A 52,934-nucleotide genomic window follows, 5' to 3' on the forward strand; every position below is an offset into this window, starting at 1 on the left:
AATCGTTGGTCGCCTCGATCAGCAGGGCCTGCACCGGCTCGGACGGTTCGATCCGCCACGTCGTCGCGCGCGGCAGCATGATGTAGTCACCGTCGCGGAAGCTCATGTGGCCGAAGTCGCAGAACAGTTCGCCCGCGCCCTGATGGATGAAGATCAGGTCGTCGCCGTCGCCGTTGCGGGCAAGCGCTTCCATGGCCTTGTCCTGACGCCAGAAACGCACCTTCGTTGCGCCGTTGTGCAACAGCAGATCCGCATCCCAGGGCCCGCGATGCCCGCCGTTCAGTTTCTGCGTGTCGAACGCGCGGGGTTTCAGCGGGCCATCCCAGTCGGTCCAGCCGGTCGGCGGATTCTGATGGTAAATGTGGCTGGCCGGGCCGAAAAACCCCTCCTTGCCGAACTCCCGCTCATAGGTGCCCTCGGGCAGGTCGGCATGCGCCTGCCGCGAGGCCAGCCCTTCGGACTTCGGAAACTGTATCCAGTTTTTCGCCATCTGTCATACTTTCAGTCTGTCACCCCGGCCTTGTGCCGGGGTCCGGTTCGAGAGCGATGTCAGGCACTCTTCTTCACAATCACATGCCAATCCAGATCCCGGCACAAGGCCGGGATGACAGAGTGGCACCAAGGTTGAACGGAGCGATCACGCGGCCTCAAGCCTCTTCCTTGATATAGCCACGACGGATCTGATCCTGTTCGATGCTTTCAAACAGCGCCTTGAAGTTGCCTTCACCGAAGCCTTCATTGCCCTTGCGCTGGATCAGTTCGAAGAAGATCGGACCGATGACGGTCTGGGTAAAGATCTGCAGCAGCTTGCCGCCACCCTGATCCGGCCCGCCGTCGATGAGGATCGAATTCTTCTGCAGGCGGTCGAGATCCTCACCGTGATCGGGCACGCGCGCATCGACGCCCTCGTAATAGGTCGCCGGCGTATCCTGGAAAGGCATGCCCAGTTCGCGCAGATGCTCGACCGTCGCGTAGATATCATCGGTACCCAGTGCAACGTGCTGGATGCCTTCGCCCCGGTATTCCTCAAGATATTCGTGAATCTGCGACTTGTCGTCGGAGCTTTCGTTGATCGGAATGCGGATCTTGCCGCACGGGCTGGTCATGGCCTTCGATTTCAGGCCCGTCACCTTGCCTTCGATGTCGAAGAAGCGGACTTCGCGGAAGTTGAACAGGCGCTCGTAGAAGTCGGCCCATTCGGCCATCCGGCCCCGGTGCACATTGTGCGTCAGATGGTCGATATAGGTCAGGCCGGCCCCCTTCGGCTGCGGATCGACGCCGGGGATGGGTTCGAAATCGACCTCGTAGATCGATCCCTTGTCGCCGTAGCGATCCACCAGGTAGATCAGGCTGTCGCCGATGCCCTTGATCGCCGGAATGTTCAGTTCCATCGGCCCGGCATGGGTTTCCACGCCCCAGGCCCCGTTCTCCAGCGCGCGCCTGTAGGCGGCAGGTGCATCATCGACCCGGAAGGCAATGGCGCAGGCGCTGGGCCCGTGCAGCCGCGAGAAGGACCGCGGAAAGCCTGTCGTCTCGGCATTCAGGATCAGATTGACGTCGCCCTGCCGGAACAGGGTCACATCCTTCGAGCGGTGCTTCGCCACGGCGGTAAAGCCCATCTTCTCGAACAGATCGGCCAGTGGCGCGGGATCGGGCGCGGTAAACTCGATGAACTCGAACCCGTCGGTTGCCATCGGATTTTCCCAGAGATCAGCCATCGCATGCGCTCCCTTGTTCACAATTCAGCTTGCATCGATATTAGTTTCATATGAAACTATATGCAACATGAAAGATGAAACACTCGATCTCCCGGCGTTCCTGCCCTACCAGCTGTCGGTCGCGTCGAACCGGGTGAGTGCGGAGATCGCGCGTCTCTACGCGGACCGGTTCGGGCTGACCATTCCGGAGTGGCGGATGATGGCAATCCTGGGCCGCTTCCCCGGACTGTCCGCGAACGAGGTCGCCGAGCGCGCCGCCATGGACAAGGTCCAGGTCAGCCGGGCCGTCGCACGAATGATCAGTTCCGGATTGCTGGATCGCACGTTGTCGCCGGACGACCGGCGGCGTTCGGCACTGCAACTCTCGGACAACGGGCTGAACATCTACCGACAGATCGTACCGCTGGCCAAATCGTATGAGCGCCGGATCGCCGAACGGCTGGAGCCGGATGAACGAAAGGCCCTGTCGTCAGCACTGATCAAGCTCGCCAAAGCCGCAGAATGACCTAAACTCCGGTTCGTCAATCATCGACCGGAGTGACCGACCATGTCCGATACGCGGCGTTTCGCCTTTCTGATGTTCCACGAATATGAGGAACTCGACCTGATCGGGCCGTGGGAGATGGCGACGATGTGGCGTGACTACGCCGATGGTCCCGAATGCTTCACGGTGAGCGAGAACGGCGGTGCCGTGAAGTGCGCCAAGGGCCTGAAGACCGAAGCCGACCACAGCTTCGCAGACTGTCCGGACTTCGATTACCTGCTGATTCCCGGCGGGTTCTCTGCCTTCGACGAGATGCAGAACAACATCCTGATCGACTGGGTGAAGGCGAAGGCGCAGAGCGCCGAACACGTGCTGTCGGTCTGCACCGGATCCTTCATCCTCTACGCCGCGGGCCTGCTTGAGGGACGAAAGGCCACCACGCACTGGAAGGGTCTCGACCGGATGAAGGAATTCCCCGGCGTCACCACGGTGGAGAAACGCTGGGTCCGCGACGGCAACGTCTGGTCATCTGCAGGGGTTTCCGCCGGGATCGACCTGACGCTTGGCTTCATCGCGGCCATCGATGGTGATGACGCCGCCGCCAGCGTGCAGCACAATGCCGAATACTATCCGGAAGGGATCGTCTACGGCGACGGCGGCAACCTGGCGGCACGGAGGGCCTGACAATGAGCAAACGACTGACCCGCGACGACCTGAGAGGCAAGGCGCAGACCGTGCTGGGCGTGATCGAGCCATCCGAACTGGGCCCGACCCTGATGCATGAGCATCTGCTGTGGGACATCCGCACGCCCGAGATGCAGGCCGATCCGGATCAAGGGCCGGAGATCGCGCTGTGCAATTGCTGGCACATCAATTACGGCGCGAAGAAAGCGCCCAACAATTACGTCTTCTTCGACAACAAGATCGCGACTGCCGAGGTCGCACGCATGCGCGCCGCGGGCGGACGGTCCATCGTCGAACTGACCATCGGCGGCCTGAAGCCCGATCCGGAAGGGCTGCAGCAGATCGCCCGCGATACCGACACGCACATCGTCATGGGCTGCGGCCACTATGTCGACGACTATCAGGATCCGGCCAACCGCGAACGGAGCGTCGACGATTTCGCAGCCGAGATGATCGATCAGGTACAGGTCGGCGCGTGGGGCACAGAGGCCCGCGCCGGGATCATCGGCGAGATCGGCTGTCAGTCCCCCTGGACCGACCTGGAAAAGCGGGTGATGGCCGGTGCCCTGATCGCGCAACAGGAAACGGGCGCGGCACTGAACGTCCATCCGGGACGTGATCCGGACCAGCCGCAGGAAGTTGCCGATTTCATCGCGGAGAAGGGCGGCGACACATCACGCCTGATCATCAGCCACATCGACCGGACGATCTTCGATGACGAGCGGCTCTTCCGCCTCGCGGACAGCGGTACCATCATCGAACTCGACCTGTTCGGACAGGAGCAGTCGCACTACAATCTGAACCTGAAGATCGACCTGCCCAACGACGCCGAGCGGCTGCGCTGGATGCGCCGCCTGATCGATCGCGGCCATCTGGACCAGATCGTGATCAGCCACGACATCTGCTACAAGACGCGCCTGACCGAGTTCGGCGGTCACGGCTATGCCCATATTTTCGAGAACGTCGTGCCGCTGATGCGTCGCCGCGGCTTTTCGGAGGCGGAGATCTCGCGGATCACCGTGGAGACGCCGAAGCGCCTACTTACGTTTGATTGACAGCCGGTTCGTGGCGAAATCGGCGCTGGGTGAAAAGCTGAACTCCAGCGCCAGCAGGACCAGACGAATCTCCGGACCGTCGCGGCGCAGCGGCAGTGCCGTGCACAATATCTGATCGAAGGAAGGCGTCACGCCGAAGTACTTCACTTCGCTTTCAGTCGGCTGGCCGGTTTCAGCCGTCTTGTGAACAAGATCGTACAGTTCCTTGAGGCCGCCCTCGCTGCTGTCAGCGGAGAAATTCATGCCCGTCGGTTCCATGCCCGACCGGCGTGAGACACGCGTGCCGGCAAGGCGGAACCGGCAGGTGCCATCCTCAAGAATCTCGACGAGCGCAATATCCGGCAGCAGGCCGCGCATTTCGGCCGGGTCGATGTCGCTGCGATCCGGAACGCAGTCGTGCTTCGACTTGGACTGCCAATAGGCCTTCAGAAGTGCTCCAGCGCCGGTGGACATCGGCTCGTCTCCCCAGGTATCGAAAAGATAACTTGAGGTAGAATTGGCAAGTCCGGGGCCAGTTCGGCCAGGCTGACGTTAGCGTCAATTAAATTGTGATCAGCGTCACGCTTTCAGACGCGCCACCCAGTCGTTGATCCGCTTCTCATTCACGCCAAAGTCGCGAATGCCGATCTTCGCGCGGGAATAGATCGCAAGGGTGGACCGCCCTTCACCGGCATCGAGCGTGCGCACATCGATCACATCCGGAAACCGGAAGATCCTTGATTTTGCTACGAAAACCGTCTGGTTTCCGGTCGCCTCGCCCGTCTTTTCGGCGACACGCGGCTGAGCCAGCGCGATGGCGCGGAACCTGTTCATCAATGAATCCGGCGTCTCGGCAAAGGTCGGACTCTCGGCATGCGGTTCCGCGTTCGCGCAGAGGCCGGGCGGTGCCATCAGAAACTGGTTCGGCTTCCAGTTGAGTTTGAAAGTTGCGAAATCGATCACGAATTGAACCTCACGTCAAAATATGAATGAACGTTCCGTTTTGTGACGGATCGTTTCAATTAGCGAATCCCGTTCGGTGCCAGCGCGCGCGACAGGTTCGCCCACACCCCAGATCGGCCCGGGCCACGCCGCATCGCCGATCTTCCTGCCGATGACATGCATGTGCATCTGCGGCACCTGATTGCCGAGGGTCGCGACATTGGTCTTGTCGGCATCAATCAGGTTCCGAACGATCAGCGCGGCCGAGGCCGCTTCCTCGATCAGTTGCGTTCGGTCATCCGGCGACAGATCGAACAGTTCCACCGCCCCGACGCGCCGGGGTATCAGCAACAGCCACGGCCAGCGCGCATCATCGCTCAAGCGGACATGGCACAATGGCCAGTCGCCGACCGCATGCGATGATCCCGAAAGCCGTGGGTCGATTTCGAAATCATCAGCCACGGGCGAGGTCGATTTCGGCGTTCGCCGCCTTGCGCATCAGCGCCACGTCATTGGCCAGCGTGCACAGCCTGAACCCCTGCTTGAACAGCCGCGCAGCATGATCGCCGCCCGCCGCATGAATCGTCGGGATCACGCCGTTGTCCGTCGCGACGCGGCGAATGTGCTCGATCGCCTCCAGGACTTCCGGCTCCGTCGGGTCGGGCAGCGGATCGTGTCCCAGCCCCAGCGCGAGGTCGGAGGGACCGATATAGACCGCATCCAGCCTTTCGGTGGCACAGATGTCCTCGATATTGTCGAGGGCCGTCTTGGTCTCGATCATCGCGAGGGAGATCACCGTGTCGTTGGCGTTCTTGGCATAGTCCGGGCCCATGTAGAGCGGCCCGCGCACCCCGGCATACGACCGGAAACCGTGCGGCGGATAGCGCATGCACTGCACCAGGTGCTCGGCTTCCTCGCGCGTGTTGACCATCGGACACACCAGCCCCAGCGCCCCCGCATCCAGCGTCTTCATGATCCACGTCGGATCGTTCCAGGGAATGCGGGCCAGCGGCGTCGCGGGCTGCGCCGAGATCGCCTGCAGCAGATGAATACCGTCATTCAGATCGATCATGCCGTGCTGCATGTCGACACCGATGGAATCGAATCCAAGCGAGGCCATGATCTCGGCGGAATAGGAACTGGAACTGGCCAGCCAGCCGTTCACGACATTGCCGCCCGCATTCCAGATGTCGCGCACCTTGTTGGTTCTCATGATCTCTCTCCCCCGAAATTCAGAGCGGCGCCGGTGCATCGACACCCAGCTTCTCCGCCCACTGTTTCAACCTTGGCATGATATCGGGGAACAGCGCCACGCCATCCCGTCCGGCATCCCGTTTTCTTTGCAGGGCACGCTCACCCGGCAGTCGCACACCAGGCGCGCCGTCGGGCACGCGCGCGGCACGGCAGGCCGCAGCCAGCCAGCCCGTCTCGGCGCTGAACGCATCCAGCCCGCCGAACGCATCCGGATCGATCATCAGGACCAGAACCGACGCCCCATGCTGGTCCGGGCCGTCCTTGCGACCGAACCCGGCAAGGCCCGACGTCATCGCCTCGACCATCAGGCCCAGCCCGAATCCCTTGTGGCCGCTGTCCAGACCGCCCAGTGGCAGCAACGCGCCGCCATCGTCGAAGGCCGCCGGATCGTCGGTTGCATTGCCGTTCGCATCGATCAGCCATTTGCCGCCCAGCCTGCCGCCCTCTGCGGCGGCGCGCCCGCGCATCCCCATCGTCGTTATGGATGCCGATATGTCGATCAGAACCGGATCGCCGTCCGTCGGAATGCCGACACCGATCGGATTCGGTGTGTAGACCGGTTCGGTCGCACCGTGCGGGGCCACCCCGCCCACGGCGGGGTCGGAGGACAGCAGAAGCATCAGCATGCCCTGGTCCGTCGCGACGGGCAGAAAACTGGCCAGACAGGCGATGTGCCCCGACCGCCGGATCGACACGCCGCAGATACCGTACTGCCGGGCCCGGTCGACAGCGAGATCCATCGCATGATGCACCAGCCAGACGCCCGACATGTAGTGTCCGTCCCAGAGCACCGCCGGACCACGGTCGGACAGGACATCCGGATCGCCGGTCGCCGGCATCTCGCCATTCTGCAGCGCATCGAGATACTGCGGCGCGAGGTTCAGACCGTGGGTGTCATGCCCCATCAGATCGGCATCGACCAGCATCTCGGCGACAACGGTGGACCGGTCCGCCGGCATACCGGCGCGGCTGAACAGATCGGCGGCAAATACCTTCAGCGCCTGGGCGTCATACCGCTCCGCCATGCCTCAGAGCACCTGGTGCACGTGATAGAGCGGGCCGCGCGGATGCCGGTCGCCCAGCCCCACCGCCAGAATGTTGTTCATCCAGTAGTAGCGCTCGTCCCCGGTCTCGAAGGTCGGTGCGGTCCTGAAATAATATTCCGACGCATCGACACGCTCGCCCGCATCGAGTTTCTTCAGCACATCCTTCGGTCCGTGGCGGTAACCGTGATAGCCCATCAGGATCAGCGCGCCGTCATCCGTTTCGATGGTCAGCCGCACGTCCAGAGCCAGCACGCCGTTGTTTCGGACGATGATCCAGTCCCCCGCCGCGCCGGGCAGAACCTTGCCGTTGAGTTTCGGTCCCTTCACGGTGCCGCCGGTCACTTCGGCGATCAGGCGTTTGCCGTTGAAGGTGTCGCCGATCATGGTGCGCTCGCCAACATCGATGGCGATATCGAACAGGTGCTCAAACCCGAGATCCGTCATGGTGCCATCCCCTCACAGAATCCGATGAATGTCATAGACCGGGCCTTCCGGCAGCCGCCGCCCGGTTCCGATGAACACCGTGTGGTTCATCCAGTCGTATTTCTCGGCGGCGGTCTCGAACTTCGGCGCGATCCGGAAATAATAGGTCGAGGGATCGACGTCCTCACCCGCAGCCAGCGCGGCCATCACCTCCGGCGGGCCATGACGACGCCCGCCATAGGTCATGTAGATCAGGTCCCCGTCCTCGGTCTTCAGCGTGACGCGAACATCCAGATGTGTGGCCCCGTCTGCCGTGAACATCAGCCAGTCGCCGCCCGGACTGGGCAGTGCGGTGCCTTTCAGGCCGGGTCCTTCGAAGGTGCCCCCGGTCACCGTTGCGATCCGCCGCGTGCCGAAGGGCCCGCTGCCCAGATCGCGGATCTGCGGCACGTCGAACCGCGCGGTCAATACGTGCTCGGTCTTCACTTCGCTCATGCCTGTTCCCCACCCTGCGCCTTTGCGTCCGGCTACTATACGTGGCCCAATGCAGAGCGAAACAGGGGAGTCGAGACGATGATCAAGATTACATTCTGTCTGCGCCGCAAGCCGGGCCTCAGCCTGGGCGAGTTCCACGACTACTGGCTGAACAGCCACGGTCCGCTGGTCCGGAAACACCAGAAGGCGCTGCGCATGGTCCGCTACGTTCAGGTGCACACCATCGAAACCGCACTGACCGCCGGTATGCAGGGTGCCCGCAAGGCCCCCGAAGGCTTCGACGGCGTGGCCGAACTCTGGTGGGAGAGCCTGGCCGACCTCGAAGCCTCGACCAGCGATCCCGCAGCGCGCGAGGCCGGACGCATCCTGCTGGAAGACGAGGCGAAATTCATCGACCTGCCCAACTCACCGCTCTGGTTCGGCGAGGAGCATGTGGTCGTGGGTAACTGACGATCAGCGTTCGTTGAGCTGCTCAGGTCCCCGCATTCCGCTTCGCTCCAGCGGGGATGACAGGCTTCTGCGTGTCACCCCCGCCCTGTGCGAGGGCCTGAGTGTTCATTGAATCCCGGTGTCAGCCCCTATAGTCGCGGAACCCCTTGCCTTCGGCAACCAGCTTCTCGATCAGCGCCGCCGGCTTCCAGGAATCGTCCCCGCCGGACTGCTCATGGTAGGCCTTGATCCGCTCCAGCACCTTGTCCAGTCCGACTTCGTCGGCGTAGTGCATCGGCCCGCCGCGATGTTTCGGGAAGGCGTAGCCGTAGACATAGGTGATATCGATATCGACGGGCCGCAGCGCGATGCCTTCTTCCAGGATCTTCGCGCCCTCGTTCACCAGCGCGTAGATGCAGCGTTCCAGGATTTCCTGATCCGACACCTCGCGGCGCTTGATTCCGGCTTCCGCCGAATTCTTCTCGATGATCTCCTTCACCACCGGATCGGGCTTCGGCACGCGACTGCCTTCGTCATAGTGATACCAGCCCGCGCCGGTCTTCTGACCGAAGCGGCCCAGCTCGCAGATGCGGTCGGCCAGCGCCGAGTAGCGCTTGCCCTGCGGCCAGTTCTCAAGCTGGCGCTTGCGCACGTACCAGCCAACATCCAGACCCGCCATGTCGCCCATCGCAAACGGCCCCATGGCCATCCCGAAGTCATACATCACGCGATCGACGTCCTCGGGCTGCGCGCCTTCTTCCACCAGGAACGACGCCTCGCGGCCATAGGGGTGCAGCATCCGGTTGCCAATGAAGCCATCGCAGTTTCCGGCCAGCACGGCGATCTTGCCGATCCGCTTGCCCATGTCCATCACGGTCGCGATGGTTTCCTTCGACGTCTTCTCGCCGCGCACGTTTTCCAGCAGCCGCATCACGTTGGCAGGACTGAAGAAGTGCGTGCCGACCACATCCTCGGGGCGCTTCGTCGCCGAGGCGATCTCGTCGATGTCCAGTGTCGAGGTGTTGGAGGCCAGCACGGCACCGTCCTTCATGACCTCATCCAGCTTGGCGAAGATCTCCTTCTTCACGGCCATGTCCTCGAAAACCGCCTCGATCACGATGTCCGCGTCGCCGATTTCCTCGTAGGACAGCACCGGATTCAGCAGGCCCATGCGCTGCTCGACCTGTTCGGCGGTCATGCGGCCCTTCTTCGCGGTGTTCTCGTAGTTGCTGCGGATGACGCCGACGCCCCGGTCCAGCGCGTCCTGCGTCGTCTCCAGGACGGTCACCGGAATGCCGACATTCAGGAAGTTCATGGCGATCCCGCCGCCCATCGTGCCGCAGCCGATGATGGCCGCCTTGCCGATCTTCTTCGGCGCGACGTCCTTGCCGATGCCGGGAATCTTGGCGACCTCGCGCTCACCGAAGAAGATGTGGATCTGTGCCGCGCGCTGCGGACTCTCCATCAGTTCACCGAACAGGCGGCGTTCCTCGGCCAGCCCCTCCTCGAAGGACGACGCCTTGAAGGCTGCCTCGACCGCGGAGATGCAGTTCTGCGGTGCCAGCACGCCGCGCGCCTTCTTCGCCATGGTGTCACGGAAGGTGTCGAAGATCGCCGGATCGGCCTCGTCCAGCTTGCCCCGGCTCTCGGCGATAACCGGTCGCGGCGCATTGCCGTCTACCAGACGCTGACAGAAGGCGACCGCACCCGGGATTAGCTCGTCCACGATCTCATCGACGATACCGGCCTTCGCCGCCATCGGTGCAGGCACCATGTCGCCCGACGTGATCATCTTCAGCGCGCTCTCGACCCCGGCGACGCGCGGCAGCCGCTGCGTCCCCCCTGCGCCCGGCAGCAGGCCCAGCTTCACTTCCGGCAGACCGACGAAGCTTTTCGGTACGGCCACGCGGTAGTGCGCCGAGAAGGCCGTTTCCAGCCCGCCGCCCAGCGCCGTGCCGTGAATCGCGGCGACGACAGGCTTCGGGCTTTCCTCATAGGACTTGATCACCGCATTCAGATCCGGCGCGCCCATCGGCTTGCCGAATTCCTTGATGTCAGCGCCCGCGATGAAGGTGCGGCCATCGCCCGCCAGCACGATGCCCTTGATGCTGTCGTCGGCGTTCGCTTCGGCCAGCCTGTCCTGCAGCCCCTGACGGACGGCCTGACTGAGTGCGTTGACCGGCGGGTTCTGAACCAGAATGACCCCGATCTCGCCGTGCTTTTCCAATACCACCGGTGATGTCATGGCGGTTGCCTCCCCTGAGATGTGTCTGTGTTTCTGGCTTAGACGAATAGCGCCCGGATTGGAATGCGTTTGCGGCTGGTGTCCATCACTCAGCCCGGGCCAGAGGCGTCCGAGATGATGCGGTCATGATCGAAGGCGAGGTCGGGCAGGTCCGCCAGGTCGAACCAGGCAGCCTCGGCTGCATCCGACCGCGCATGGACGGTATCGCGATCCGCGTCCAGCGTCACCGCATAGGCCACGGAGACGGTCCGCCCGCGCGGGTCGCGATCCGGCGTGCTGTAGACCCCGACCAGTTGCAGATCGGCAGCCGAAATGCCCGTCTCCTCCTGCAGTTCCCGGATCGCGCATTGCTCCAGCGTTTCATCGGCGTCCAGAAACCCGCCCGGCAGCGCCCAGCATCCCCGAAAGGGCGGGTTGGCACGCCGGATCAGCAGGATCTTTCTGCCCCGCGGTGCCGGACGGAAAACCACGATGTCCGTCGTCACCGCCGGAAAATGATGTTCGCCCGCCTCGCCGGTTTCCGCTGTGCCCATCGCTCTCGCCTTCATGGTCAAAGTGTCAGTCTCGTCCCGTTCCAGCGGCGAATCAGGATCAGCGCGCACAGGGTCGAGCCGACTGACACCACCGTCATCACATAGTATGCCTGTCCGCCGAGGCCGTCGTACAGATACCCGGCGGTCATCGCGCCGAAGCCCATGAACAGGCCCATGCCGAAGGCGGCGAACAGGCCCTGCGCCGTGGCCGACATGCCTTCAGGGGCGGCGCGCTGGATGAAATGCATCGCGCCCAGATGCGTCGCACCGAACGTGAAGGCATGCAGCACCTGCAGCAGCGACAGTTCGACAAACCCCGTCGCGCCTGCGGTCAGGGTCCAGCGCAGGATCCCCGAGGCACACCCCAGCACCATCAGCGGCAATGGCCCGATGCGGTCGATGATGCGTTTGGACAGGGCGAACAGGACGATCTCGGCAATCACGCCGATGGCCCAGAGCACGCCGATCTCGGTATCGCTGCGCCCGATCTCGCGCCACTGGATGGTGCCGAATCCGTAGAGCACCGAATGGGCTGCCGAGTTCAGCCCGACCGCGACGAGAAAGATCAGGAACACCGGCTGCCCCAGCAGTGCGAAAGGATTGCGCCACTTTTTCTCGGGCCTGGGGAAGCGGATGTCCGGCAGGGTTGTCGAGACCAGTGCTGTGAACAGGTAGCCGCCGACCATCAGCCACAGGATGATTTCCGTCGGCGAGCCTTCCAGCAGCCAGCCCGCGCCATAGACCGCACCGATGAAGGTGACCGAGCCCCAGAGGCGGATGCGGCCGTAGTCCAGTCCGCGTTCCGCCGCCGCCGTCATCGTCAGATTGTCGCCCAGCGGCAGGATCGGCGAGTTGAAGCAGGCCGCAAGCACCGCGCAGAAAACGAACGCGGTGAAACTGTCGCCCAGCGCGAACAGCGCATAGGCCGCCCCGGCACCGATCAGGAACAGCACGATGGGCCTGCGCCGCTCGCCCGACACATCCGCCCAGCGGCTGCCCAGCGGGTTGGCCAGCGGCTTGATCCAGAAGCCCACGGCGAGCAGCAGCCCGATCTGCTCGGGTGCCATGCCGCGCGATTCCAGATAGACCGGAAACCAGGGCATCGAGACACCCGCGACCATGAAGATCGTCGCATAGAACAGCGACAGCCGGACCGACCACCCGAACGGCCCGCCCGATGTCCGGCTGAGGTCCGGCGCGCTCAAACGGCCGTCCCCGGAAAATCTTCAAAGGCGTACGCGTTCAGAAACTGGCGTTTCCAGAAAAAGGCGCGGTCCACCGCCGACAGTTCCGCCATATCGCAAACTGTTCCCCAATGCTGACGAATCGCGGCGATCTGCCGTTCAATGATCTCCCGGGCCTCAGGCTCCGTCAGCAGGAAACTCTGTGCGGCCGCCATACAGACGCTCAACTGGCTGCGATTGTCGGATTCCGCGATCCGCATGGCCTGTGTTGCGACTCCCCCGGCCCGCCCCTGCGGACAGATGTCATAGGCCGGCGTCAGAAAAAGGTCCTCGCCGTTCCAGAAGGCCGCGTGATTGCGCGCATGATCATCCGTGTTGCCACAGAGAATGTTGAAGACCAGCCGCCCGAAAATCTCATGCAGCGTCGCTTTCGGCTTCTGAAAGCGGCGGCGTATGATTTCGGCCAGATCCTGATAGCTCGCATATCGCGCGAGCATCTCGTCCAGTCCGAGCAGTGTGAGCGCCGAGACGAGAGCCTTGCGGGCTGACCCCTCGCCCGTTTGCACGCGATCGAAGCGTTCGATCAGAAGCACGTCGCGCCCGGCGGCTTTCGTCAGTTCAACGGGCGCGACATCCAGGCCGGCCAGTTTCGCCAGACGCATGGCGATGAACTCAGCCTTCACAACGTCATAATGGTCGTCCGATCTGGCAAACTTGGAGATATACGCGCGATCGCCCCCATCGATCAGCGCTTTCGGGCGCGCGCCGCCGACCGAACTGCCGTGCAGCAAGGCAAGATCAAGCGCCGGATGAAGTTCGACGCCAGCCTCCACTTTTTCCGCGGCAGCCAGCAAATCATCAAGCCGCGCCCGTCCCGCCTCGCGCGCGACGAATCGGGTGCTGGACGACTGGAAATCCAGCGCACCAATCCTGTCAGAACCGGATTCCAGCATGAAAAGCAGTTCATCCGCCTCGGCTCTGTCCGAGAGCCGCCCGGTCGCCGCGAGCTTGTTCAGCACGACGCGGCGGCCCCATGCATCGGGTGACGCATCTCTGAGCGCCGAGGCGATCAGCATCCCCGCCGGCGGTTCGATGATCCCGGGCCGCAGCGGCAGTTCAGGCTCATAGATCGCGATCGCGTCCGGCCGCGCCAGATACGACCGCCCGTAATTGAACACGTATCGGTCCTGATCCCGCACAAGTCGCCCGGCGACCACGGGTTCGAAAGCGCCAGGCAGCCAGATCCAGACAAAGGCCTCATCGGTCAGACCATCAGAAGTCATCATCAAAACCCTGCGTCAGACGATCCACGTGCCGCCGCGCCGCGGCGAGCTTGTCCCGGCTGATCCGAAGCTGCATATCCAGCCGCGCCTGTTCATCGCCAAGCAGCGGGACATCCAGCAGGACGGCGGCCTCAAAAACGGTGCCGATGGCGCAGCGCGGACTGGCCTTCTCGATGCGCTGCACGGTCTGGCGCGAAACGCCGAGCCTCTCGGCCAGTTCGCTTTCCGACCACCGCCGCCGCTTTCGCGCAGACCGGATGGCTTCAGCGAGCAGGTCAAGCGACTGCTCGGTCGCTTTCGACATTGCAATTCTTGCATTCATGCAAGTCATATAATGAATGACAAATCATTCATAAATAGCTAATTTGAGTTATCCATCACTCAATATCAACTCGTCTGGTTTTGGGTCAGGTTCTCGTTCGCCATCGCCGCGGCGTAGTCGGCCTTGATGGCCTGGTGGCGGGCGTCGATGACGGGCTCCATCACCGCGTGGCTGAAGATGTAGAGACGGTTGTCCCTGATGCACTGCACCACCCAGTCGGCCAGCACCGGCGGCGGCATGCCGTTGGCCACCAGATCGGCCGCCGTGATCTGTTCGCCACCGCCCACGTCTTCGGCATTGGTCAGCGGATTCTTCGTCGCCGGGCCGGAGGGGCGGCGATCGCTGCTGTTGGCGATACCGGTCTTCACCCAGCCCGGACACAGGATCGAGACGCCGATATTGTCGCCCTCCAGTGCCTGTTTCAAGCATTCGGAATAGCCGACGACCGCGAACTTCGTGGCGCAGTACGGCCCCATCATCGGGTTCGCCCAGTGACCCGCCATGGATGCCGTGTTGATGAAGTGCCCGCCCTCGCCGTGGGACTTGATCAGCGGCGTGAAGGTCTCGACGCCGTAGACGACGCCCATCAGGTTGATGTCGACGATCCAGCGCCAGTCCTCAAGCGAGGCCTCGCCGGGCATCCCGCCAAGGCCGACGCCCGCATTGTTGACGACGATATGGACCTTGCCGAAGCTTTCGATGGTCTTCTCGGCGGCGGCTTTCAGGTCGGTCGCGCTGGCCACGTCGCAGACAACCGTTTCCGACGCCTGGCCCAGCTTCGCCTTCGCTTCCGCCAGTTTCGCCTCGTTGATGTCGGCCAGCATGACACGCGCGCCCTGGTCGATCAGCGCCTTGGCGATGGCAAAGCCGATGCCGTCGGCACCGCCGGTGATAAAGGCGATCTTGTCCTTCAGGTCCTGCATCTGATCTCTCCCGGATTCCGTTGAATCCACTGACCACAATTGCAGGCCCTTTGGGAAGGCCCTAATAGTTGCCGCAGTGCGAACGGGGGAGACGAACATGAAACTGGCAGACCGGATGAACCATCTGGGCACCGAAACCGCCTTTGAGGTGCTGGCCAAGGCGAACGCGCTGGCGGCACAGGGCAAGTCGGTGATCAATCTGGGTATCGGCCAGCCGGATTTCCCGACGCCGGCGAACGTCGTCGAGGCCGGGCGCAAGGCGCTGGCCGACGGGCATCACGGATACACGCCCGCCAACGGCATCCCCGAACTGCGCGCCGCGGTATCCGCCGACATTCACCGCCGATACGGCCACGAGGTGAATCCCGACAGCATCGTCTGCGTGCCGGGCGGCAAGGTCACCATGGCCTTCGCGATGCTGATCTTCGGCGAGGCGGGCACCGAGATCATGTACCCGGACCCCGGCTTTCCGATCTACCGCTCGATGATCGAATTCTCCGGCGCGACACCGGTCCCGATCAAACTGCACGAAAGTGCCGGATTCGCCTTTTCGGCAGACGAGGTGCTGGGCCAGATCACGGACCGGACGCGGCTGATCATCCTCAACAGTCCCGCCAATCCGACCGGCGGCGTCGTCCCGCGCAGCGAAATCGACGCGCTGGTGAAGGGACTGGAAGCGCATCCCGACGTCGCCATCATGTCCGACGAGATCTATTCCTGCATGACCTACGACGGGCTGGATCACGTCACACTGCTGGACTACCCGTCGATCCGTGACCGCCTGATCGTGCTGGACGGCTGGTCGAAGACCTATGCCATGACCGGCTGGCGGCTGGGCTGGGGTCTCTGGCCGGAGAGACTGGCGCCGCTGGCCGCGAAACTGGCCGTGAACACCCATTCCTGCGTCAATGCCGCCACCCAGTACGCGGGGATCGAGGCGCTGGAAGGTCCGCAGGATGCCGTCGGCGAAATGCTGGCCGCGTTCGATACACGCCGCAAACGCATCGTCGAGCTGCTGAACGGTCTGCCGAACGTGTCCTGCGTCAACCCGCTGGGCGCGTTCTACGCGTTCCCCAACATCTCGACCACCGGCCTGTCGTCCGGCGACCTGCAGAACCGCCTGCTGGAAGATACGGGCGTCGCCGCCATCGCCGGCACCAGCTTCGGTATCCTGGGCGAAGGCTACCTGCGTTTCTCCTATGCGAACTCGCTGGAGAACATCGAGGAGGCGATGGCGCGGATTTCAACGTGGTTGAGTAACAACACCTGATCCATCGCGTGCATTTCGCGATGCGCGAGCCGGAATTCGGGCTTTTCACGAACCCGGAAGACCGTTTCCCGTAAGCATCGTGGCGGGCGCGATCCGGTATCTCCATTGATGTTCCATCACCACGGAACACGGAGATCGACATGGAATATCTGCACGCCGCATGCGCCTCAATCGCCATCGTTCTGGGCGCATTTCAGATCGCTCGCCGCAAGGGCGACAGACCGCATCGCCTGCTCGGCCGCGCCTATGTCGGCGCGATGCTGCTGACGGCGCTGTCATCCTTCTTCCTGACCAGCATGACCGGCGGTTTCAGCTTCCTGCATCTGCTGTCGGTCTGGACCCTGATCACGCTCGCGGCCAATGTCCGCTACGTGCGCACCGGCAACATGGCCGGTCATGTCAACGCCATGGTCTATCTGTATGGCGGACTGCTGACGGCAGGCCTGTTCGCCGCAGATCGGCACGCGCTCGATCTGCCGATCCCGGCTCTGGTCGGGATGCTGGTCATTCTATGGACGGTCGTCGTGTGGATCGCGGAGAAAGCGCGGCGAACGATCGTGCGGCAGACGGCCTGAACGACCGTCGTCAGGCGCGGCGATCAGAACGGGATTTCGTCGTCCAGATCGCTGCCGCCGCCGTAGTCGTTGCCGCCACGGCCACCGCCGCCACCCGGGCCGCCGCGATCATCGCCGTAGCCGCCCCCGCCACCGGACTGGCCACCGCCATAACCGCCACCGCCTCCGCCGCCGTCACCGCGGCTGTCGAGCATCTGCAGTTCGCCGCGGAAGCGGTTCAATACGATCTCGGTGGAATAGCGATCGGCACCGGTATTGTCCTGCCATTTGCGGGTCTGGATCTGGCCTTCGATGTAAACCTTCGAACCCTTTTTCAGATACTGTTCGGCGACCTTGGCGAGGTTCTCGTTGAAGATCACCACGCGATGCCATTCGGTCCTTTCGCGGCGCTCACCGGAGTTGCGGTCGCGCCAGGTCTCGGAGGTCGCGATGCGCAGGTTCACCACAGGATTGCCATCGTTCATCCGCCGGACCTCCGGGTCCGCGCCCAGATTACCCACCAGAATGACCTTGTTCACACCCGCCATCGTCGCTTCCCCTGTACCTGTCCTGTTCGGATTCGATCTCTGGATCGAGTCTTATCGTCTTGCCCACCTCGACGCCACACATCGTTGACGCAAAATCGGCAATGCCATACTCACGACAGCCATGAGCATCGCACTTCGAAAGCTGAAAGGCCGGGCCCGCTTCATCAAGCGCGCCATCTGGTATTGCCGTGGCCAGTACGACCGGGAATGTTCGATCTGCGGCTATGAAGGACGTTTCCTGCCCTACAGCTGGCCGCCGCGGATTGACGCCATGTGTCCGGCCTGCGAATCCGTCGAGCGGCACCGGCTGATGGCACTGGCGCTGAAGGCGCGGGACGATCTGCTGAAAGCCGGAGACGACGTGCTGCACTTCGCGCCCGAGGCCTGGCTGCGGCCGCATCTGGCGACCTTCGGCCTGGGCAGCTACCGCACGGCGGATATCCGCGCCAGCAAGGCCGACGAGGTCTTGAACATCGAGGCGATCGATTTTCCCGATGCCAGCGTCGATGTCGCCATCGCCAGCCATGTCCTGGAACATGTCGACGATTCGAAGGCGCTGCCCGAGCTGTTCCGCATCCTGAAGCCCGGCGGGCGGTTCCTGTGCATGGTGCCGCTGATCGAAGGCTGGGACACCACCTTCGAGGACCCGTCCATCGACAGCATGAAGGAGCGCAAGAAGCACTTCGAGGGCAAGCGGCACCTGCGCTATTTCGGGCGCGACCTGCGCAACCGGATGGCCGCCGTCGGCTTCGATGTCGACGAATATACCGCCGAAGGCCGGGATGTGGTTCGCTACAGCCTCCTGCGGGGCGAGAAGCTGTTCATCGGGCGGAAGCCGGAACAGGCCTGATGGTCGCGCGCGCCGAACATGCAAGGCGGATCGGGGCTGTGCGAACGCCGCGTCCGTGATCAGGATGCGCCGCTGATCTTCCACCGAGAACCGATTCCTTCGTGCTGACGTAAATGCCTTGGGGTGCGTCATCACCGGACTCGCATCCGGCCGCGCGCCGCACTAAGTTGTCATTCCGTTCCCCATAGCCCGCGAGCCATCTTCTCCATGAACAAATTCATCAGTGTCCGAGGCGCCCGCGAGCACAATCTGAAGGGCATCGACGTCGATATTCCGCGCGACCAGCTGGTCGTGATCACCGGGCTTTCCGGCTCGGGCAAATCCTCGCTGGCGTTCGACACGATCTATGCCGAGGGGCAGCGGCGCTATGTCGAGAGCCTGTCGGCCTATGCGCGCCAGTTCCTGGAACTGATGCAGAAGCCCGACGTGGACCTGATCGAGGGTCTCAGCCCGGCGATCTCCATCGAGCAGAAGACCACATCCAAGAACCCGCGCTCGACCGTCGGCACGGTGACCGAGATCTACGACTACATGCGACTGCTGTGGGCACGCATCGGCATCCCCTACTCGCCCGCCACCGGCCTGCCCATCGAGAGCCAGACTGTCAGCCAGATGGTCGACCGCGTGATGGCGATGCCCGAAGGCACGCGCCTTTACCTGCTGGCCCCCATCGTGCGCGGGCGCAAGGGAGAATACCGCAAGGAATTCCGGGAACTGCGCAAGCAGGGCTTCCAGCGCGTGAAGGTGGACGGCACCCTTCACGAGATCGAGGACATCCCGGAGCTGGACAAGAAGCTGAAACATGACATCGAGGTTGTCGTGGACCGGCTGGTGGTGCGCGAGGATCTGGCGACGCGTCTGGCCGACAGCTTCGAGACGGCGCTGGCGCTGGCCGACGGGCTGGCGATCACCGAGAACGCGGACGGCGAGGACAAGACGATCTTTTCCGCCAAGTTCGCCTGTCCGGTCAGCGGTTTCACCATCGAGGAGATCGAGCCGCGCCTGTTCAGCTTCAACAATCCGTTCGGCGCCTGTCCGGCCTGCGACGGTCTGGGCACCGAGATGTATGTCGATCCTGATCTCGTCGTTCCGGACCAGTCGCTCAGCCTCCGCGGCGGGGCCATCGCGCCATGGTCGAAGACCACATCGCCCTATTACCAGCAGACGCTGCAGTCGATCCTGCGCCACTTCAAGGAATCGATGACCACCCCCTGGGCCGACCTGCCCGAGGCCGTACAGCAGACCATATTGTACGGCTCCGGCAAGGAAACCATCGAGTTCAGCTATGACGACGGGCTGCGCAGCTACAAGACGAAGAAGGCGTTCGAAGGCGTCATCCGCAACCTGGAGCGGCGCTGGCGCGAAACCGACTCCGCCCGCATGCGCGAGGAGATCGAGACCTATCAGGCCAAGACCGACTGTTCGGCATGCGGCGGATACCGGCTGAAACCCGAAGCGCAGGCGGTGAAGATCAACGATCTGCACATCGGACATGCCTCGCAGTTTTCCATCAAGGACGCCCGGGACTGGTTCCTGTCGCTGGATGATGTGCTGACCGACAAGCAGAAGGAGATCGCAGGCCGCATCCTGAAGGAGATCAACGAGCGGCTCGGTTTCCTGAACAATGTGGGGCTGGAATATCTCACCCTCAGCCGAAATTCGGGGACGCTGTCGGGCGGCGAGAGCCAGCGTATCCGCCTCGCCTCGCAGATCGGTTCCGGCCTGACCGGTGTGCTGTATGTGCTGGACGAACCCTCCATCGGCCTGCACCAGCGCGATAACGGCCGTCTGCTGGAAACGCTGAAGAACCTGCGCGATCTGGGCAACACGGTGATCGTGGTCGAGCATGACGAGGAAGCGATTCTGGTGGCCGACCACGTCATCGACATCGGTCCGAAGGCCGGGCTGCATGGCGGCGAACTGATCGCCGAGGGCACACCCGAGAAGGTCATGCAGACGCCGGAATCGATCACCGGACAGTATCTTTCAGGCATGGCCCAGGTCCCGATCCCGAAGAAGCGCCGCGAAGGCCATCCGGGACGGTTCGTCCGCATCGTCGGTGCGACCGGCAACAATCTGAACAATGTCACGGCAACCCTGCCGCTGGGCACGTTCGTCTGCGTCACCGGCGTGTCCGGCTCCGGCAAGTCCACCCTGACCATCGAGACCCTGTACAAGGCGATGGCGCGCAAGCTGCACAACGCCAAGGCCGCGCCAGCCGCCCACGCTCGGATCGACGGTCTGGAATGGCTCGACAAGATCATCGACATCGACCAGTCACCGATCGGTCGCACGCCGCGCTCCAATCCCGCCACCTACACCGGTGCCTTCTCGCCGATCCGGGACTGGTTCGCCGGCCTGCCAGAAGCCAAGGCGCGCGGCTACAAGCCCGGCCGGTTCAGCTTCAACGTGAAGGGCGGACGCTGCGAGGCCTGTCAGGGCGACGGGCTGATCAAGATCGAGATGCACTTCCTGCCCGACATCTACGTCCAGTGCGACGTCTGCAAGGGCAAGCGCTACAACCGGGAAACGCTGGAGATCAGGTTCAAGGGCAAGTCGATCTCGGACGTGCTCGACATGACGGTCGAGGAAGGTCAGGACTTCTTCAAGGCGGTTCCGTCCGTGCGCGAGAAGATGGACACGCTGATGCAGGTCGGGCTCGGCTACATCAAGATCGGCCAGCAGGCGACCACCCTGTCGGGCGGTGAAGCCCAGCGCGTGAAGCTGGCCAAGGAACTGTCCAAGCGTGCGACGGGCCGGACGCTCTATATTCTGGACGAACCGACGACCGGCCTGCATTTCGAGGACGTGCGCAAGCTGCTGGAAGTGCTGCACGCGCTGGTCGACAGCGGCAACACGGTCGTCGTGATCGAACATAATCTGGAGGTCATCAAGACGGCCGACTGGATCGTGGACATCGGTCCCGAGGGCGGCACCGGCGGCGGCGATATCGTGGCCTGCGGCACGCCCGAGGAGGTCGCCCAGGTACCCGAAAGCTACACGGGCCGCTATCTGGCCGAGGTGCTGGCGCGGCGGGCCTCCACGGCCTTGACGGCGCCTGCGAAGAAGAAATCCGCACAGAAAGCGAAAGCCAAACCGAAGAGCCGCAAACGCAAGGACGCGGCTTGAGCCCGGCATGGCCCGGCAGATGGCGATGCAATTCCGTCTGAGCATTCGCCACCCCGGCGATCTATAGTCGCCGCGATGGATTCGCCGCCCCCCCAGATCATGCTGCCGGACGTGCCCGCTTTCGCGATGAGCGGTCGCGGCGGGGTCCTGTTGACCACCGATGGCGTTGTGGAGACGCTGGAACGGGACGAAGCGGCAGTCGAGATCGCCCGCGCGCTGCCGTTGCTGGTTTCCATGCCGACGGTCGCGCGGCGACTCGGCGTCCGGCGTTTCGCGGCACACGATCTGCTGGAACTTTTTGCGTTCGTGCGGCCCGCACGCTTCTGCCTGCCGACCCTCGATGGTCTGGCTGCGGCGGTTGGCGTCCCACCGGCAGGCCTGCCGCCGGACCCGGTGCGTCTGCTGGAAATCGCCGAGATCCTGCTGGGCGAACTGACCCGTCTTGCGGGTCCGCAGAAGGAGCGCGCGGCGATGCTGGCGCAGGCCATGGCCGAAAGCGACTGGCCGTGGGCCGTGCCCGTGCTGCGCGTGCTGGGCGTCCCCGCCTCGAAGTCGCGCTACCGCGGGCTGGATGCGTGGAGCCAGCTGCCCGAGCCGGTCGATCCCGCGCCACCGCCACCACCCGGTTCGGAACCCGTCGAACCGGATGAAGCTTCCGACCGTCTGGTCGCCATGCTCGGCGCGGGCTCGGAACGGCGACCGGGACAATTCGACTATGCGGCGCGCGCGTCCCATGCGTTCAGGCCGCGCGAGCGCGTCGATGAACCTCACATCGTGCTCGCCGAGGCCGGCACCGGTACCGGCAAGACGCTGGGATACGTGGCACCTGCATCGGTCTGGGCCGAGAAGAACGGCGGTGCCGTCTGGGTCTCGACCTACACCAAGAACCTGCAGCGGCAGCTGGATCAGGAACTGGACCGTTTGTATCCCGACCCGAAGGTCAAGGCGGAAAAGGCCGTGATCCGCAAGGGCCGCGAGAATTACCTGTGCCTGCTGAATTTTCAGGAGGCGGTTCAGGGCGGGGCAGCCAGACGCGCGGACATCGTTCCCCTCGCCCTGATCACGCGCTGGATCGAAGCCACCCGCGACGGCGATCTGGCAGGCGGGGACTTTCCCTCCTGGCTGACCATGCTGTTCGGATCGGAAAAGACCACGGGCCTGGCGGACCGGCGCGGCGAATGCGTCTTCTCCGCCTGCGAGCATTACCGCAAGTGTTTCATCGAAACCGCGCGGCGGAAATCCATGCGGGCCGACATCGTGGTCGCCAACCACGCGCTGGTGCTGGCGCGCGCAGTACAGTTGAGCGCCGAGGAAGGCACCGCCAGACGCTATGTCTTCGATGAGGGACACCACCTGTTCGACGCCGCCGACAGTGCATTTTCGGCAGAACTGTCCGGACTGGAAACACAGGAACTGCGCCGCTGGATCCGGGGAACGGAAGACGGTGCCAGGGGCCGGGCGCGCGGGCTGACACGGCGGATCGAGGATCTGATCGCCGGTGACGAGAGCGCGAAGGCGGCGCTGGACCGTGCGACACATGCGGCACGGAAACTGCCCGCCTGGGACTGGCAGACACGCTTGCGGGGCGAAACGCCTGCAGGGCCGACGGAAGCTTTTCTGTCGAAGGTGCGCCAGCAGGTGCTCGCCCGCACCGACCGGCCCGACAACAGCTACGGACTGGAATGCGATATCCAGCCGCCCGTCGAGGGACTGGCGGCAACGGCGGTCGAACTGGCGTCAGCGCTCGCCGACATTCGCGGCCCGCTGAACGATCTGAAGACGGTGCTCGCTGCGCGGCTGGACGAGGAGACGGACGAACTGTCGTCGGGCGAGCGGGTCCGGCTGGAAGCGGCGATCAACGGCATCGAGTATCGCTGCGAGGCCGTGCTGTCCGCATGGATATCAATGCTGACCGCCCTGGATGGCGACCGCGCCGAAGGCTTCGTCGACTGGTTCGCACTGCGACGCTTCGCAGGCCGCGAGGTCGATGTCGGCTACCATCGCCATGTCGTCGATCCGACCGAGCCCTTCGCGGAAGCCGTTCTCAAGCCCTCGCACGGCGCGCTGATCACATCGGCCAGCCTGCGCGACCGGTCCGGCGATGGCGACGACTGGTCCACCGCCGAGGCGCGCACCGGCCTGTCGCATCTGGTCGCGCCTGCCATCCGGATCAGCGTTCCCTCGCCCTTCGACTATGGCGCGAACACCCGGATTCATGTGGTCGGCGACGTCCGCCGCGACCGGCCCGATGAGATCGCAGCGGCTTACCGCGAGTTGTTTCTCGCTTCAGGCGGCGGTGCACTGGGCCTGTTCACAGCCATCCAGCGGCTGCGCAATGTGCACGAACGGATTCTCGAACCGCTGGATCACGCGGGCCTGCCGCTGTACGCGCAGCACGTCGATCCGATCGACACACCGACGCTGGTGGACATCTTCCGGGCCGAACAGGATTCGTGCCTGCTGGGAACCGATGCGGTGCGCGACGGCGTGGATGTGCCGGGCAAGTCGCTGCGTCTGATCGTGTTCGACCGCGTGCCCTGGCCCCGTCCCGACATCCTGCACAAGGCCCGGCGCAAGGCGTTCGGCGGTCGCCAGTATGACGACATGCTGATCCGGCTGAAGCTGAAACAGGCCTATGGCCGGCTTCTGCGGCGGTCCGGAGACCGTGGCGTCTTCGTCATGCTGGACGCGATGCTGCCGAGCCGTCTGTGCGATGCCTTCCCTTCCGATGTGGAAATTCACCGGACAGGCATTGCCGAGACCGTTCAGGCTGTTAAATCATTCTTTCAGAACTGACAGGAGAGCCGAACAATGGCCGCAAAGATGAGCACGCACAGCGCCCTGGTCCACGTCATGGTGCTGACCGCCTGCGCCGACAAGGAACTTGCCGATCAGGAAATCACCCTGATGGGAGAGATGATCAAGACGTGGCCGGTCTTCCGGTCCTACGATCTGGACCACCTGTCCTCGGATGCGGAATCATGTCTGGCCTATCTCGAACAGGAAGACGGCATCGATGAATTGATGAGCGACGTCTCGGACGTGCTGCCCGCGCGTCTGGCCGAAACCGCCTACGCGCTGGCCTGCGATGTCGCGGCAGCGGATGGCGACGTGTCCCAGACCGAACTGGAAGTGCTGATGATCATCCGCCAGTCGCTGGGTGTCGGACGTCTGCCCGCTGCCGCCATCGAACGCGGCGCCCGCGCGCGCGCCATGACGATCTGATCCGGCTCCGCCCGCCCGATGGAAACCCGGACGGCGGTGGAGCCCGGTCCCTGGCGTGCCCTGGCACAGAGCGACCGCGTTGCGCGCCTTCTGGTGCTGTGTGCCGGCGTCTGGCTGCATGCCGCCGATTCCCTGATGGTTGCCACCCTGATGCCCGATGCGGCACGCGAACTTCAGGGCGTCAGCTACATGGGCTGGACCATTGCGCTCTACATCGTCGGCTCGATCGTCGCGGGCGCGACCGGGGGCGTGCTGGCGATGCGCTTCGGCATCCGCCAGGCCATGACCGGATCGGCGACCTTCTTTTCGCTCGGGTGCGTCCTGAGCGCCGTCGCACCGGACATCTGGACGGTACTGGCCGGACGGTTGATGCAGGGGCTGGGCGGCGGTGCCATGCTCGCCCTGACCTTCGTCGGGATCGAGGGCCTGTTTCCCGCCCGGCTGACCGGCGCGGTGATGGCTGTGATTTCCGCGGTCTGGGGGGCCAGCGCCTTCTGCGGTCCCCTGATCGGGGGCATTTTCGCCCACTACGGCATGTGGCGGTGGGGGTTCGGTGCGTTCGCCATACAGGCCCTGCTGGTCGCGGCCCTGACGGTCTGGCTGCTGCCCGGCGGACAGAGCGACAGGCGGGACGACGGTCCGACCCCCTACCCGCGGCTGCTGCTGCTTGCCGTCGCCATCATGGCCATCGCAGCGGCGGGAAACTGGACATCGCTCGGTCTGTCCGGCGCAAGCATCGTGACCGGCATCGCGATGCTGGTGCTGTTTTTCCGGACTGATTCACGCGCAGCCAACGGGCTGATGCCACGCACCGCAGGATCGCCGCGCACGGGTACCGGCAGCGGCATTCTTTTCGTGATGCTGCTGGCCGCCGGAACCATCGCCTTCACAGTCTACGGCCCGTTGTTGCTGCAGTTCCGGTTCGGGGTGTCACCGCTGGTCGGCGGCTATTTCGTCGCCATGGAGTCCGTATCCTGGACGGCGGCGGCGCTGCTGGTCGCGCAGGCGTCCGAGCGCATGGAACCGTGGGTGATCCGGGCAGGTGCCGTCATCGCGGCGGTGGGCGCGATCGGCCTGATCTGGGCGATGCCGCATGGGTCGCTCTGGGCCATTGCACCGCTCGTCGCCTGTCTGGGCGCAGGGTTCGGGGCGTTCTGGGCATTCGTGCTGAAGCGCACCGTCGCCGCCACGCCCGAAGCGGAGCGCGAGAAGGCCGCCGCGGCCCTGCCGACATCGCAACTGATCGGATATGCCATCGGCGCTGCCCTGACCGGCTTCTATGCCAACGCAGCCGGGCTCACGGAAAATCCGACGCCGGAAACCGTGCGGGCAGTCGGATTCTGGATTTTCGCCGGGTTTGTGCCGGTGCTGGCGGCGGGGCTGCTGATGCTGCCCCGCCTGACCAGTTCCGAAAGGGCGTCAGCCGTCGAGGCGGGCCGTCGCTGAACCTGTGATGACGGTGGTGCCGTCCTGGTTCTTCGTCTCGACCGATATCTCGGCCACCTTGCCACCGTCCTCGTCGCGAATGTCGACGATGGTCGCCTTCGCCGTCAGCGAGTCGCCGGGCCAGACCTGATTGGTGAAGCGGACGCCGTACTTCTTCACGTTCGCCACACCGACCCACTCGGTGATCGCGCGTCCCGTCATGCCCATCGTCAGCATGCCGTGCGCAAAGACACCCGGATAACCGGCAACTTCCTTGGTGTACTTGTCGTCGCTATGCAGCGGGTTGTAGTCGCCCGAGGCACCCGAATACATCACCAGCTGGGTGCGCTTCAGATCCTCGACCAGTTGCAGTTCGCGGGTGTCACCCACTTTCACGTCGCTTGCATTCAAAGCCATGTCTATCTCCCCCTCAATCCTGCGCCACCGGACGCTCGGTGCGGACACCGACGGAACGCGCACGCACCACAAGCTCGCCGCTCTGATCGCGATATTCCGTGATCCGTTCCGAGAACATCAGCTTGCCGGCCCGCTTGCTCTCCTTCTCCCAGGTCTCGCCGTCCCTGACGGTGACGCTGAGTTCATCGCCCGGGCGCAGGGGGCGCATGTACTCGAAATGCTGCTCGGCGTGCAGGCCGCCCGATGACGCGGGCTTGCCTTCGATACCGCTGGCGTTCTTGCCGGACCCGAACCAGGGTTTGCCCGGCTGGATGCGCAGGTGGTAGTCGGGATCGAACTGGGCCACCGACTGCGGAAAGGTGAGCGGCGCGACGATACCGCCGGCCTCGGTGTCTTTCGCCGCCTTCTCGTCGACATGCTCAGGTGAATAATCCCCGATCGAGCGCGCAAACATCAGAATGTGCGTCTTTTCGACCGGAAAGGTGATGGTCTTGTCATCGCTCATAAAGCTTCTCCTCCCAGATGAACTGACGCTCATTTGACAGGATTTCGAGGCGGTCTGCTACCGCTTTCGAGGCGACGGGCTGACCCACGCCACACGCAGGGCGACCAGACTGGCGGCCCAGAGCAGCAACGCCGTGGCCTGATGCACCGCCCCCAGCCAGACTGGTACGACAGCCAGCAGTGTGGCGATACCGATGACCACCTGCAGGAGCAGCGTGTGAAACGCTGCGGCACCGGCGCGTTTCGCGCTGCCACCGCTTCTGCGGCCCGCGATCATCATCCAGAGTCCGACCAGCACGATCAGGTAAGCCATCATGCGATGCGTGAACTGAATGGTCGTGATGTCCTCGAAGAAGGCGAGCCACCACGGCACGGTGTCAAACAGATACGGGGGGACCAGATCGCCGTCCATGGTCGGCCAGGTGTTGAAGGCAAATCCGGCATTCGTTCCCGCCACGAAGGCGCCGACAACGATCTGCAGGAAAACCAGCGCGGCAAACGCGGTCGTGGGCAGCCGGAAACCGGGTCCGACGGGCTGCATCGGCCGCCCTTCTGCCCGGATCTTGAATGCCGTCAGCAACAGCAGGGCGAAGATGGCGAAGGCCAGTCCCAGATGCGCCGCAAGCCGGTACTGGCTGACATCCGGATTGTCGATCAGGCCGCTCTGTACCATGTACCAGCCCAGCACGCCCTGCGATCCGCCCGCGAGCAGCAGGAACAGGAACCAGGGTATCTCCCGCACCCGGATCCGCCCCGTCACGATGAAGAAGACCATCGGCAGGAAGAACGCCAGACCGATGATACGGCCCAGAAGACGATGTCCGAATTCCCAGGCGTAGATCATCTGGAACTCGGCCAGGCTCATCCCGCGATTGATCTTCTGATACTCCGGAAACGCCCGGTACTTGTCGAACTCCGCCTGCCATGCGGCTTCGCTCAGTGGCGGCAGCCAGCCTGTGACCGGGCGCCATTCCACCATCGACAGGCCGGACTCGGTGAGGCGGGTGATGCCGCCGACCACCACCATGAGAAAAACCAGCGCCGTGACCGACATCAGCCAGACGAAGACCGCATGGCGTTCGGTTCGCGCTTCAGAAACCGGGAGTGAAGTCATGTCGTTCAGATAGCCGCCCCGGACTTTGCGGACGATGCGCCGATTGCCGCACAGCCGCAACGCGCGGCGGGGCGATCAACCGCAGGCAAAGAAAAACCCTCCGGCGGCGAGCCACCGGAGGGTTTCAGTTCCGATCGCGGGGCCGGTCAGCCCTTGTTCAGACGGACCGCGATGAACAGCCGGTCATCACCCCGTTGAACCAGCAACAGGATCGACCGGGCATCCTTGTCGGAGACCGACGCGACCTGCTTGGCGACATCGCCGGGTGTTTCGACCGGCTCCTGATTGACTTCGATGATCACATCGCCGGCGCGGAGACCTTTCTCGGACGCCGACGAATCCGGCGCGACCTCGGTGACGACGGCCCCATTCTCGACATCGATACCGAACTGCTCGCGGGTTGCATCGGTCAGAGGGCTGAGCGTCAGGCCCAGCGATTCCACGGTGCTCTCGACCGAGTCGACCGTTCCCACGGGATCGGTGGCTGCCAGCTCCTTCTCTGCGGCTTCCAGTTCGCCCAGCTTGACGCTGAACTCCTGCAGCTTGCCCTTTCGCCATACTTTCACGGGTACGGACTTGCCGACACCGGTCTCGGCGACGATACGCGGCAAGGCCCGCATCTCGTCGATTTCGCGACCGTTGAATTCGACGATGACGTCACCGGATTTCACACCGGCTTCACCGGCCGGGCTGTTGTCGGTCACGCCAGCCACCAGGGCACCGCGCGGTTCGTCCATGCCCAGCCCTTCGGCCAGTTCAGGCGTCACGGTCTGGATGCGCACACCCAGCCAGCCGCGCTTGGTGCGGCCGAACTTGACCAGTTGATCGACGACCGGACGCGCCAGATTGGCCGGCACGGCGAAGCCGATGCCGATCGATCCGCCGGTCTGCGAGAAGATGGCCGTGTTGATGCCGATGACCTCACCATCGATGTTGAACAGCGGACCGCCGGAGTTGCCCTTGTTGATCGAGGCATCGGTCTGGATGAAATCGTCGTACGGTCCCGAGCGGATATCGCGGCCGCGTGCCGAGACGATACCGGCTGTCACCGTTCCGCCGAGGCCGAGGGGATTGCCGATCGCGACGACCCAGTCGCCTTCTTCGGCAGCGTCCGAATTGCCCCACGGCACGGACGACAGCTTCATGTTGTCTTCCGGGCTGACGCGCAGAACCGCCACGTCGGTCTTGGGATCTGTACCCACCAGTTCGGCGTCCAGGCTTTCCCCGTCGCTGAAGAACACGCGGATTTCGTCGGCACCGTCAATGACATGATTGTTGGTCACGATCAGGCCATCCGTATCGATGACAAAGCCCGAACCGACCGATGTCAGCGAACGCGACCCCGGCCCCTGGCGGCGGCGCTTGTCGAAGAAATCCTTGAAGAACTCCTCGAACGGCGAGCCTTCGGGCACCTGGGGCATTTCGAAATTCTCGTGCGGGCCGGCCTTGCCGGCCTTCTGGGTGACCTGAATGTTCACCACCGCGGGTTTGAGCTTTTTCACCAGCGGCGCGAAGCTTTCCGGTGCGGCCCGTGCCCAGCTCGACGAAGCGGCAAGCATCATCGCGACGAGTATCAGCAGCGCAACGCTGTAGCCGAGTATGGGGGTCTTGTCCTGGCGGGTCGCCACAGCCGTTCGGCCAGCGCCCCGGGAGTCAGTTCGGTTGGTTCTCACCCTGCATCGCTCCTTGGTCGAAATGTCGGTTCGTCGGAAACCTGAGTTAAGCATCTATGGGGACCACGGATGCGCTTCAAGCCCGCCGGACCGTTTGAATGGCAAACGATTATGGCGCATTCCGTCATATTTGGGGCAAAGTTTGGGCGCGGTCACATTTTTCACCGGTGATCGCGACAAAGTGAGGATCGCGAAAAGACGGCTGCACGTCCGTCAGGCAGGGATATCGACCCCGTGGAAGCTCGCGCCCCGGGACGCGAAGGACGACCCGCCGCCTTCTTCACCATACGCGCTGGCGGCCGCGTTGTACGCGGCCAGCATTGTGCCTGGCGGCCGGGAACCCTCTGCCTCCTCGGCGTCGGGGTCAAGCGCGGCCATGATATGCCCGCCGATGTCATCGCCGGTGATTTCCTCGAAACCGACGCTGACAGCCGACGACGCCATGCCGATCACGCCACCGAACAGGAACCCGCCCGCCAGTCGCGCCGGCGCGCTGATCTCATCGCCGGAAAAATGCCGGTAGATCGAGGAAACGACGGGAATATGCTGCAGTGGATTAATCACATCCAGCAGATCCCAGAAGCTGAGTTCGTCTTCCGGCTTCGGCGCATCGGCACTCTTTGACAGTTCGGCCTCGGTGGGAGGCGCCTCGCCACGCTGAGGCAGGAAATTTCCAAGACCGGCAATCATGCGTGAGCAGAAGCAAATGGCACGCCACGCCCCAACCCCCTGAAATCTCTGGAGTTCACCCGGTCCGGCAGCCGCTCGCCCGGCACAAATGACCGGGATCACGGTTAATGTCCGCTTACCGCCCTACAGATAATGCCCGGTCCGGTTCTTCTTGGTTTCCAGATAGTGCGCGTTGTGCGGATTGGAGGGAAAGCTGTGTTCGACGCGCTCGGTCACGGTGATCCCCTCCTCGGTCAGCCCGGCGACCTTGTCGGGATTGTTGGTCATCAGACGGACCGAGCCATAGCCGAGCCGCTTGAGCATTTCCGCCGCGGGCGCAAACAACCGTTCATCGGTCTCAAATCCGACCCGGAGGTTGGCATCGACGGTGTCGAACCCCTGATCCTGCAGCGCATAGGCGCGCAGCTTGTTCATCAGGCCGATGCCCCGCCCCTCCTGGGCCATGTAAAGAAGTATTCCGCCGCCCTCCTTTGAGATCGCCTCGATGGCGCCACGCAACTGTTCGCCACAATCGCATTTCATCGATCCAAGCAGGTCGCCGGTGAAACACTCCGAATGCAGACGCGCCAGCACGGGGGCGTCGCGCGGCGGATCGCCGACCACGATGGCAAGATGTTCCAGGCCCCCATCAGCCGGTCGGAAGGCCATCATGCGGGTATTCTCCGCCGCCCACAGGGGCAGCCTGGCAGAGGCAACCGGCGTGAGTTCGGCGGCCGCCGCAAGATCGCGCGCGATGATATCCGCCGACCGAAGCTGCATCAGCCCGGCCGCCTGCGCACGATCGGCGGCATCCGAGCGCGCCACGATCACGGCGGGCAGCAGCCGGGCGAGTTTCGCCAGCGTGACAGCCGCCAGCACGTAATCCGCGGGCGCTTCCTTGATCTGCTGGAACGGTCCCCTGAGCCCGCCGCTCAGATCATGCGTCGGATCCGCAATCTCGCGTGCCAGATCGGCCGTCAGCCTGTCGTCCAGCGGCACCATCTGTACGGGATGGCCGGACGGCAGAATGTGCAGGACATTCGCGCGCCGGGATGTCAGTGCCAGCATCGCCGGTCCGTCGGCCAGATCCAGCATTTCCTGAAGATCGTGCGAACTGGCGGTCTCCACCGACACGGCGACACCACTCGCCGCCGCGCCGGAAACCACCACGGGCAGCCCGCGGCGCAGATCGGACGCGGCCCGGTCCACCCGCCGTATCGCGGCCCTGACGGATCGATGTTTCGAGTTCATGCTGTCGTATATCCTGCGTTCGTGCCGACTTGAAGTGCTGATCCGCGCGCGCCTGACCGTCGTAACTGTCTCACGTCTCGGTGAAGTCACGGAAGGTGTGTCGGCGGCAGCTTGAATTGTTCCGGCGCGGATCAAATCTTTAGCGCAGACGATGAAATTGATTTGACAGCGGAGTTTCAAGCCATGCTGGGCGAAAAAAGAATTCTTTTGGTCGATGACGACGAAGCCTTGCGCTCCACACTCGCCGAACAGCTTGAGCTGCACGAGGAATTCGAGACGGTTCAGAAAGGCTCGGGACAGGCGGGCATCGAGGCCGCCCGTGACGAGCATTTCGACATGATCCTGCTGGATGTCGGCCTGCCCGATACCGATGGACGCGAAGTCTGTCGCGCGATGCGCAAGAACGGCTTCAAGATGCCGATCATCATGCTGACGGGCGCGGATTCGGATGCAGAAGAGATTCTGGGACTGGAATCGGGTGCCAACGACTACATCACCAAGCCCTTCAAGGTCGGCGTCCTGCTGGCCCGCATCCGGGGGCAGCTGCGTCAGCACGAACAGTCCGAGGATGCGGTCTTCACCATCGGCCCCTACAGCTTCCGTCCGGCCCAGAAGATCATGATCCACAAGGAAACGGAAAAGAAGGTCAGGCTGACCGAGAAGGAAACCTCAATCCTGAAGTATCTGTTTCGTGCGGGGGAAACCGCCGTGGGCCGCGACACGCTGCTGCATGAGGTCTGGGGCTACAATGCGGGCGTGACCACGCATACGCTGGAAACCCACGTCTACCGCCTGCGTCAGAAGATCGAGCCGACACCGTCGGAGGCGACCCTGCTGGTCACGGAACCCGGCGGCTACAAGCTGGTGCCCTGAGCCATTGGCTCAGGCCTTGGCCCTGCGTGCCGCGTCGATCTTGTCGCGCCGGGTCACCTTGCCCGTTGCGGATGCTCGAATCAGCAGGTTCCCGTCGCCATCGAACAGCGACCCTTCCAGGAAGGCGACTGACTTGCCCATGCGCAGGACGTTGCCTTCGGCGACCATGGGACCGGGATAACCCGCGCGCAGGAAACTGACCTTCAGTTCGAGCGTCGGGATGAAGATCGAGAAATTCGCCATCGCGACACAAGCCACAGCCATCGTTTCGTCGACCATCGCAGTCAGGAAGCCGCCCTGAATGACACCCAGCGGATTGCAGAACTGCTCGGTCGCCTGATATCCGACCTTCGCGTAGCCACGGTCGGGATCCACATCCATGACCTTGAAGCCCAGCAGTTCACTGGCGGGGGCGAGCGGGCGGTTGGCCAACAGCTCCAGAATGCGTTCTCGGTCAGGGGTCGTGCTGGTCATGGATCAGGCTGTCTTTCTGTTCAGGTGATAGCGCCCGGGCGGCACGCCGGCGGGCAGATCGCACGGTTCCAGGCGCGGGTCGGGAAAGGGCTGATCGGACAGCAGCAATGCGCCGTCGGCCATCAGGTCGACCAGATAGGCGGAGATGCTTCGGGCCAGAGCAACGCTGGCGGCCTTGTCGCCGGTGCCGATATCCGCATGGACCAGGGCGGCGGGCCGTTTGATGCGGGACATGGCGTCCGGCAGACGATCGGCAAAATCACCCAGGAACAGGTCTTCATCCGGCGGGATACAGTCCTGATGCGCGCTGACCTGCCGTTCGAACACGAAGATGCGCCGCTCCGGCAGCCGGTCACGCAGGTGATCATAGGTGCGTCCGTTGCCGAGACCGAGTTCCAGCACGGGCCCGTCGAGACCGGAAATGGCCGCGCAGGCCGCATCGATGCAGGCACGCTGCGCCTTCAGGCGCTCGATGACGGAGTCGAGACGGGACATCAGGACGGGTCAGCCGTCGTGCTGTTTCTTGAGTTCGGTCAATTCGTTGCGGGTGGTCTGCAGATCCTGTGTCGTGCGGTCCAGCCGGGCTGCAATCTCGCGCATGATCTCGATCGTCATCTGCGGGAACTCCGACACCAGCCTGTAGAAAAGGTCCGTCGTGATCCGCAGGGTGGTCAGCGTGGAGGTCGCTTTCACCGTCGCGGTACGCGGCACATCGCACAGGATGGCAATCTCGCCGAAGAAGCTGTTCTTCTTCAGGGCGGCGACCGTCAGCGGTCCGTTCGGCAGGTTGACGATGACATCGGCCTCGCCATCGACGATCACATACATCGAATCGCCCGGCTCGCCCTGTTCGCAGACGGTCTGGCCCGGCTGAAAGACCAGCCGCTCCGACGTGAAGGCCAGAAGTTTCAGCTTCGACTGCTCGACCTTCTGAAACATCGGAATCTGACGCAGCAGATCAACTTCTTCGTTCAGGCTCATAGGACGGGTCCTCCCCCAATGCAGGCTACGCGGGACATCACGACGCCTCCGCGGCAATCAGCTCGCGCAGTACCGTACCATCCTTGTTGAGTTCTTCGAACGTGCCGCTTTCCACCACGGTGCCGCCTTTCATGACGATGACATGATCGAAGTGTTCCGCCATCGCCGCGCGATGCACGCCCCAGATCAGGCCGCCGTTTTCGAACCGCTCCAGCATACCGTTCAGAATTTGCGCTTGGCTGCTGCTGTCCAGCGACGCGGTCGCCTCTGACAGGATCATGATGTCCGGATTCTTCACCACCGCGCGGGCAAGCGCCAGCTTCTGGCGCTGCGCCGCCGAAAGCCGGGAGCCGCCAATGCCGGCGTCATACGACAGGCCGACCTCGGAAACGGTTTCGACGATGTCCAGATCGGCCATCACCTCGCGGATCAGCGCGGAGACACGTTCCTGCGCCTGCGCCTGCCCGTAGGCGATCTTGCCGAACAGGATGTTGTCCAGAATGTTCGCGGCGGCGTTATAGGCGTCGGGATCGAAGAAATCGACGGCACCCTGCAGGTCCTCAGGCAGGTTCTCGGCAAACGCCTTGCGCGCCTCCAGCAGCTTGGCCTGCACCGCATCATCGATGATGCCCAGACGATGCCGCGCGGGCACCAGCTTGAAGGGCAGCGACATCAGACGCAGCTTTTCCGCCTCGTCCATGTCATCGATCTGTTCACGACCGTACTGCGCCAGAATGGCCTGGAATTCGGGCAGGTCGTCAGCGGAGATGAAGCTGAACTGCTGGAAGAGCTCGTGGTCCGGCGGCAGATCGGAGAACAGTTCGACCATGGTTGCCGCCGCCTGGTAGCCCATCTCCAGGAAGTCGCGCGTCATGCCGATGCGTTCCATCCCCTCGCGGATGAAGGGATGGTCGGCCAGATTGTCGACATCGAACGAGTCGCCGACCGGCGTGCCGAACAGCAGGTTCTCGGCCACCGTCGCATTGGTGTTGTAGGCTTTCGGATCATAACGTTCGATAAGGCTGGCCACGGCGGGATCGGAAAGCCGCTCCTCCAGCGCCTTCCGCGCCTTCAGCACGCCCTCGGCGATTTCCGGCTGGGTGCCCGGATCAATGCGACCGCGCAGACCGAACTGATAGACGTCCTCGTCCAGCCCGACGACCCTCAGCGCGTCGATGCCAACAGCGCGCAAGCCGGCGATATCCTCGACGCCCGCCCCCTGATAGTCGACCCAGTCCGCCGAGGGATCGAAATCAAGATTACCCGCGGCACGGGCCTCGCTGATGTATTTGTTCAGTTCCGCACGATCGTCGCCCTCGACCTCGCGCACGCCCAGCGGACGGTGGCGCAGGCCGTAGAACAGGTTGTCGCCCAGGGTCATGTTGAACACGAATGAGGTGCCGCCCACAAACGAGATGCGCCTGCCGGTGACCGACTCCGGCAATCGGTTCAGGTCGTGAGAACCATAGTGAATCGACCCGCGATCCGGCTCTTCCAGCCGCGCGAGAAGGTCGGCGAGTTCGTCGCGGCCCGACCCGGCCGCCCCCACCAGCGCGATACGCCGCCCCAGATCGGAGGCGGTCGACACATTGTCGACCAGACTGTTGTTCTGGTCATCCAGCAGAGTCACGCCGGCCAGCTTCATTTCACCGGTCAGGCGAACGTCGGCGTCGGCATCGGCCATGATGCGGTCTTCGTCGTACAGGCCCGCGGGCGCAAACTGCTCGACCACCTGCTCGTACTTGATGCGCGCGTCTGCCTGACGCTGGTAGTAGCCCAGCAGTTCCTTCCACGGCGCGCCGATTTCCTTGTGCGCGCTGATCGCGGCGAACAGGGTCCCCAGGTCCAGCCCCCCGGTCAGCACCAGATAGCCGCCGATGGAATAGAACATCACCGGGCCGAGTTGCTGGATGAAGTTGTTCACGAACTTGATGATGAACTTCCAGATGTAGATCTGGAGGCGGACCTGATAGATGCCGTGCAGTTGGTTGGCGAAGCTGGCGAGTTCCAGGTTCGACGTGTCATTGGCGTGGATCTCGTTCACGCCGGTGACGCTTTCGCCGATCTTCTCGGACAGTTTGCGCACCCGTTTGACGCGCTCCTTGCCCATCATGTTCACTTTTTTCTGCAGCTTCGGAATGATGTAGAACTGGATCGGGTAGAGCGACACGGCGGCCAGCGCCAGGATCCAGTTCGCATAGAGCATGTAGCCGAGCGACATCAGCATGATGCCGCCCTGCATGACCGGCAGCGAGAAGCATTCACCGACAAAGCCGCCAAGCGGTTCGACCTCGGCGGTGATCATCGAGATCAGTTCGCCCTGGCTGACCTTCTTGAAGGTGCGGCGCGGGAATCGCAGGATCCGGTTGAACAGCGAATAGCGCAGGCGGCGCAGCATCCGCTCCGCCGTCTGACCGCGATAGACGTTCAGGACATATTTGATGCCCTGCAGCAGCAGGATGTTGATCAGAAAGATACCCACCATCACGAACAGGAAGGTGATCTGGTCGAGTTCCGGTCCGATCCCGAAGATCGCTTCCGGAAACTGGATGTCCTGCTTGCCGTTCGCGCTGACGGACGGATCAACCTTGCGGAAGCCCTGCAGGGCCTCGTTCACGATCTTTTCCACCAGGGTGTAACCGAAGAAAGTGATCGGCATGTTGATCGTCGCCAGCAGCACAAGAACCAGCTGCTGCTTCTTGCTGTATTTCCAGATGAAGCTGAAAACGTTCTTTTCCATGCCGTCCCCTCATGCCGGAAACCCCCTCCCGGCCGCATCTTTCGTCTGTTCAGACCCAATTCAGACTAGTCGAGCATTCAATAGGTCACAATCGCTGACGATCACGAAATCTGATTATTTGCCGCCAAACGGTTCATCTGCCATAGTCGAGTGAAAATAAATGGGAAAGTTGGGGATTCGCATGGCTTCAAGCCGTGGGTCGCGCGTTCTGATCTACAGCCACGATACGTTCGGGCTGGGACATCTGCGCAGATGCAGGACGATCGCACACTCCCTCGTGGAGAATCACAAGAATCTGTCGGTACTGATCCTTTCAGGCTCGCCCATCATCGGAAGCTTCGATTTTCGGGCGCGCGTCGATTTTGTGCGCGTGCCGGGGGTGATCAAGCTTCGCAATGGCGAATACACCTCCCTGAACCTGCACATGGACATCGAGGATACGCTGGACCTGCGCGCCTCGATCATCCGCCACACTGCCGCCAGTTTCGATCCGGACATCTTCATCGTCGACAAGGAACCGCTGGGACTGCGCGGCGAGGTGACTTCCACGCTGGAAATGCTGAAACAGCGCGGCACGCGCCTGGTTCTGGGCCTGCGCGATGTGATGGACGAACCCAAGCTCCTGGCACCGGAATGGCAGCGCAAGAACGTGATGCCGGCGCTGGAAGACCTGTATGACGACATCTGGGTCTATGGACTGCCGCAGATATGCAACCCGCTGGAAGGCATGGAACTGACTTCGGGCGTCCTGAACAAGATGACCTATACCGGCTATCTGCCAAGGCGGCCCGGCACCGCCCACTCGGTGTCCTTGCCGGAGATCACCAACAAGCCGTTCCTGCTGGTGACGACCGGCGGTGGCGGCGACGGCGAGGGGCTGATCGACTGGGTCCTGAAGGCCTATGAGACCGATCCCCTGCTGCCCTACCCGGCGCTGCTGGTCCTCGGTCCCTTCATGCCGCCCGAACTGCAGGCCAGTTTCCACGAACGGGCCGCAAAGCTGGACCGGGTGGAGGTGATCACCTTCGACCCGCATTTCGAGAACCTGATGTCGGACGCGGCGGGCGTGGTCGCCATGGGCGGCTACAACACGTTCTGCGAGGTTCTCTCGCTGGACAAGCGTTCGATCATCGTGCCGCGGCGTGTTCCCCGGCTGGAACAGACGATCCGCGCCGAGCGGGCCGCCGAACTGGGTCTCGTGCAGATGATGGCCGACGATGGCGAGCGGGATCCGGCGGCGATGGCTGCCGCCCTGCGCCATATGCCCCGGCAGAAGCGACCGTCGGAGGTTGTCGTGCCGGGCCTGCTGGAGGGCCTCACGAACGTGAACCGGCTGGCGGAACCCTGGCTGGAGCGCGCCAAGCCGCGCCTGAGCCGTGCGGAGCGGGCGGCCGGTTAGGCACCATCGCGATCTTCAGCCCGCTGGCGTATATTCTGGTCCTGTATGCGCTGACCTTCACACCAGTCATCCACGTCGCAACGCTGCGGGAGACCAGCGTCCTGATCGGCGTGTTCATGGGCAGCCTGCTGCTGGGCGAAGGGCATTTCAGAAAGCGCATGTTCTGGGCGGCAATCATCATGACCGGAGTCGGAATCCTCGCAGCCGGATGAAACCATGCGCCAAGCCAGCGCTGACAGGATGCGCTGTTGCGGCTAGAGTCCCTGAAGGCGCACTGACGCGCGGGGAGGATGTTGAGAGATGAGCCACGAAGTCGACCTGTTCTGGTCGTTCCGCAGTCCGTATTCCTATCTCGGCATGGAGCGCTACAAGGCGATGCAGCGGGACTGGGACCTGACCATCAACGTGCGCCCCGTTTATCCGATCGCGATCCGCACGCCGGAGTTCTTCTCGGATGTGAACCCGCTCTGGCCGCGCTATCTGATGCGCGACGTCTTCCGCGTCGCCGAGCATATCGGCGTGCCCTTCACCTGGCCGGATCCGGACCCGGTGGTGATGGACATGGAAACCCGCACGATCCCGAAAGAACAGCCGCACATACACCGGTTGACCTATCTGGGCATCGAGGCCGCCAGCCGCGGCAGGGGCATGGAATTCATCGACGCGTTTTCCCGGATGATCTGGGGCGACGGGGTGAAGGGCTGGGACAAGGGCGATCACCTGAAAGACGCGACCGCGCGCGCCGGTCTGGACCTGGCCGACATGGAAGCGGCGATCAAGGGCAATGAAGACGCCTACGAAGCCGCGATCAAGACCAACGAGGACGCACTGGAAGCTGCCGGTCACTGGGGCGTGCCGACGCTGGTCTTCAGGAACGAGCCCTTCTTCGGACAGGACCGGATCGACATGTGCCTCTGGCGCATGAAACAGGCCGGGATGAAAGCGCGCAGCTGAATGAGCGATGATGACCCGCAGGATCGAGGGGACGGACCCGGCTTCAAGGTCAACGGGCACAAGCTGCCCAACCTGACCGCACTGCTGGGCGGCGGGCCGGGCGCGGCGGCGGCTTCGGTGCAGCAGGTTGATCCCGAAGATCTGCCGTTCGACGTCGAGGCCGTGCACCGCGCGCTGACGCCGCTTCAGGCCGAAGTGCCGGAAGACGCGTTCACAGCCCCTTTGCTGGGCACCGAGCGGCAGGGCGGCGGAATCGTGATCGGCTCCGGCGGGCTGATCCTGACCATCGGCTACCTGATCGTCGAAGCGGAGAGCGTGGCCGTGCTCGACGCCGAGGGCCGCCCCACCGAGGCCGACGTGATCGCCTATGATTTCGAAAGCGGTCTGGGCCTGGCGCGCGCCGTTGCGCCGCTCAATCGCCCTGTCCTGAACTTCGGCACCGTGCGGGATCTGGGACCGGGTTCGACGGTGGTGACAAGCTGCGGCGGTTCGGAAACCATCGTACAGACGGTGACAGGCAAACGCCCGTTCCAGGGATACTGGGAGTACGCACTGGACGAAGCGATCTACACGGCACCTGCACATCCCAACTGGGGCGGTGCCGCGATGATCGGCATGGATGGCCTGCTCTACGGTGTCGGATCGCTGTACATCGAGGATGCGGACGCCGACGGCAAACCGCGCCCCGGCAACATGATCGTGCCGATTGATCTGCTGGAACCCATTCTGGACGATCTGATCGTCAACGGACGGCGCAGCGGCCCGGCCCGGCCCTGGCTGGGCCTGTTCGTTGACGAGCGGATGGGCCATGTGGTGGTGCTGGGCACCTCTCCGCGCGGTCCGGCGTCGTCCACCGGGCTGGAACAGGGGGACATGATCCTGCGGGTGAACGGCAACGCCATCGGCAGCCTGGCCGATTTCTACGAGCAACTCTGGACGGCAGGCCCCGCCGGTGTGGCGATCGGCCTGACGGTAATGCAGCAGGAAGCCGGTTCCGCCTACGAAATGACCATCCAGAGCGCGGATCGCGACAGTTACCTGAAGATCGACAGATGGGAACGCTGAGGGAGGGATCATGCCCAAGCTGACAGTCCATGGCGGGCCGCCTGCGGCCCACGCCATCGAACATCTGGCGGACGAGGTGCACGCGAACCACGCGCTGGTGCGCCGTGGCCGTTTCATCAATCTGGAATGGCTCTGGCAGATTGGCGACGTGCCCTATCACCTGCACATCCGCGACGGCCTGATCGTCGAACTGGTCCGCGGTCCCGTGCTGATGCGCTCCTCGGTGTTTGCGATCCGGGGCCCCGTCGAAAGCTGGGAGCGGTTCTGGGCGCCGATGCCCAAACCCGGCTATCACGACCTGATGGCCATGACCAAGACCGGGCGCGCCAGCATCGACGGCGACCTGCAACCGCTGATGGCCAATCTGCGCTATTTCAAGGAAGTGCTGGCTGCGCCCCGTACAATGGAGGGGCATTGAGATGGCACAGATCGAACCCATCACAGGCCGTTACATCCACCTTGAAATCGAGGGCCGCGCGGCCCGGGTCTATTTCGAAGAGGCCGGTCAGGGCATCCCGCTGGTCTGCCTGCATACCGCCGGCGCCGACGGCCGGCAGTTCCGCCATCTGATGCTGGACAAGGAGATCACGGACCGGTTCCGGGTGATCGCCTTCGACATGCCCCACCACGGCAAGTCCAACCCCTACGTCGGCTATCAGGACGAGGACTATCAGCTGACCACCGGCCTGTACGACGCCACCATCATGGCTTTCTGCGCCGGTCTCGAACTCGACCGCCCGGTGATCATGGGCTGCTCCATGGGCGGTCGGATCGTGCTGCATCTGGCCGGTGCGCATCCCGACGCCTTCCGGGCCGTGATCGGACTGGAAGCCGCCGACCATCAACAGCCGTGGTACGATACCGAATGGCTCAACCGTCCCGATGTCCACGGCGGGGAGATCTGCGCCGCGATGGTGTCGGGGCTGGTCGCGCCGCAGGGTCCCGATGAGTATCGATGGGAAACGCTGTGGGGCTACCTCACCAGCGGCCCCGGCGTCTTCAAGGGCGATCTGCACTTCTATCGCGCCGATTCCGATTTCAGGGACCGCACCGATCTGATCGACACGACGCGCTGTCCGGTGTTCCTGCTGACCGGCGAGTACGATTTCTCCTGCACACCGAAGGATACCATGCGCACCGCCGCCGACATTCCCGGCGTCGAGGCCGAGATCATGGACGAACTGGGACACTTCCCCATGTCGGAAAATCCCGAACAGTTCCGACGCTATCTGATGCCCGTTCTCAAGAAGGTGGCAAAGCTATGAGCGACAGGATTGCACTGGTGACAGGTGTCGGTCCGGGGACGGGCGCTGCGGTGGTCCGGCGCTTTGCCGAAGGCGGCTACAGGGTGGCGATGCTGGCCCGGAACCAGGAACGTCTGGCGGACATGGAACGCGAGGTCGCCGGATCGAAGGCCTATCCCTGCAATGTGCTGGATGCGGATGCGCTGCTGGATGTGCTGGGCCGGGTCAGGAACGAGATGGGGGCGCCCACGGTTGTCGTCCACAATGCGGTCGGTGCGGCCTTCGGCGGTTTCGCCGAGATCGAACCGCGCGTGCTGGAGCGGAATTTCCGCATCAACACCATGAGCCTGCTGTATCTGGCCCAGACCCTGACGCCCGACATGATCGAAGGCGGGTTCGGTGCGATCATCACGACGGGCAACACGGCAGCGCATCGCGGCAAGGCCCGGTTCGCCGGGTTCGCGCCAACCAAGGCGGCCCAACGTATCCTCGCGCAGTCGATGGCCCGTGATCTGGGTCCGAAGGGGGTGCACGTCGCCTATGTCACCATCGATGCGATGATCGATCTGGAATGGACGCGCGCGGGGCCCGGCAAGGGCAAACCGGACGGGTTCTTCATCCAGCCCTCGGCCATCGCCGACGAGATCTGGCACGTCGCGCATCAGGACCGGTCCGCCTGGTCCTTCGACGTCGAGATCCGGCCCTATGGCGAGGAATGGTAGCCTACCCGGTCAGGATCTGCCTGACGCCAGCCGCCGCAGCATCGGAAACCTGATCGGCCAGATCAGTGCCATCGCTCGCCTTGGCCAGCACCAGGCCGCCGACTGCCATCGCAACGGCCTGCAGGGCCCGGGGATCGGGGTGCTGAGGATTTTCCAGACCACGCTCGAACTCGATAATCAGGTTTCGCACGATGTCGGCGAAGGCGCTGCGCGTCCCCGCGTCCGCGCGCGCGGCATCCTGTGAAAGCGATGCCATCGCACACCCGGGCCAGGTCCTGTCGCGATGGTCGGGGTTGAGATAGTCGGCGGCGATGGCTGCGGCCTCGGCGTTCAGATCCTTGCCGGGTCGCTCCGACAGCCGTCGCTCGAAGTCCGGTTCGAACCCGATGGCCGCGCGGAACAGATGCTTCTTGGATTTGAAGTAGGTATAGAACGTGCCGCGTGTCAGCCCGGCCTCGGCCATGATCCGGTCGACATTCACCCCGTCATAGCCATGCCGCCGGAACAGCCGGGCCGCAGCCCGCAGCACCGCCGTTCGATTGCGGGCACGATATTCAGCTGAAACGGTCATGCCTCCACCCCCCGATCCGTGCATCGGCGCACCATTGACCAGGCTACATCCGAAATGCTCTTGGACAACCAATGATATGATCATTAACATATTTCATGATATATAACATAACATATGCACGTCCAGCGGAGCACGACCGTGACAGAACTCTGGCAATTCCGGTTTTCGCCGTACAACGAGAAGGTCCGCTGGGCCCTTGCGTGGAAGAATATCGCCTACACGCCGCGCACGGTTCTCCCCGGCCCCCACATCAGAAAGATGCTGGCGATCTCCGGTCAGACCAAGACACCGGTACTGATCATGGACGGCGAAGTGACTCCCAACTCGGCGGATATCATCGCCAGGCTGGAGCGGCACCAGCCCGAACCGCCGCTGATGCCGACAGATGACGGGGCGAGAGGGCGGGTGCTGGAAATACAGCGCTGGTTCGATGACGACATCGGACCGCGGATCCGCCGGACCGTGCTGGATTCGATGATGGGAGCGCATGGCTACATCGCGGAGACCTTTGCAGGGGATGCCGCGCTGCCGATGCGCCTGATCTATCGCGCCATGCTGCCGCTGGCCGCCGGCAGGATACGTCAGGGCAACGGCATCACCGGTCCGGAGGACATCGCCGACGGACACGCCGCCATCGGCGAGGCGCTTGATTTCATCGAAGCCGAAAGCGCGGCGACCGGATACCTCGCCGGTGACGCGTTCACGCTCGCGGACCTGACGGCAGCGGCCATGATGGCCCCGGTCGTCAACCCCGATCATCCGGCAATGAAGCGTCCCGAACCAATGCCGAAGGCCACGCGGGACCTGATCGACCGCCATGCCGACCGTCCCGCATCGGGCTGGGTGCGCGACATCTACCGCAACCACAGACCGGGCTGAGAACGACCGTTTCTGTCACATGTCCGGATCCCGCTTCGTCAGACATGCTGACGATGACAGGAGAGAACAATGCCCGATCCACTGCCCCTTGCCGCCGCCGGGATTCTGGCGCTTCTCGGCATGTTGCACCTGACCTGCACGCTGCGGGACCTGACCGGCAAACCCCGGTTCTTCAGACCGCGGGATGCCGACCTGCTCTCGTCCATGCGGGAGACGAAGGTCGCGCTGGCTCCCGGGGGTCGCGACTACTGGACGGCCCTGCTGGGTTTTCACATCAGCCACAGTCTGGCCGTTCTGATGCTTGCCCTGCTGATCGTCGTGGCAAGCGCGGAGGCGTTGACCGCGTTGCTCTGGCTCACGATCTCGCTGACAGCGCTCTATGCCTTCATTGCCTGGCGATTCTGGTTCGCCATCCCGATGTGGGGCTGCATCGTCGCGACCGCGCTTCTGCTCGCCGGCCTGATCACCTGATCGAAGGCGGTCCCGGCTATCTGCGATTGAGGCGCTGGCGCAGACGCCGGTCCACACGGTCACGGCGCCGATCGCGTCGCCGCGTTTCCGGATCGAAGCTGCGCGTCTCACGCTGGGTTTGGCGGGCCTGCTGATCCGCCAGCAAGCGCTGCCGCCGCGCGGCTGACAGTTCGTCACCCTGCGACCGCAGGGCATCGAGCTGGTCGAGGCGTCGAATCGTCTGCGTTCTGGCGATCTCTGCGGCGTTCGCGCCCGGGCTGACCTGATTGTCCCGCTCCAGGTCGCGCACGATCCGTTCACGTCCGACCGATGCCGGCGCATCACCCCGCTCCTGAGCATCGACAGGCCCTGTCGGCACGGTGCAAAGGAGCACCGCCAGACAGCCGACCAGCGCGACAGGCCAAGCATCGCGAAACATGGAAACAACAGTGCGCATGGGGGCAAGTCTACACGCTCAGGCGACGAACTCACACGATCTGTCCACCATCAGGCGAACATGACCGTACTGCCGGAAATCAGGAGTCCGGACGGGAGGAGCCCTATTGCCTGACGGGCATCGAAACGGCCCACCGCTGTTGCCCATTCGGGCCGCCCGGCGCATCCTCTGGAATCACGGGTCCGACCAGCCGGCAGGCAGTTCCACCCGGGTCGAGACGAAAGGAAAAGCGATGTCCCATCTTCAGGGCTGGCGCGACTATGCCGAGACCAAGAATCCGGAGATCCTGAACGACCTGTTGCACGACGACGTGACCTTTCATTCTCCCGTCGTGCACACACCGCAACAGGGCAAGACGATCACCAAGGCCTATCTGGTTGCGGCGACCCGGGTCCTGTTCAGCCCGGATTTCGTCTACACTCGCACCTTCGACTGCGGTGACCGGTCCGTGCTGGAATTCGTCACCGTGATCGATGGTATCGAGATCAACGGCGTCGACATGATCGAATGGGACGCCGACGGTCGCATCACCGACTTCAAGGTGATGGTCCGTCCCCTGAAGGCCATCCAGAAGCTCCACGCCCTCATGGGCGAGATGCTGCAGAAAATGGGAAGCGGTCAGTCGGTTTGACTACGACGCGACGCTGACCGGAAAGCTTCTGTATCCCCTGAAACGCGCGCGGCCGCCGCGCACGAACGCGCCATTGCGCTCGATGTTCGGGAACCGGTCCAGCAGACGGCCGATGGCGATCCGGCCTTCCATGCGGGCCAGCGAGTTGCCAAGGCAGACATGCGCGCCCCACCCGAAGGCCAGATGCTTGTTCGGATTGCGGTCGATACGCACGCTGTCGGGATCGTCGAACATGGCCGGATCGCGGTTGGCGGCACCGATGCCCAGGTGGATCAGCGTGCCCGGTTCCAGTTCGACGCCGCTGAAGCTGACCGGCGCCGTTGTTCGCCGGTTGCCCAGCTGGTTCGAGCTTTCGAAGCGCAGGAATTCCTCGATGGCGCTGTCCAGCATGGCGGGATCGTCGCGCAGGCGGCGCATCTCGCCCGGAAAGGCGAGCAGGCCCGCCACGCCGTTGCCGATCAGGTTGGTCGTCGTCTCATGCCCGGCGTTCAGCAAAAAAATGCAGTTCTGGATCAATTCTTCTTCCGACAGTTTCTCGCCGTCCACCTCGCCTGCGATCAGGTCGGACAGGATATCGCCCTCGACCAGCCGCGTCCGGCGCTCGGCGATCAGGTCGGCCAGATAGGCCGAGAAGCGCGCCACCGCATCGTTGCCCCGCGCAAGCTGTTCCGGGGAAATCGTCGGTTCCAACGCGCCCAGGATCAGCATGGCCCAGTCGCGCAGTTCTTCCCGGTCCTGCGGCGGGATGCCGAGCATGTCGCAGATCACGCCGACCGGCAGCGCAAAGGCGAAATCGCCGATCAGGTCCATCTCCCCCCGATCTTCGGCCCGGTCCAGAAAGCCGTCGACCATCGCGATGATCCCCGGTTCCATCGACGCCAGCGCGCGCGGCGTGAAGGCCTGCGCCAGCAGCTTGCGCACCCGCGTATGCAGCGGCGGATCGTTGAACACCAGGCTGGTCGTGTGGTGCGTGAACAGCGGTCCATCACCGAACTTCGGCCTGAAATCCTTCACCTTATCCGACGACATGGTCCGGTCGCGATAGCAGGCGATCACGTCGTCGTAACGGCTGAGAAACACGGACCCGTCGGGCATACGGTGCACGGGGCTGTGTTCGCGCAGCGCGTGATAGACCGGAAACGGGTCGTCCAGATACTCGAGCGTCAGCGCGTAGATGTTGAACGCCCGCGCGGTCTCTCGGGATGCTGTTTTCATTGGGACGCAACCTCACGCGTGCTTCCCTCCCCCTTCGAAGGGGGAGGGTCAGGGTGGGGGTTGGCTGCGGTCGGAACAGACGGGATGTCTGCCATCGAATACCGAGCCATCAACCCCCTCCGACCGCTGCGCGGCCACCTCCCCCTTCGAAGGGGGAGGGTGATGGGGTGCAGTGTGCTATCTGGGGGGGGCGGTGATCACTTCGCGAGATATCCACCGTCGACCGGAAGCTCGATGCCCGTCACATACTTGCCGGAATCGGCGACGAGATAGAGCACGCCCTCGGCAATGTCGCGGGGTTCTCCAATGCGCTTCATCGGCGTGTCACCGATCATCCGTTTCTCGATCATCGACGCGCCGAACTCCTGCTTGGTCGATTCCAGCATGGCCGTCTCGATGAACCCCGGATGGATCGAGTTGATGCGAATGGGATAGCGGAAATAGGCGCATTCCATGGCCGCCGCCTTGGTCAGCGTACGCACCCCGCCCTTCGAGGCCGAATAGGCACCGATCATCGCCGCCCCGGCGATGCCGTAGATCGATGAGGTCGAGACGATGGCCCCGCCCTTCTCCTTCATCGCGCGGATGGCATGCTTGATGCCCAGAAAGACGCCGTCGATGTTGATGGCCATGTGGGCCTGCCAGTCCTCCAGTGTGGTGTCTTCCAGCGGAACCGTCTTGGGCCGAACGCCGGCGTTGTTGAACAGGATGGAAACGTCGCCCAGTTCGGATGTGGCCTTCTGGAACGCCTGCACCCAGTCGTCCTCGTTCGATGTGTCGTGGCGCAGAAATACGCCGCCGCAGTCGGTCGCGACCTGGCGTCCGAGTTCTCCCTGAATGTCGGTGACCAGCACCTTCGCGCCCTCTTCGGCCAGCAGCCTTGCGGTGGCCGCACCCAGCCCCGACGCGCCGCCGGTCACGATGGCTACCTTGCCCTCAACTCGTCCCATGCCGTCCTCCCCAGATCGGTTCCGTGCAAAGATACGGGCGGGTCAGGCCGTTGGACAAGCGCCGAACCGGACATAGGCTGCATGTGCGCGCGCTTGATGGGAGACCGGACGAATGAAATTCTCGATCATGTACAGCTTCGTCGTTCCGCCCGGATCGCCCATGAGCCATCTGGATACGTTCGACGAGATGGATCGGCTGCTGCCGCTGGCCGAGGAGCTCGGCTATCACGGTTTCCACACGACCGAGCATCATTTCCAGTTCAACGGCTGGGCACCGAACCCGCTGCTGGTGCTGGCCAAGGCGTCGGGCCTGACCCGCCGGATGCGTCTGGCGACCAACATCATGATCCCGACCCTGATCCATCCTGTGAAGCTGCTGGAGGATCTGGTGATGGTAGACAATCTCTCGGCGGGACGGCTGACCATGGGCACGTCGCCCGGCTATGTCTCGGAGGAGTTCGAGGCGTTCGGCGTCGCTTTCGAGGATCGCTTCCGGCTGCACGAGGAGATCATCGACTTCATCCAGCACGCCTGGGCCAACCCGTCCGACATCGGCTGGGACGGGAAGCTTTTCCAGGTGCCTCATACCGAACTGATGCCGCACCCGGTGCAGAAGACGCTGCCAATCTGGTACGGCGTGTCGGGACCGAAGCTGCTGGAACGCGCCGCACGTCGTCGGGTCCCCGTCTCGGCCTCGCCGCGTCATGCAAGCTGGGAACTGGAACAGCATTTCGCGCGCTTCGAGAAGGTGGCCACCGAAGTCGGCTACGTGCCCGAGGAGCGCCCGGTGATCCGCGAGACCTTCGTCGCCGACACCCAGGCCGAGGCCGAGCGGCTCGCCGGTCCGGCGGTCGAGCACATGTTCGGCCTTTACGCGCGGAAGTCGGGCGAGGGCGCGCGGGGGCTGCGCAACGACAATGGCGACACGGTCACCGAAGCCTCTGCGGTGAAGTTCCAGAACTTCCAGTCGCGCTACATGATCGGCGATCCGGCGCGCATGAAATCGGACGTGGAGGAACTGATCGAGAAGCTGAAGCCAACCGAGATCGTGCTCAGGATGCAGTTGCCAGGCATTCCGACCGACGCGCTGGAACGCTCGATCCGCTTGTTTGCCGAGAAAGTCATGCCACACTTCAACTAACGGTCTGAAGCTCCGTCCTGTCACCCGGCGAAACGATGTCATGCCGGGTTTATCCCGGCATCCGGTCAAACGATCATGACGCGCAGCAACGCTGCACCGGACCCCGGCACAAGACCGGGGTGACACATCAGAACAAGGAACCACGCCATGACCGACGCCATCATCCTGCACCATTACGACGGGTCGCCCTTCGCCGAGAAGGTCCGGCTGATGATGGGCCTGAAGGGTCTCCACTGGCATGGCGTCGATATCCCCAACATCATGCCGAAGCCGGACCTGATGCCGCTGACGGGGGGCTATCGCAAGACGCCGGTGACGCAGATCGGTGCCGATATCTGGTGCGACACAAAGCTGATCGCCGCGGAACTGGAACGCCGCCACCCGGAACCGACGCTGATGAAGGGCGGGCCGGGCATGGCCTACATGATGTCCGCGTTCACCGAGGGGCAGATGTTCTGGACCATCGCCGGGTTGGTCATGGGAACCATCGCCGACCACATGCCGGACGCCTTTCACCAGGATCGCGCGCGCATGCGCGGCGCGCCGTCGGCCAACGTCGACAAGCTGAAGGCGGCGGCACCGCTGCACCGGGAACAGTTGAAGCCGCAGCTTGACTGGCTCGTCGATCTTTTCGCCGACGGGCGCAACTGGGTCGCCGGCGACGGGCCGGGCCTGGCCGACCTGACCGCCTATCACCCGCTCTGGTTCATGAGCCGCGGTGGTCGTGCCGTGCGGACCATGCTGGAACCCTATCCGGTCCTGACCGAATTCATGGCGCGCGTGGCCGGGATCGGACACGGCACGTTCACCGAAATGCCGTCCGCCCAGGCACTCGATGTCGCCCGGACCGCCAGCCCGGATGCGGGCCGGGGCATCGCCGAAAACGCCGAGGGCTGGTCCGAAGGCGATACGGTCGCCGTCACCCCGACCGACTATGCCCGCGACCCGGTCACCGGCACCCTGGTCACATACAATGGCGGCGAGATCGCGGTGCGCCGGACCGACGACCGGGTGGGCGATGTGGTCGTCCATTTCCCCCGCGTCGGCTTCGCGATCCGACGCGTATCATGAGGGCACCAGCGGTTCACTCCGACGCAAAGCGTCCGCCTTTCATGATCAGTTCCTCCATGAAACCGCATTCGTCCGGGTGAGGCAGTTCGCGCATGTTGCTGCGCCAGCGATGCACGCGGAATTCAGCAAGGGATGTGGTCTCGATAGCGCCATCACGAACACGGTCGTCATAAATCTTCTGCGCTGCAGCGGCGGAGAAAACATGAAACCAACGCTCGGGATCCACATGTTCCCGAACCTCGCTCAAAGGCCAGCGACGCTTCCAGTATTTGCGTAGGGCGACAAGGATCCTGCCGTTCTTTATCGCGATCGAGCGAGACTGGCCGCTGGAGAAATCCGGATACTCATTCAACTCCTCGATTGCGTATCGCCAGAATTCGCGCGTCGGGGTTCCTTCGACTCTCCGATAGAAGTCGAAATCATCGGCTGTCTCAGGGTTCTCGTATTCCTGACAAGCAGGAATGAAAGGCAGGACTGCCCACTCCCGGTACGCTTCTCCGCCGTACTGCCAGATACCATAGGCTGCAGCCCCGCCCAGGATCAGCAATGCCGCCAGAAATCCACCAGCAAACACCGCTACCCACCGCATGATCGAATGTCCTTCACTGGTGAATCGTTGATCACACCGTCCGATGCGCTACTCCGACGCAAAGCGCCCGCCTTGCATGATCAGTTCCTCCATGAAACCGCATTCGTCCGGTTCCATCGGCATCATCATGTTCCACCTTTCCCGAAAGATCATGAACTGGGAACGTGTTCGGGAGTTGATGATGTTTTCTTCTACCCGATGACGGTATATCTCTTCAGAAACCGACTTCGAAATATTGTAGAACCACTCTTCCCGATCGTCCTCGAACTTCTTCATGCCAGATAGATAGTTATACCTCTCCGCAAGGGTTGTACTGATACTGTCGGGCGTCAGTCTCACGTTCTCACGATCAGCAATGGACATACTTGGCCAAGGTGACAGCTTCTTGTGCGCCAGATCCCAGAATTCACTTGTCAACTTACCGTTGATGAACAGGAGATCTGATTGGAACGTGTCAGCGTGAGGCTTGTATCTCTTGCAAGCGGCGGTGAACCCGACAATTGGCCAGCTATATGCACCATACAGGCTGATGCTGAGCACCGAGACAGAAATGGCGACCAATAGTGCACCAAACATGGCCCTTCGTAGCCATCTTGCGCGTCGCATTACATCAACCCCGCTTCAGGTCCAAGTGGCGTCCAGAAAATGATTGAGGTTTCTCGGGCCGTGAACCAGCCCCTCCTCTTCTGCTTTCCTGGCAGATTCCCGAAGCGCCTTCATCGCAGCCCGACCAACTTGATCCGAAGCTACCTTACCAACTGACCCGGCGATTTCCTTGACCGATTCCATCGTGGCATCCATCCAGTGAACGTCCTTCTGTTTCAGAGCCGACGTTGATTGCTGCCCTGACAACGCTCGGGCAGCAGGGGAAAGCGGCGCCGTCACCCGCCCGAGCAGGGATGCTGTCTCACCCTTCTGATGCGCTACGCCGTCGACCTTGCGGTTGTAATCGCGCTGAACGCCGCGCAGGCCGTAGTCGAGCTTCTGATCGAAGCTGTCCTTGGGCTGCAGCGCCTCGCTCTGGTCAAGATAGCCGAGCCGGCCCAGCGCGCCGCGCACCCGCCGGACATCTTCTGGACGGTTGCTCTGGCCCGTGCCGACACTGCCCGTCAGATTGAATGGCGGGGTCTTGAAGCCCTGATCGCGCTCTTTCTTTTCGGCATTGATGATGCGGTGCGTGGCCTTCTTCGGACGCATCTCACCGTCCGGCCAGATCCTGTTCCGGACCTGCACCTTCTTGATGGCGTCATTCAGTTCGGGATCGCGCCACGGCGTGATCCGGCCACCGACCGGCTTGTAATCCCCTGATTCCGCAAGCAGTGATTTCGTCTGCACAATATCGTTCTCGTCATCCTGATCGCCGGCAACAACGCCGCGGTTCAGTTCCAGATAGTCGGCTGCCATTTTTGGACTACCTTGCTGGCGTGATCAGCAAGGAATGGCGCTCGGGAATTTAAGCGTATCCGGAAATGTGATCAAAATATGAACAAATTCTGTTTTCTGGCGGGCAGTCAGCCAGCCTAGCAGTGACCGCAGGGTGTGTCGTGCGGACGACCGGGTGGCGATGTAGTGGTCCATTTCCGCCGTGTCGGTTTCGCCATTCGCAAGCGCTCACTGGGCGATGTGGTCCTTATGGCTTCGGGCAAAGCGATTGAAAGGATGCCCGGACATCCAAAAAAGGCGGGCCTTCAATCGCTTTTTTCGGGGTTGGCCCGGCACGCCGAATTCGCTTTGATGGTTAACGAACCATGGGCGGAGGGGTTAGCGTTGGATTCAACCAGTGAGAGTGCCACGGGCGGCAAGCCGGGCAACCGGACGGCGGCGGATCAGGCCGCAGACAGTCCCGAAGCCGGGCTGGCGGCATATGACATGTTCGCGCAGACGACGGCGGCGACCGGTGTCGATCGCGTGACCGACGGCACGGTGATGGAAGTCGGCGGTCCGCCGCGTCACCCCCGAAGCCTGGGCTTGCGGCGACAACCTCTGGCTCATCGACGCCGTCGTCCCCTTCGGCGGCCGCGAAGAAGTGCTGGCCACCCTGAAAAAAGACGTCTTCGGCGACCGAACTGTGAAGAGCCTGCAGCCTGCGCCCGGCAGTGGACTGGGAGTGTGGAGTGGTGACCACTATTGCAACCTTATCAATAATTATATTGATACTTTTATTGACTGGATGTGTAAATTATCTTCAGCTCACGGAAAGATATATTCATACGGGAATTAAAGAAATTGATTTCTCAGTAGCAGAAGTCAGTTATAATGTATTAATACCATCAAGACTATGAAAAATATTGTAAAAAACACGTTCAAAATAAATTACGTGTAAAAAAATATGCAAATTTACCATCAAAACACTCTGGAAAAAATTTATATGCTGAATGCGCTTTTTCGAGAGAAAAAATTAACAACTTGAATGAATACTTGACTAAAAATATAGAAAATAATATCGAAATTTCGTGTAAATTTGATGGAAAAACTGAAATATGCGATGTTAAAACCGTTTTTTTTTCGCGAATAAAATATAAAAAAATTGACATTTTTAGATGTATTGGAATTAATAATGAGATAATTCGAACTATCTCCAATCGTATTTCGGTAAACTATTCAATTTTTGAGCACTCAGATAAAAATTCATGCAAAAGATGGTTGTAAGATATTGAAATGAAAAATCCAAGTATAGTTTCTCCATCATAAAATATAGGAAAAGATAGAGGAAAATAACGCTCGAACTATGGTCTAAATCATTGGTTAATGTTAACTAAATGGGTTTTAATGTTGCTAGTGACGCTCATTTATTTGGGTGGCGCGCGACTCTAACGGAAACATTAGAGCGTCCCCATATTTGATTGAATCGATTTAGGATTCCCAAATCAGTCTGGTTCTGATTCAACATGCTGGCTGGA

56 protein-coding genes and 1 pseudogene (1 of these 57 only partly in view) are annotated in these 52,934 nt (G+C 62.8%); 24 read left to right on the forward strand and 33 right to left on the reverse strand.

Annotation, left to right across the window (positions count from 1 at the left end; genetic code table 11):
* Together ACN0X7_RS17270 and hppD are read right to left on the reverse strand one after the other, a co-directional pair.
* Positions 1–490: the 5' end (the start) of a homogentisate 1,2-dioxygenase gene (locus tag ACN0X7_RS17270; protein ID WP_417519567.1), read on the reverse strand. The gene continues 656 nt to the left of window position 1, outside the view; only the first 490 of its 1,146 coding nucleotides appear in the window; its start codon is at positions 488–490; its stop codon lies beyond the left edge, outside the window.
* A 157-nt stretch (positions 491–647) separates the two neighbouring features.
* The gene (gene hppD / locus ACN0X7_RS17275) at positions 648–1,718 is read right to left on the reverse strand and encodes a 4-hydroxyphenylpyruvate dioxygenase (protein WP_417519569.1); all 1,071 of its coding nucleotides are present in this window, start codon (positions 1,716–1,718) and stop codon (positions 648–650) included.
* Positions 1,719–1,785: 67 nt separating this feature from the next.
* Here hppD and ACN0X7_RS17280 point away from each other — a divergent pair, with 67 nt between their 5' ends.
* Genes ACN0X7_RS17280 through ACN0X7_RS17290 form a run of 3 tightly spaced genes read left to right on the forward strand, consistent with a single transcriptional unit; the run spans position 1,786 to position 3,941 of the window.
* A complete protein-coding gene (locus ACN0X7_RS17280) occupies positions 1,786–2,223 on the forward strand; it encodes a MarR family winged helix-turn-helix transcriptional regulator (RefSeq protein WP_417519571.1) in 438 nt (145 codons plus the stop codon).
* Between the two features lie 42 nt (positions 2,224–2,265).
* On the forward strand, positions 2,266–2,886 hold the full coding sequence (locus ACN0X7_RS17285) for a DJ-1/PfpI family protein (RefSeq protein ID WP_417519573.1): 621 nt from the start codon (positions 2,266–2,268) through the stop codon (positions 2,884–2,886).
* 2 nt (positions 2,887–2,888) lie between these two features.
* Positions 2,889–3,941, forward strand: a complete 1,053-nt coding sequence (locus ACN0X7_RS17290) for a phosphotriesterase family protein (RefSeq protein ID WP_417519575.1) — start codon at positions 2,889–2,891, stop codon at positions 3,939–3,941.
* Here the strand turns inward: ACN0X7_RS17290 and ACN0X7_RS17295 are convergent.
* From ACN0X7_RS17295 to ACN0X7_RS17325, 7 genes are all read right to left on the reverse strand, one after another.
* Positions 3,924–4,394, reverse strand: coding sequence for a PAS domain-containing protein (locus tag ACN0X7_RS17295; protein WP_417519577.1), 471 nt, complete (start codon positions 4,392–4,394; stop codon positions 3,924–3,926). The two genes, ACN0X7_RS17290 and ACN0X7_RS17295, sit on opposite strands and share 18 nt — an antisense overlap.
* Before the next feature lie 105 nt (positions 4,395–4,499).
* Positions 4,500–4,883: a DUF1499 domain-containing protein gene (locus ACN0X7_RS17300; protein ID WP_417519579.1), complete on the reverse strand. Its 384-nt coding sequence runs from the start codon at positions 4,881–4,883 to the stop codon at positions 4,500–4,502.
* Between the two features lie 15 nt (positions 4,884–4,898).
* Positions 4,899–5,324, reverse strand: coding sequence for an HIT domain-containing protein (locus ACN0X7_RS17305; RefSeq protein ID WP_417519581.1), 426 nt, complete (start codon positions 5,322–5,324; stop codon positions 4,899–4,901).
* Positions 5,317–6,075: an HpcH/HpaI aldolase family protein gene (locus tag ACN0X7_RS17310; RefSeq protein ID WP_417519583.1), complete on the reverse strand. Its 759-nt coding sequence runs from the start codon at positions 6,073–6,075 to the stop codon at positions 5,317–5,319. The genes ACN0X7_RS17305 and ACN0X7_RS17310 overlap by 8 nt, the downstream gene beginning before the upstream one ends.
* Before the next feature lie 19 nt (positions 6,076–6,094).
* Positions 6,095–7,141: an Ldh family oxidoreductase gene (locus tag ACN0X7_RS17315; protein WP_417519585.1), complete on the reverse strand. Its 1,047-nt coding sequence runs from the start codon at positions 7,139–7,141 to the stop codon at positions 6,095–6,097.
* A gap of 3 nt (positions 7,142–7,144) precedes the next feature.
* Entirely contained in the window at positions 7,145–7,606 is a 462-nt protein-coding gene (locus tag ACN0X7_RS17320) for a DUF3237 domain-containing protein (RefSeq protein ID WP_417519587.1), read from the reverse strand.
* Between the two features lie 12 nt (positions 7,607–7,618).
* Entirely contained in the window at positions 7,619–8,080 is a 462-nt protein-coding gene (locus ACN0X7_RS17325) for a DUF3237 domain-containing protein (RefSeq protein WP_417519589.1), read from the reverse strand.
* 78 nt (positions 8,081–8,158) lie between these two features.
* Between ACN0X7_RS17325 and ACN0X7_RS17330 the strand changes: the two genes are divergently transcribed.
* Entirely contained in the window at positions 8,159–8,530 is a 372-nt protein-coding gene (locus tag ACN0X7_RS17330; RefSeq protein ID WP_417519591.1) for an EthD domain-containing protein, read from the forward strand.
* A gap of 121 nt (positions 8,531–8,651) precedes the next feature.
* Here the strand turns inward: ACN0X7_RS17330 and ACN0X7_RS17335 are convergent, their stop codons facing one another.
* The 6 genes from ACN0X7_RS17335 to ACN0X7_RS17360 form a co-directional block, all read right to left on the reverse strand.
* The gene (locus ACN0X7_RS17335; RefSeq protein ID WP_417519593.1) at positions 8,652–10,754 is read right to left on the reverse strand and encodes a 3-hydroxyacyl-CoA dehydrogenase NAD-binding domain-containing protein; all 2,103 of its coding nucleotides are present in this window, start codon (positions 10,752–10,754) and stop codon (positions 8,652–8,654) included.
* An 89-nt stretch (positions 10,755–10,843) separates the two neighbouring features.
* Positions 10,844–11,287 (reverse strand): NUDIX domain-containing protein, encoded by a 444-nt coding sequence (locus ACN0X7_RS17340; RefSeq protein ID WP_417519595.1) that lies wholly within the window; start codon positions 11,285–11,287, stop codon positions 10,844–10,846.
* A 17-nt stretch (positions 11,288–11,304) separates the two neighbouring features.
* Positions 11,305–12,492: an MFS transporter gene (locus tag ACN0X7_RS17345; RefSeq protein ID WP_417519597.1), complete on the reverse strand. Its 1,188-nt coding sequence runs from the start codon at positions 12,490–12,492 to the stop codon at positions 11,305–11,307.
* Positions 12,489–13,754 carry a type II toxin-antitoxin system HipA family toxin gene (locus tag ACN0X7_RS17350; RefSeq protein WP_417519677.1) on the reverse strand — a complete coding sequence of 422 codons (1,266 nt, stop codon included), beginning with the start codon at positions 13,752–13,754 and terminating at the stop codon, positions 12,489–12,491. The genes ACN0X7_RS17345 and ACN0X7_RS17350 overlap by 4 nt, the downstream gene beginning before the upstream one ends.
* Complete coding sequence (locus tag ACN0X7_RS17355; protein ID WP_417519599.1) at positions 13,744–14,058, reverse strand: helix-turn-helix transcriptional regulator; 315 nt, start codon at positions 14,056–14,058, stop codon at positions 13,744–13,746. The genes ACN0X7_RS17350 and ACN0X7_RS17355 overlap by 11 nt, the downstream gene beginning before the upstream one ends.
* Before the next feature lie 83 nt (positions 14,059–14,141).
* On the reverse strand, positions 14,142–14,999 hold the full coding sequence (locus tag ACN0X7_RS17360; protein ID WP_417519601.1) for an SDR family NAD(P)-dependent oxidoreductase: 858 nt from the start codon (positions 14,997–14,999) through the stop codon (positions 14,142–14,144).
* A gap of 97 nt (positions 15,000–15,096) precedes the next feature.
* Here ACN0X7_RS17360 and ACN0X7_RS17365 point away from each other — a divergent pair, with 97 nt between their 5' ends.
* Positions 15,097–16,269, forward strand: coding sequence for a pyridoxal phosphate-dependent aminotransferase (locus tag ACN0X7_RS17365; RefSeq protein ID WP_417519603.1), 1,173 nt, complete (start codon positions 15,097–15,099; stop codon positions 16,267–16,269).
* A 140-nt stretch (positions 16,270–16,409) separates the two neighbouring features.
* Positions 16,410–16,844 (forward strand): DUF2306 domain-containing protein, encoded by a 435-nt coding sequence (locus tag ACN0X7_RS17370; RefSeq protein ID WP_417519605.1) that lies wholly within the window; start codon positions 16,410–16,412, stop codon positions 16,842–16,844.
* 23 nt (positions 16,845–16,867) lie between these two features.
* On the opposite strand, the gene ssb is transcribed toward ACN0X7_RS17370, so the two are convergent.
* A complete protein-coding gene (gene ssb, locus ACN0X7_RS17375; RefSeq protein ID WP_417519607.1) occupies positions 16,868–17,371 on the reverse strand; it encodes a single-stranded DNA-binding protein in 504 nt (167 codons plus the stop codon).
* Positions 17,372–17,492: 121 nt separating this feature from the next.
* On the opposite strand from ssb, the gene ACN0X7_RS17380 reads away from it, so the two are divergent.
* From ACN0X7_RS17380 to ACN0X7_RS17400, 5 genes are all read left to right on the forward strand, one after another.
* Positions 17,493–18,221 (forward strand): methyltransferase domain-containing protein, encoded by a 729-nt coding sequence (locus ACN0X7_RS17380; protein ID WP_417519609.1) that lies wholly within the window; start codon positions 17,493–17,495, stop codon positions 18,219–18,221.
* Positions 18,222–18,428: 207 nt separating this feature from the next.
* On the forward strand, positions 18,429–21,350 hold the full coding sequence (gene uvrA, locus ACN0X7_RS17385) for an excinuclease ABC subunit UvrA (protein ID WP_417519611.1): 2,922 nt from the start codon (positions 18,429–18,431) through the stop codon (positions 21,348–21,350).
* 75 nt (positions 21,351–21,425) lie between these two features.
* A complete protein-coding gene (locus ACN0X7_RS17390) occupies positions 21,426–24,146 on the forward strand; it encodes an ATP-dependent DNA helicase (protein ID WP_417519613.1) in 2,721 nt (906 codons plus the stop codon).
* Between the two features lie 15 nt (positions 24,147–24,161).
* Positions 24,162–24,575: a tellurite resistance TerB family protein gene (locus ACN0X7_RS17395; RefSeq protein WP_417519615.1), complete on the forward strand. Its 414-nt coding sequence runs from the start codon at positions 24,162–24,164 to the stop codon at positions 24,573–24,575.
* An 18-nt stretch (positions 24,576–24,593) separates the two neighbouring features.
* On the forward strand, positions 24,594–26,021 hold the full coding sequence (locus ACN0X7_RS17400) for an MFS transporter (RefSeq protein ID WP_417519617.1): 1,428 nt from the start codon (positions 24,594–24,596) through the stop codon (positions 26,019–26,021).
* Here the strand turns inward: ACN0X7_RS17400 and ACN0X7_RS17405 are convergent.
* The 6 genes from ACN0X7_RS17405 to ribA all read right to left on the reverse strand — a co-directional run bounded on the left by ACN0X7_RS17405 (position 25,995) and on the right by ribA (position 31,628).
* Entirely contained in the window at positions 25,995–26,417 is a 423-nt protein-coding gene (locus ACN0X7_RS17405; RefSeq protein ID WP_417519619.1) for a MaoC/PaaZ C-terminal domain-containing protein, read from the reverse strand. The two genes, ACN0X7_RS17400 and ACN0X7_RS17405, sit on opposite strands and share 27 nt — an antisense overlap.
* A gap of 13 nt (positions 26,418–26,430) precedes the next feature.
* The gene (locus tag ACN0X7_RS17410) at positions 26,431–26,922 is read right to left on the reverse strand and encodes an FAS1-like dehydratase domain-containing protein (protein ID WP_417519621.1); all 492 of its coding nucleotides are present in this window, start codon (positions 26,920–26,922) and stop codon (positions 26,431–26,433) included.
* Positions 26,923–26,979: 57 nt separating this feature from the next.
* The gene (locus ACN0X7_RS17415) at positions 26,980–28,035 is read right to left on the reverse strand and encodes a COX15/CtaA family protein (RefSeq protein ID WP_417519623.1); all 1,056 of its coding nucleotides are present in this window, start codon (positions 28,033–28,035) and stop codon (positions 26,980–26,982) included.
* Between the two features lie 146 nt (positions 28,036–28,181).
* Positions 28,182–29,663, reverse strand: a complete 1,482-nt coding sequence (locus tag ACN0X7_RS17420; protein ID WP_417519625.1) for a DegQ family serine endoprotease — start codon at positions 29,661–29,663, stop codon at positions 28,182–28,184.
* Between the two features lie 258 nt (positions 29,664–29,921).
* The gene (locus ACN0X7_RS17425; RefSeq protein ID WP_417519627.1) at positions 29,922–30,500 is read right to left on the reverse strand and encodes a hypothetical protein; all 579 of its coding nucleotides are present in this window, start codon (positions 30,498–30,500) and stop codon (positions 29,922–29,924) included.
* A gap of 21 nt (positions 30,501–30,521) precedes the next feature.
* Entirely contained in the window at positions 30,522–31,628 is a 1,107-nt protein-coding gene (gene ribA, locus ACN0X7_RS17430) for a GTP cyclohydrolase II (protein WP_417519629.1), read from the reverse strand.
* Positions 31,629–31,811: 183 nt separating this feature from the next.
* Here ribA and ACN0X7_RS17435 point away from each other — a divergent pair, with 183 nt between their 5' ends.
* Complete coding sequence (locus ACN0X7_RS17435; RefSeq protein WP_417519631.1) at positions 31,812–32,501, forward strand: response regulator transcription factor; 690 nt, start codon at positions 31,812–31,814, stop codon at positions 32,499–32,501.
* A gap of 9 nt (positions 32,502–32,510) precedes the next feature.
* Here ACN0X7_RS17435 and ACN0X7_RS17440 read toward each other — a convergent pair whose 3' ends face one another.
* Genes ACN0X7_RS17440 through ACN0X7_RS17455 form a run of 4 tightly spaced genes read right to left on the reverse strand, consistent with a single transcriptional unit; the run spans position 32,511 to position 36,696 of the window.
* Entirely contained in the window at positions 32,511–32,975 is a 465-nt protein-coding gene (locus ACN0X7_RS17440) for a PaaI family thioesterase (protein WP_417519633.1), read from the reverse strand.
* 3 nt (positions 32,976–32,978) lie between these two features.
* Positions 32,979–33,470, reverse strand: coding sequence for a class I SAM-dependent methyltransferase (locus tag ACN0X7_RS17445; protein ID WP_417519635.1), 492 nt, complete (start codon positions 33,468–33,470; stop codon positions 32,979–32,981).
* A 9-nt stretch (positions 33,471–33,479) separates the two neighbouring features.
* Positions 33,480–33,956: a cyclic nucleotide-binding domain-containing protein gene (locus ACN0X7_RS17450; protein ID WP_417519637.1), complete on the reverse strand. Its 477-nt coding sequence runs from the start codon at positions 33,954–33,956 to the stop codon at positions 33,480–33,482.
* A gap of 37 nt (positions 33,957–33,993) precedes the next feature.
* On the reverse strand, positions 33,994–36,696 hold the full coding sequence (locus ACN0X7_RS17455) for an ABC transporter transmembrane domain-containing protein (RefSeq protein WP_417519639.1): 2,703 nt from the start codon (positions 36,694–36,696) through the stop codon (positions 33,994–33,996).
* Positions 36,697–36,877: 181 nt separating this feature from the next.
* Between ACN0X7_RS17455 and ACN0X7_RS17460 the strand changes: the two genes are divergently transcribed.
* The 6 genes from ACN0X7_RS17460 (at position 36,878) to ACN0X7_RS17485 (ending at position 42,080) form a co-directional block, all read left to right on the forward strand.
* Positions 36,878–38,095: a glycosyltransferase family protein gene (locus ACN0X7_RS17460; protein ID WP_417519641.1), complete on the forward strand. Its 1,218-nt coding sequence runs from the start codon at positions 36,878–36,880 to the stop codon at positions 38,093–38,095.
* 300 nt (positions 38,096–38,395) lie between these two features.
* The gene (locus ACN0X7_RS17465; protein ID WP_417519643.1) at positions 38,396–39,049 is read left to right on the forward strand and encodes a 2-hydroxychromene-2-carboxylate isomerase; all 654 of its coding nucleotides are present in this window, start codon (positions 38,396–38,398) and stop codon (positions 39,047–39,049) included.
* Positions 39,050–40,114 carry a S1C family serine protease gene (locus ACN0X7_RS17470; RefSeq protein WP_417519645.1) on the forward strand — a complete coding sequence of 355 codons (1,065 nt, stop codon included), beginning with the start codon at positions 39,050–39,052 and terminating at the stop codon, positions 40,112–40,114.
* 10 nt (positions 40,115–40,124) lie between these two features.
* Complete coding sequence (locus ACN0X7_RS17475; RefSeq protein ID WP_417519647.1) at positions 40,125–40,532, forward strand: hypothetical protein; 408 nt, start codon at positions 40,125–40,127, stop codon at positions 40,530–40,532.
* A 1-nt stretch (position 40,533) separates the two neighbouring features.
* The gene (locus ACN0X7_RS17480; RefSeq protein ID WP_417519649.1) at positions 40,534–41,379 is read left to right on the forward strand and encodes an alpha/beta fold hydrolase; all 846 of its coding nucleotides are present in this window, start codon (positions 40,534–40,536) and stop codon (positions 41,377–41,379) included.
* Entirely contained in the window at positions 41,376–42,080 is a 705-nt protein-coding gene (locus ACN0X7_RS17485; RefSeq protein WP_417519651.1) for an SDR family NAD(P)-dependent oxidoreductase, read from the forward strand. Before ACN0X7_RS17480 ends, ACN0X7_RS17485 begins: the two co-directional genes overlap by 4 nt.
* Position 42,081: 1 nt before the next feature.
* On the opposite strand, the gene ACN0X7_RS17490 is transcribed toward ACN0X7_RS17485, so the two are convergent.
* Positions 42,082–42,651, reverse strand: a complete 570-nt coding sequence (locus tag ACN0X7_RS17490; protein ID WP_417519653.1) for a TetR/AcrR family transcriptional regulator — start codon at positions 42,649–42,651, stop codon at positions 42,082–42,084.
* A 138-nt stretch (positions 42,652–42,789) separates the two neighbouring features.
* Between ACN0X7_RS17490 and ACN0X7_RS17495 the strand changes: the two genes are divergently transcribed.
* Positions 42,790–43,530 (forward strand): glutathione S-transferase family protein, encoded by a 741-nt coding sequence (locus ACN0X7_RS17495; protein WP_417519655.1) that lies wholly within the window; start codon positions 42,790–42,792, stop codon positions 43,528–43,530.
* A gap of 69 nt (positions 43,531–43,599) precedes the next feature.
* Positions 43,600–44,001 (forward strand): LIC_13387 family protein, encoded by a 402-nt coding sequence (locus ACN0X7_RS17500; protein WP_417519657.1) that lies wholly within the window; start codon positions 43,600–43,602, stop codon positions 43,999–44,001.
* Positions 44,002–44,017: 16 nt separating this feature from the next.
* Here ACN0X7_RS17500 and ACN0X7_RS17505 read toward each other — a convergent pair whose 3' ends face one another.
* Positions 44,018–44,437: a hypothetical protein gene (locus tag ACN0X7_RS17505; RefSeq protein ID WP_417519659.1), complete on the reverse strand. Its 420-nt coding sequence runs from the start codon at positions 44,435–44,437 to the stop codon at positions 44,018–44,020.
* A gap of 232 nt (positions 44,438–44,669) precedes the next feature.
* Here ACN0X7_RS17505 and ACN0X7_RS17510 point away from each other — a divergent pair, with 232 nt between their 5' ends.
* Positions 44,670–45,068 carry a nuclear transport factor 2 family protein gene (locus ACN0X7_RS17510; RefSeq protein ID WP_417519661.1) on the forward strand — a complete coding sequence of 133 codons (399 nt, stop codon included), beginning with the start codon at positions 44,670–44,672 and terminating at the stop codon, positions 45,066–45,068.
* Here ACN0X7_RS17510 and ACN0X7_RS17515 read toward each other — a convergent pair whose 3' ends face one another.
* Positions 45,069–46,283 carry a cytochrome P450 gene (locus ACN0X7_RS17515; RefSeq protein WP_417519663.1) on the reverse strand — a complete coding sequence of 405 codons (1,215 nt, stop codon included), beginning with the start codon at positions 46,281–46,283 and terminating at the stop codon, positions 45,069–45,071.
* A 197-nt stretch (positions 46,284–46,480) separates the two neighbouring features.
* Complete coding sequence (locus tag ACN0X7_RS17520) at positions 46,481–47,233, reverse strand: glucose 1-dehydrogenase (RefSeq protein ID WP_417519665.1); 753 nt, start codon at positions 47,231–47,233, stop codon at positions 46,481–46,483.
* 112 nt (positions 47,234–47,345) lie between these two features.
* Here ACN0X7_RS17520 and ACN0X7_RS17525 point away from each other — a divergent pair, with 112 nt between their 5' ends.
* Together ACN0X7_RS17525 and ACN0X7_RS17530 are read left to right on the forward strand one after the other, a co-directional pair.
* Entirely contained in the window at positions 47,346–48,374 is a 1,029-nt protein-coding gene (locus tag ACN0X7_RS17525) for an LLM class flavin-dependent oxidoreductase (protein ID WP_417519667.1), read from the forward strand.
* Between the two features lie 147 nt (positions 48,375–48,521).
* A complete protein-coding gene (locus tag ACN0X7_RS17530; protein WP_417519669.1) occupies positions 48,522–49,445 on the forward strand; it encodes a glutathione S-transferase family protein in 924 nt (307 codons plus the stop codon).
* A gap of 13 nt (positions 49,446–49,458) precedes the next feature.
* Here ACN0X7_RS17530 and ACN0X7_RS17535 read toward each other — a convergent pair whose 3' ends face one another.
* The 3 genes from ACN0X7_RS17535 to ACN0X7_RS17545 are packed head-to-tail and all read right to left on the reverse strand — an operon-like array spanning position 49,459 to position 51,438.
* Positions 49,459–50,034, reverse strand: a complete 576-nt coding sequence (locus tag ACN0X7_RS17535; RefSeq protein WP_417519671.1) for a hypothetical protein — start codon at positions 50,032–50,034, stop codon at positions 49,459–49,461.
* A gap of 48 nt (positions 50,035–50,082) precedes the next feature.
* Entirely contained in the window at positions 50,083–50,610 is a 528-nt protein-coding gene (locus tag ACN0X7_RS17540) for a hypothetical protein (protein ID WP_417519673.1), read from the reverse strand.
* A 45-nt stretch (positions 50,611–50,655) separates the two neighbouring features.
* A complete protein-coding gene (locus ACN0X7_RS17545; protein WP_417519675.1) occupies positions 50,656–51,438 on the reverse strand; it encodes a hypothetical protein in 783 nt (260 codons plus the stop codon).
* Between the two features lie 544 nt (positions 51,439–51,982).
* Here ACN0X7_RS17545 and ACN0X7_RS17550 point away from each other — a divergent pair.
* Positions 51,983–52,255: pseudogene (locus ACN0X7_RS17550) on the forward strand (toxin-activating lysine-acyltransferase); the annotation flags it as partial.
* Between the last annotated feature and the right edge of the window lie 679 nt (positions 52,256–52,934).

The sequence above is a fragment of the Minwuia sp. genome (genome assembly GCF_048263705.1).
Lineage (GTDB): Bacteria > Pseudomonadota > Alphaproteobacteria > Minwuiales > Minwuiaceae > Minwuia.

What these genes read in the sequence shown, in the direction of transcription:
- ACN0X7_RS17480 (WP_417519649.1), top strand. Translation starts at nt 40,534, where the DNA reads ATGGCACAGATCGAACCCATCACAGGCCGTTACATCCACCTTGAAATC.
- ACN0X7_RS17410 (WP_417519621.1), bottom strand. Translation starts at nt 26,922, where the DNA reads ATGAGCGATGACAAGACCATCACCTTTCCGGTCGAAAAGACGCACATT.
- ACN0X7_RS17530 (WP_417519669.1), top strand. Translation starts at nt 48,522, where the DNA reads ATGACCGACGCCATCATCCTGCACCATTACGACGGGTCGCCCTTCGCC.
- ACN0X7_RS17500 (WP_417519657.1), top strand. Translation starts at nt 43,600, where the DNA reads ATGCCCGATCCACTGCCCCTTGCCGCCGCCGGGATTCTGGCGCTTCTC.
- ACN0X7_RS17540 (WP_417519673.1), bottom strand. Translation starts at nt 50,610, where the DNA reads ATGTTTGGTGCACTATTGGTCGCCATTTCTGTCTCGGTGCTCAGCATC.
- ACN0X7_RS17525 (WP_417519667.1), top strand. Translation starts at nt 47,346, where the DNA reads ATGAAATTCTCGATCATGTACAGCTTCGTCGTTCCGCCCGGATCGCCC.
- ACN0X7_RS17505 (WP_417519659.1), bottom strand. Translation starts at nt 44,437, where the DNA reads ATGCGCACTGTTGTTTCCATGTTTCGCGATGCTTGGCCTGTCGCGCTG.
- ACN0X7_RS17310 (WP_417519583.1), bottom strand. Translation starts at nt 6,075, where the DNA reads ATGAGAACCAACAAGGTGCGCGACATCTGGAATGCGGGCGGCAATGTC.
- ACN0X7_RS17315 (WP_417519585.1), bottom strand. Translation starts at nt 7,141, where the DNA reads ATGGCGGAGCGGTATGACGCCCAGGCGCTGAAGGTATTTGCCGCCGAT.
- ACN0X7_RS17290 (WP_417519575.1), top strand. Translation starts at nt 2,889, where the DNA reads ATGAGCAAACGACTGACCCGCGACGACCTGAGAGGCAAGGCGCAGACC.
- ACN0X7_RS17460 (WP_417519641.1), top strand. Translation starts at nt 36,878, where the DNA reads ATGGCTTCAAGCCGTGGGTCGCGCGTTCTGATCTACAGCCACGATACG.
- ACN0X7_RS17440 (WP_417519633.1), bottom strand. Translation starts at nt 32,975, where the DNA reads ATGACCAGCACGACCCCTGACCGAGAACGCATTCTGGAGCTGTTGGCC.
- uvrA (WP_417519611.1), top strand. Translation starts at nt 18,429, where the DNA reads ATGAACAAATTCATCAGTGTCCGAGGCGCCCGCGAGCACAATCTGAAG.
- ACN0X7_RS17325 (WP_417519589.1), bottom strand. Translation starts at nt 8,080, where the DNA reads ATGAGCGAAGTGAAGACCGAGCACGTATTGACCGCGCGGTTCGACGTG.
- ACN0X7_RS17370 (WP_417519605.1), top strand. Translation starts at nt 16,410, where the DNA reads ATGGAATATCTGCACGCCGCATGCGCCTCAATCGCCATCGTTCTGGGC.
- ACN0X7_RS17285 (WP_417519573.1), top strand. Translation starts at nt 2,266, where the DNA reads ATGTCCGATACGCGGCGTTTCGCCTTTCTGATGTTCCACGAATATGAG.
- ACN0X7_RS17295 (WP_417519577.1), bottom strand. Translation starts at nt 4,394, where the DNA reads ATGTCCACCGGCGCTGGAGCACTTCTGAAGGCCTATTGGCAGTCCAAG.
- ACN0X7_RS17435 (WP_417519631.1), top strand. Translation starts at nt 31,812, where the DNA reads ATGCTGGGCGAAAAAAGAATTCTTTTGGTCGATGACGACGAAGCCTTG.
- ACN0X7_RS17470 (WP_417519645.1), top strand. Translation starts at nt 39,050, where the DNA reads ATGAGCGATGATGACCCGCAGGATCGAGGGGACGGACCCGGCTTCAAG.
- ribA (WP_417519629.1), bottom strand. Translation starts at nt 31,628, where the DNA reads ATGAACTCGAAACATCGATCCGTCAGGGCCGCGATACGGCGGGTGGAC.
- ACN0X7_RS17455 (WP_417519639.1), bottom strand. Translation starts at nt 36,696, where the DNA reads ATGGAAAAGAACGTTTTCAGCTTCATCTGGAAATACAGCAAGAAGCAG.
- ssb (WP_417519607.1), bottom strand. Translation starts at nt 17,371, where the DNA reads ATGGCGGGTGTGAACAAGGTCATTCTGGTGGGTAATCTGGGCGCGGAC.
- ACN0X7_RS17280 (WP_417519571.1), top strand. Translation starts at nt 1,786, where the DNA reads ATGAAAGATGAAACACTCGATCTCCCGGCGTTCCTGCCCTACCAGCTG.
- ACN0X7_RS17360 (WP_417519601.1), bottom strand. Translation starts at nt 14,999, where the DNA reads ATGCAGGACCTGAAGGACAAGATCGCCTTTATCACCGGCGGTGCCGAC.
- ACN0X7_RS17535 (WP_417519671.1), bottom strand. Translation starts at nt 50,034, where the DNA reads ATGCGGTGGGTAGCGGTGTTTGCTGGTGGATTTCTGGCGGCATTGCTG.
- ACN0X7_RS17390 (WP_417519613.1), top strand. Translation starts at nt 21,426, where the DNA reads ATGGATTCGCCGCCCCCCCAGATCATGCTGCCGGACGTGCCCGCTTTC.
- ACN0X7_RS17490 (WP_417519653.1), bottom strand. Translation starts at nt 42,651, where the DNA reads ATGACCGTTTCAGCTGAATATCGTGCCCGCAATCGAACGGCGGTGCTG.
- ACN0X7_RS17380 (WP_417519609.1), top strand. Translation starts at nt 17,493, where the DNA reads ATGAGCATCGCACTTCGAAAGCTGAAAGGCCGGGCCCGCTTCATCAAG.
- ACN0X7_RS17520 (WP_417519665.1), bottom strand. Translation starts at nt 47,233, where the DNA reads ATGGGACGAGTTGAGGGCAAGGTAGCCATCGTGACCGGCGGCGCGTCG.
- ACN0X7_RS17365 (WP_417519603.1), top strand. Translation starts at nt 15,097, where the DNA reads ATGAAACTGGCAGACCGGATGAACCATCTGGGCACCGAAACCGCCTTT.
- ACN0X7_RS17415 (WP_417519623.1), bottom strand. Translation starts at nt 28,035, where the DNA reads ATGACTTCACTCCCGGTTTCTGAAGCGCGAACCGAACGCCATGCGGTC.
- ACN0X7_RS17445 (WP_417519635.1), bottom strand. Translation starts at nt 33,470, where the DNA reads ATGTCCCGTCTCGACTCCGTCATCGAGCGCCTGAAGGCGCAGCGTGCC.
- ACN0X7_RS17450 (WP_417519637.1), bottom strand. Translation starts at nt 33,956, where the DNA reads ATGAGCCTGAACGAAGAAGTTGATCTGCTGCGTCAGATTCCGATGTTT.
- ACN0X7_RS17395 (WP_417519615.1), top strand. Translation starts at nt 24,162, where the DNA reads ATGGCCGCAAAGATGAGCACGCACAGCGCCCTGGTCCACGTCATGGTG.
- ACN0X7_RS17350 (WP_417519677.1), bottom strand. Translation starts at nt 13,754, where the DNA reads ATGACTTCTGATGGTCTGACCGATGAGGCCTTTGTCTGGATCTGGCTG.
- hppD (WP_417519569.1), bottom strand. Translation starts at nt 1,718, where the DNA reads ATGGCTGATCTCTGGGAAAATCCGATGGCAACCGACGGGTTCGAGTTC.
- ACN0X7_RS17335 (WP_417519593.1), bottom strand. Translation starts at nt 10,754, where the DNA reads ATGACATCACCGGTGGTATTGGAAAAGCACGGCGAGATCGGGGTCATT.
- ACN0X7_RS17355 (WP_417519599.1), bottom strand. Translation starts at nt 14,058, where the DNA reads ATGTCGAAAGCGACCGAGCAGTCGCTTGACCTGCTCGCTGAAGCCATC.
- ACN0X7_RS17405 (WP_417519619.1), bottom strand. Translation starts at nt 26,417, where the DNA reads ATGGCTTTGAATGCAAGCGACGTGAAAGTGGGTGACACCCGCGAACTG.
- ACN0X7_RS17545 (WP_417519675.1), bottom strand. Translation starts at nt 51,438, where the DNA reads ATGGCAGCCGACTATCTGGAACTGAACCGCGGCGTTGTTGCCGGCGAT.
- ACN0X7_RS17340 (WP_417519595.1), bottom strand. Translation starts at nt 11,287, where the DNA reads ATGGGCACAGCGGAAACCGGCGAGGCGGGCGAACATCATTTTCCGGCG.
- ACN0X7_RS17475 (WP_417519647.1), top strand. Translation starts at nt 40,125, where the DNA reads ATGCCCAAGCTGACAGTCCATGGCGGGCCGCCTGCGGCCCACGCCATC.
- ACN0X7_RS17485 (WP_417519651.1), top strand. Translation starts at nt 41,376, where the DNA reads ATGAGCGACAGGATTGCACTGGTGACAGGTGTCGGTCCGGGGACGGGC.
- ACN0X7_RS17400 (WP_417519617.1), top strand. Translation starts at nt 24,594, where the DNA reads ATGGAAACCCGGACGGCGGTGGAGCCCGGTCCCTGGCGTGCCCTGGCA.
- ACN0X7_RS17330 (WP_417519591.1), top strand. Translation starts at nt 8,159, where the DNA reads ATGATCAAGATTACATTCTGTCTGCGCCGCAAGCCGGGCCTCAGCCTG.
- ACN0X7_RS17510 (WP_417519661.1), top strand. Translation starts at nt 44,670, where the DNA reads ATGTCCCATCTTCAGGGCTGGCGCGACTATGCCGAGACCAAGAATCCG.
- ACN0X7_RS17515 (WP_417519663.1), bottom strand. Translation starts at nt 46,283, where the DNA reads ATGAAAACAGCATCCCGAGAGACCGCGCGGGCGTTCAACATCTACGCG.
- ACN0X7_RS17465 (WP_417519643.1), top strand. Translation starts at nt 38,396, where the DNA reads ATGAGCCACGAAGTCGACCTGTTCTGGTCGTTCCGCAGTCCGTATTCC.
- ACN0X7_RS17320 (WP_417519587.1), bottom strand. Translation starts at nt 7,606, where the DNA reads ATGACGGATCTCGGGTTTGAGCACCTGTTCGATATCGCCATCGATGTT.